Annotated in this window: 51 protein-coding genes and 1 riboswitch (2 of these 52 only partly in view); of the genes, 22 read left to right on the forward strand and 29 right to left on the reverse strand. The window is 57.3% G+C overall.

Annotated features, from left to right (window positions below; all coding sequences use genetic code 11):
- The 3 genes in view from ppdD to hofC are tightly spaced (at most 10 nt apart) and all read left to right on the forward strand, a layout consistent with a single transcriptional unit that may run on beyond the window.
- A protein-coding gene (ppdD, locus tag KB892_RS21310; RefSeq protein ID WP_002888683.1) for a prepilin peptidase-dependent pilin crosses the window boundary here: on the forward strand, nucleotides 1–2 show a 2-nt sliver of it. 430 nt of this gene lie to the left of the window's left edge; only 2 of the gene's 432 nt are visible here; the start codon falls outside the window, past its left edge; its stop codon straddles the left edge of the window (only 2 of its three bases are visible, at nucleotides 1–2).
- A gap of 10 nt (nucleotides 3–12) precedes the next feature.
- Nucleotides 13–1,398, forward strand: coding sequence for a type II secretion system protein GspE (gene gspE / locus KB892_RS21315; RefSeq protein ID WP_004145935.1), 1,386 nt, complete (start codon nucleotides 13–15; stop codon nucleotides 1,396–1,398).
- Nucleotides 1,388–2,593: a protein transport protein HofC gene (gene hofC, locus KB892_RS21320; RefSeq protein ID WP_002888654.1), complete on the forward strand. Its 1,206-nt coding sequence runs from the start codon at nucleotides 1,388–1,390 to the stop codon at nucleotides 2,591–2,593. The genes gspE and hofC overlap by 11 nt, the downstream gene beginning before the upstream one ends.
- A gap of 36 nt (nucleotides 2,594–2,629) precedes the next feature.
- On the opposite strand, the gene KB892_RS21325 is transcribed toward hofC, so the two are convergent.
- Nucleotides 2,630–3,673, reverse strand: coding sequence for a GMP reductase (locus KB892_RS21325; RefSeq protein WP_004145938.1), 1,044 nt, complete (start codon nucleotides 3,671–3,673; stop codon nucleotides 2,630–2,632).
- Between the two features lie 343 nt (nucleotides 3,674–4,016).
- Here KB892_RS21325 and coaE point away from each other — a divergent pair, with 343 nt between their 5' ends.
- Genes coaE through yacG form a run of 3 tightly spaced genes read left to right on the forward strand, consistent with a single transcriptional unit; the run spans nucleotide 4,017 to nucleotide 5,584 of the window.
- Nucleotides 4,017–4,637 (forward strand): dephospho-CoA kinase, encoded by a 621-nt coding sequence (gene coaE, locus KB892_RS21330; protein WP_002888649.1) that lies wholly within the window; start codon nucleotides 4,017–4,019, stop codon nucleotides 4,635–4,637.
- A complete protein-coding gene (gene zapD, locus KB892_RS21335) occupies nucleotides 4,637–5,380 on the forward strand; it encodes a cell division protein ZapD (RefSeq protein ID WP_002888645.1) in 744 nt (247 codons plus the stop codon). The genes coaE and zapD overlap by 1 nt, the downstream gene beginning before the upstream one ends.
- Before the next feature lie 9 nt (nucleotides 5,381–5,389).
- The gene (gene yacG / locus KB892_RS21340) at nucleotides 5,390–5,584 is read left to right on the forward strand and encodes a DNA gyrase inhibitor YacG (protein WP_002888644.1); all 195 of its coding nucleotides are present in this window, start codon (nucleotides 5,390–5,392) and stop codon (nucleotides 5,582–5,584) included.
- Nucleotides 5,585–5,636: 52 nt separating this feature from the next.
- On the opposite strand, the gene mutT is transcribed toward yacG, so the two are convergent.
- The 23 genes from mutT to leuO all read right to left on the reverse strand — a co-directional run bounded on the left by mutT (nucleotide 5,637) and on the right by leuO (nucleotide 32,953).
- Complete coding sequence (gene mutT / locus KB892_RS21345) at nucleotides 5,637–6,029, reverse strand: 8-oxo-dGTP diphosphatase MutT (RefSeq protein ID WP_002888641.1); 393 nt, start codon at nucleotides 6,027–6,029, stop codon at nucleotides 5,637–5,639.
- Between the two features lie 58 nt (nucleotides 6,030–6,087).
- Complete coding sequence (secA, locus tag KB892_RS21350) at nucleotides 6,088–8,793, reverse strand: preprotein translocase subunit SecA (protein WP_002888638.1); 2,706 nt, start codon at nucleotides 8,791–8,793, stop codon at nucleotides 6,088–6,090.
- A gap of 62 nt (nucleotides 8,794–8,855) precedes the next feature.
- Nucleotides 8,856–9,353, reverse strand: a complete 498-nt coding sequence (gene secM / locus KB892_RS21355; RefSeq protein WP_002888635.1) for a secA translation cis-regulator SecM — start codon at nucleotides 9,351–9,353, stop codon at nucleotides 8,856–8,858.
- A gap of 322 nt (nucleotides 9,354–9,675) precedes the next feature.
- Nucleotides 9,676–10,593: a UDP-3-O-acyl-N-acetylglucosamine deacetylase gene (lpxC, locus tag KB892_RS21360; protein WP_002888632.1), complete on the reverse strand. Its 918-nt coding sequence runs from the start codon at nucleotides 10,591–10,593 to the stop codon at nucleotides 9,676–9,678.
- A 100-nt stretch (nucleotides 10,594–10,693) separates the two neighbouring features.
- A complete protein-coding gene (gene ftsZ / locus KB892_RS21365) occupies nucleotides 10,694–11,845 on the reverse strand; it encodes a cell division protein FtsZ (RefSeq protein WP_002888628.1) in 1,152 nt (383 codons plus the stop codon).
- A gap of 62 nt (nucleotides 11,846–11,907) precedes the next feature.
- Nucleotides 11,908–13,170 (reverse strand): cell division protein FtsA, encoded by a 1,263-nt coding sequence (gene ftsA, locus KB892_RS21370; RefSeq protein ID WP_002888625.1) that lies wholly within the window; start codon nucleotides 13,168–13,170, stop codon nucleotides 11,908–11,910.
- Nucleotides 13,167–13,997, reverse strand: coding sequence for a cell division protein FtsQ (ftsQ, locus tag KB892_RS21375; RefSeq protein ID WP_002888624.1), 831 nt, complete (start codon nucleotides 13,995–13,997; stop codon nucleotides 13,167–13,169). Before ftsQ ends, ftsA begins: the two co-directional genes overlap by 4 nt.
- 1 nt (nucleotide 13,998) lies before the next feature.
- Complete coding sequence (locus tag KB892_RS21380; protein WP_002888623.1) at nucleotides 13,999–14,919, reverse strand: D-alanine--D-alanine ligase; 921 nt, start codon at nucleotides 14,917–14,919, stop codon at nucleotides 13,999–14,001.
- A complete protein-coding gene (gene murC / locus KB892_RS21385) occupies nucleotides 14,912–16,387 on the reverse strand; it encodes a UDP-N-acetylmuramate--L-alanine ligase (protein WP_004145947.1) in 1,476 nt (491 codons plus the stop codon). The genes KB892_RS21380 and murC overlap by 8 nt, the downstream gene beginning before the upstream one ends.
- Before the next feature lie 47 nt (nucleotides 16,388–16,434).
- Nucleotides 16,435–17,505: an undecaprenyldiphospho-muramoylpentapeptide beta-N-acetylglucosaminyltransferase gene (gene murG / locus KB892_RS21390; protein ID WP_002888566.1), complete on the reverse strand. Its 1,071-nt coding sequence runs from the start codon at nucleotides 17,503–17,505 to the stop codon at nucleotides 16,435–16,437.
- On the reverse strand, nucleotides 17,502–18,776 hold the full coding sequence (gene ftsW / locus KB892_RS21395; RefSeq protein WP_002888565.1) for a cell division protein FtsW: 1,275 nt from the start codon (nucleotides 18,774–18,776) through the stop codon (nucleotides 17,502–17,504). Before ftsW ends, murG begins: the two co-directional genes overlap by 4 nt.
- The gene (murD, locus tag KB892_RS21400; protein WP_004151364.1) at nucleotides 18,776–20,092 is read right to left on the reverse strand and encodes a UDP-N-acetylmuramoyl-L-alanine--D-glutamate ligase; all 1,317 of its coding nucleotides are present in this window, start codon (nucleotides 20,090–20,092) and stop codon (nucleotides 18,776–18,778) included. Before murD ends, ftsW begins: the two co-directional genes overlap by 1 nt.
- Nucleotides 20,093–20,094: 2 nt before the next feature.
- Nucleotides 20,095–21,177 (reverse strand): phospho-N-acetylmuramoyl-pentapeptide-transferase, encoded by a 1,083-nt coding sequence (mraY, locus tag KB892_RS21405; RefSeq protein WP_002888562.1) that lies wholly within the window; start codon nucleotides 21,175–21,177, stop codon nucleotides 20,095–20,097.
- Nucleotides 21,171–22,529: a UDP-N-acetylmuramoyl-tripeptide--D-alanyl-D-alanine ligase gene (gene murF / locus KB892_RS21410; RefSeq protein WP_002888561.1), complete on the reverse strand. Its 1,359-nt coding sequence runs from the start codon at nucleotides 22,527–22,529 to the stop codon at nucleotides 21,171–21,173. The genes mraY and murF overlap by 7 nt, the downstream gene beginning before the upstream one ends.
- Complete coding sequence (murE, locus tag KB892_RS21415; RefSeq protein WP_004147071.1) at nucleotides 22,526–24,013, reverse strand: UDP-N-acetylmuramoyl-L-alanyl-D-glutamate--2,6-diaminopimelate ligase; 1,488 nt, start codon at nucleotides 24,011–24,013, stop codon at nucleotides 22,526–22,528. Before murE ends, murF begins: the two co-directional genes overlap by 4 nt.
- Nucleotides 24,000–25,766: a peptidoglycan glycosyltransferase FtsI gene (locus KB892_RS21420; RefSeq protein ID WP_002888559.1), complete on the reverse strand. Its 1,767-nt coding sequence runs from the start codon at nucleotides 25,764–25,766 to the stop codon at nucleotides 24,000–24,002. The genes murE and KB892_RS21420 overlap by 14 nt, the downstream gene beginning before the upstream one ends.
- A gap of 15 nt (nucleotides 25,767–25,781) precedes the next feature.
- A complete protein-coding gene (ftsL, locus tag KB892_RS21425; RefSeq protein ID WP_002888550.1) occupies nucleotides 25,782–26,147 on the reverse strand; it encodes a cell division protein FtsL in 366 nt (121 codons plus the stop codon).
- The gene (gene rsmH / locus KB892_RS21430) at nucleotides 26,144–27,085 is read right to left on the reverse strand and encodes a 16S rRNA (cytosine(1402)-N(4))-methyltransferase RsmH (RefSeq protein ID WP_002888547.1); all 942 of its coding nucleotides are present in this window, start codon (nucleotides 27,083–27,085) and stop codon (nucleotides 26,144–26,146) included. Before rsmH ends, ftsL begins: the two co-directional genes overlap by 4 nt.
- Nucleotides 27,086–27,087: 2 nt before the next feature.
- Nucleotides 27,088–27,546: a division/cell wall cluster transcriptional repressor MraZ gene (gene mraZ, locus KB892_RS21435; RefSeq protein WP_002888541.1), complete on the reverse strand. Its 459-nt coding sequence runs from the start codon at nucleotides 27,544–27,546 to the stop codon at nucleotides 27,088–27,090.
- A 640-nt stretch (nucleotides 27,547–28,186) separates the two neighbouring features.
- A complete protein-coding gene (cra, locus tag KB892_RS21440; protein WP_002888539.1) occupies nucleotides 28,187–29,191 on the reverse strand; it encodes a catabolite repressor/activator in 1,005 nt (334 codons plus the stop codon).
- Nucleotides 29,192–29,371: 180 nt separating this feature from the next.
- Nucleotides 29,372–29,863 carry an acetolactate synthase small subunit gene (ilvN, locus tag KB892_RS21445; protein ID WP_002888536.1) on the reverse strand — a complete coding sequence of 164 codons (492 nt, stop codon included), beginning with the start codon at nucleotides 29,861–29,863 and terminating at the stop codon, nucleotides 29,372–29,374.
- 2 nt (nucleotides 29,864–29,865) lie between these two features.
- Complete coding sequence (ilvI, locus tag KB892_RS21450) at nucleotides 29,866–31,590, reverse strand: acetolactate synthase 3 large subunit (protein ID WP_002888534.1); 1,725 nt, start codon at nucleotides 31,588–31,590, stop codon at nucleotides 29,866–29,868.
- A 394-nt stretch (nucleotides 31,591–31,984) separates the two neighbouring features.
- On the reverse strand, nucleotides 31,985–32,953 hold the full coding sequence (leuO, locus tag KB892_RS21455; protein WP_004192013.1) for a transcriptional regulator LeuO: 969 nt from the start codon (nucleotides 32,951–32,953) through the stop codon (nucleotides 31,985–31,987).
- Between the two features lie 613 nt (nucleotides 32,954–33,566).
- On the opposite strand from leuO, the gene leuL reads away from it, so the two are divergent.
- From leuL to aroD, 9 genes are all read left to right on the forward strand, one after another.
- A complete protein-coding gene (gene leuL / locus KB892_RS21460) occupies nucleotides 33,567–33,653 on the forward strand; it encodes a leu operon leader peptide (protein WP_004222662.1) in 87 nt (28 codons plus the stop codon).
- Nucleotides 33,654–33,748: 95 nt separating this feature from the next.
- Nucleotides 33,749–35,320, forward strand: coding sequence for a 2-isopropylmalate synthase (gene leuA, locus KB892_RS21465; RefSeq protein ID WP_002888490.1), 1,572 nt, complete (start codon nucleotides 33,749–33,751; stop codon nucleotides 35,318–35,320).
- Entirely contained in the window at nucleotides 35,320–36,411 is a 1,092-nt protein-coding gene (gene leuB / locus KB892_RS21470) for a 3-isopropylmalate dehydrogenase (protein ID WP_002888487.1), read from the forward strand. Before leuA ends, leuB begins: the two co-directional genes overlap by 1 nt.
- A 2-nt stretch (nucleotides 36,412–36,413) precedes the next feature.
- Complete coding sequence (gene leuC, locus KB892_RS21475; protein WP_002888484.1) at nucleotides 36,414–37,814, forward strand: 3-isopropylmalate dehydratase large subunit; 1,401 nt, start codon at nucleotides 36,414–36,416, stop codon at nucleotides 37,812–37,814.
- A 10-nt stretch (nucleotides 37,815–37,824) separates the two neighbouring features.
- Nucleotides 37,825–38,430, forward strand: a complete 606-nt coding sequence (leuD, locus tag KB892_RS21480; protein WP_002888481.1) for a 3-isopropylmalate dehydratase small subunit — start codon at nucleotides 37,825–37,827, stop codon at nucleotides 38,428–38,430.
- A gap of 395 nt (nucleotides 38,431–38,825) precedes the next feature.
- Entirely contained in the window at nucleotides 38,826–40,859 is a 2,034-nt protein-coding gene (locus tag KB892_RS21485; protein WP_004147052.1) for an oxidoreductase, read from the forward strand.
- Nucleotides 40,860–40,870: 11 nt separating this feature from the next.
- The gene (locus KB892_RS21490) at nucleotides 40,871–41,734 is read left to right on the forward strand and encodes a shikimate dehydrogenase (protein ID WP_002888460.1); all 864 of its coding nucleotides are present in this window, start codon (nucleotides 40,871–40,873) and stop codon (nucleotides 41,732–41,734) included.
- A gap of 10 nt (nucleotides 41,735–41,744) precedes the next feature.
- On the forward strand, nucleotides 41,745–42,959 hold the full coding sequence (locus tag KB892_RS21495) for an MFS transporter (protein ID WP_002888458.1): 1,215 nt from the start codon (nucleotides 41,745–41,747) through the stop codon (nucleotides 42,957–42,959).
- Nucleotides 42,960–42,989: 30 nt separating this feature from the next.
- Nucleotides 42,990–43,745, forward strand: a complete 756-nt coding sequence (gene aroD, locus KB892_RS21500) for a type I 3-dehydroquinate dehydratase (protein WP_004151365.1) — start codon at nucleotides 42,990–42,992, stop codon at nucleotides 43,743–43,745.
- 37 nt (nucleotides 43,746–43,782) lie between these two features.
- Here the strand turns inward: aroD and KB892_RS21505 are convergent, their stop codons facing one another.
- Complete coding sequence (locus KB892_RS21505; protein WP_002888455.1) at nucleotides 43,783–44,679, reverse strand: LysR family transcriptional regulator; 897 nt, start codon at nucleotides 44,677–44,679, stop codon at nucleotides 43,783–43,785.
- A gap of 231 nt (nucleotides 44,680–44,910) precedes the next feature.
- Between KB892_RS21505 and KB892_RS21510 the strand changes: the two genes are divergently transcribed.
- Nucleotides 44,911–46,221, forward strand: a complete 1,311-nt coding sequence (locus tag KB892_RS21510; protein ID WP_004151366.1) for an MFS transporter — start codon at nucleotides 44,911–44,913, stop codon at nucleotides 46,219–46,221.
- A gap of 33 nt (nucleotides 46,222–46,254) precedes the next feature.
- Here KB892_RS21510 and KB892_RS21515 read toward each other — a convergent pair whose 3' ends face one another.
- Nucleotides 46,255–47,439, reverse strand: coding sequence for a sugar efflux transporter (locus KB892_RS21515; RefSeq protein WP_004147046.1), 1,185 nt, complete (start codon nucleotides 47,437–47,439; stop codon nucleotides 46,255–46,257).
- Nucleotides 47,440–47,706: 267 nt separating this feature from the next.
- Nucleotides 47,707–47,859 carry a glucose uptake inhibitor SgrT gene (gene sgrT, locus KB892_RS21520; protein ID WP_002888448.1) on the reverse strand — a complete coding sequence of 51 codons (153 nt, stop codon included), beginning with the start codon at nucleotides 47,857–47,859 and terminating at the stop codon, nucleotides 47,707–47,709.
- A gap of 87 nt (nucleotides 47,860–47,946) precedes the next feature.
- Here sgrT and sgrR point away from each other — a divergent pair, with 87 nt between their 5' ends.
- The 4 genes from sgrR to thiQ all read left to right on the forward strand — a co-directional run bounded on the left by sgrR (nucleotide 47,947) and on the right by thiQ (nucleotide 53,146).
- Nucleotides 47,947–49,602, forward strand: a complete 1,656-nt coding sequence (gene sgrR / locus KB892_RS21525; RefSeq protein ID WP_002888446.1) for an HTH-type transcriptional regulator SgrR — start codon at nucleotides 47,947–47,949, stop codon at nucleotides 49,600–49,602.
- Between the two features lie 37 nt (nucleotides 49,603–49,639).
- Nucleotides 49,640–49,859, forward strand: a riboswitch (TPP riboswitch).
- A 32-nt stretch (nucleotides 49,860–49,891) separates the two neighbouring features.
- The gene (gene thiB, locus KB892_RS21530) at nucleotides 49,892–50,875 is read left to right on the forward strand and encodes a thiamine ABC transporter substrate binding subunit (RefSeq protein ID WP_002888444.1); all 984 of its coding nucleotides are present in this window, start codon (nucleotides 49,892–49,894) and stop codon (nucleotides 50,873–50,875) included.
- A complete protein-coding gene (gene thiP / locus KB892_RS21535) occupies nucleotides 50,851–52,461 on the forward strand; it encodes a thiamine/thiamine pyrophosphate ABC transporter permease ThiP (protein ID WP_002888430.1) in 1,611 nt (536 codons plus the stop codon). The genes thiB and thiP overlap by 25 nt, the downstream gene beginning before the upstream one ends.
- Nucleotides 52,445–53,146 (forward strand): thiamine ABC transporter ATP-binding protein ThiQ, encoded by a 702-nt coding sequence (thiQ, locus tag KB892_RS21540; RefSeq protein WP_004145970.1) that lies wholly within the window; start codon nucleotides 52,445–52,447, stop codon nucleotides 53,144–53,146. Before thiP ends, thiQ begins: the two co-directional genes overlap by 17 nt.
- On the opposite strand, the gene KB892_RS21545 is transcribed toward thiQ, so the two are convergent.
- Nucleotides 53,133–53,900, reverse strand: a complete 768-nt coding sequence (locus tag KB892_RS21545) for a DedA family protein (RefSeq protein ID WP_002888373.1) — start codon at nucleotides 53,898–53,900, stop codon at nucleotides 53,133–53,135. The two genes, thiQ and KB892_RS21545, sit on opposite strands and share 14 nt — an antisense overlap.
- A gap of 128 nt (nucleotides 53,901–54,028) precedes the next feature.
- Nucleotides 54,029–54,874 carry an arabinose operon transcriptional regulator AraC gene (araC, locus tag KB892_RS21550; protein ID WP_002888370.1) on the reverse strand — a complete coding sequence of 282 codons (846 nt, stop codon included), beginning with the start codon at nucleotides 54,872–54,874 and terminating at the stop codon, nucleotides 54,029–54,031.
- A gap of 337 nt (nucleotides 54,875–55,211) precedes the next feature.
- On the opposite strand from araC, the gene araB reads away from it, so the two are divergent.
- Nucleotides 55,212–56,921 (forward strand): ribulokinase, encoded by a 1,710-nt coding sequence (gene araB, locus KB892_RS21555; RefSeq protein WP_002888368.1) that lies wholly within the window; start codon nucleotides 55,212–55,214, stop codon nucleotides 56,919–56,921.
- Nucleotides 56,922–56,931: 10 nt separating this feature from the next.
- A protein-coding gene (araA, locus tag KB892_RS21560) for an L-arabinose isomerase (RefSeq protein ID WP_002888357.1) crosses the window boundary here: on the forward strand, nucleotides 56,932–57,671 show its 5' end (the start). The gene runs 763 nt beyond the window's last position; 740 of the gene's 1,503 nt are visible here — the first part of the coding sequence; the start codon lies at nucleotides 56,932–56,934; the stop codon falls past the right edge of the window.

Here is a 57,671-nt window from a genome sequence, read left to right on the forward strand (position 1 = left end):
GAGGGCGAATGCATGAAAACAGAACAGCTGATCCCCCTCTGCCGTCGCTACCACGCCATGCTGCTGCATAGCGATGAACAGACAATCTCTATTGCGGTGGTTAATACCCCGCCGGCGGAGTTAATGGAGGCGCTACGCTTCGCGACGCAAAAGCGGATCGACATTGAATGCTGGAGCCAGGAGCAGATGGATAAGCGTCTGCAGGCCCAGGAAAAGCAGGCGCAACTGGCGCAGAACGACGGGCCGGAAAATATCGCCGAACGGGTCAACCAGATCCTCGAACAGGCCCTGCGTCAGCGGGCGTCTGATATTCATATCGAGCCCACGGAAACGCACTTACGCATCCGCCTGCGGGTCGATGGCGTCCTTCACGCCCTACCGTTGCTGGCTCCCGAACTGGCCGCACCGGTTATCGCGCGACTCAAGGTCCTGGCCAGTCTCGATATCGCCGAGCACCGTTTACCGCAGGATGGCCAGTTCGCGCTGAATCTTGCGGGACGACCGCTCTCTTTTCGCATCGCCACTCTGCCCTGCCGCTATGGCGAAAAGATTGTCCTGCGCCTTCTGCATCAGGTTGACCAGGCGCTGGATCTGGAAGCACTCGGACTCTCATCCTCCCAGCTGGCGGCCTTTCGCCAGGCGCTGAACCAGCCGCAGGGTCTGCTGCTGGTCACCGGCCCAACCGGAAGCGGGAAAACGGTGACCCTCTACAGCGCCCTGCAGGCCAGAAACCGTGAGCAAGTGAATATCTGTAGCGTGGAGGATCCACTGGAGATCCCCATCGCCGGGATGAACCAGACGCAAATCAATCCCCGCGCCGGACTCACTTTTCACAGTGTGCTGCGCGCCCTGTTACGCCAGGATCCGGATATTGTCATGGTGGGCGAGATCCGCGATGCCGAGACCGCTGAAATCGCGCTCAAAGCCGCCCAGACCGGTCATCTGGTGCTCTCCACCCTGCACACCAATTCCACCAGTGAAACCCTGACCCGCCTGCAGCAAATGGGCATCGCCCGCTGGATGATTTCCTCTGCGCTCTCGCTGGTCATCGCCCAGCGTCTGGTCCGCAAGCTGTGTCCCCACTGTCGGCGTAATGCCGGCAGCGCCGCCGACCTGCCGCACAGCCTGTGGCCCCGCCCGCTGCCACGCTGGCAGGCAGCGGGCTGCGAACATTGTTACCACGGATATTACGGCCGGCTGGCGCTGTTCGAAGTGCTGCCTGTTACCCCCGGGCTACGCCAGGGGATAGTCCAGGGACTTAACGCCATTGAGATTGAATCTCTGGCGCGAGCCGCAGGGATGATGACGCTTTTTGAAAGCGGCTGTCAGGCTATCGAACAGGGATTGACCAGCCTCGAAGAGGTGGTGCGGGTGCTGGGGATCCCCCATGGCGACTAAGCGTCTCTGGCGCTGGCGCGGTATCGATGTGCAGGGCGCCCCCTGTCAGGGGATGCTATGGCAAACCAAGCGTCTGGAGGTCCTGCAGCACCTCCAACAGCAGCGAGTTATACCGCTGGCTGTACGCCGCTGTGCGGTGAAGCAGAGCCTCTGGCACCCGCGCTACAGTTGCGAAACGATCCGCCAGCTGGCGACCCTGCTGCAGGCCGGCCTGCCGCTGGCGGAAGGGTTATCGCTGCTGGCGCAGCAGCAGTCGCATGCCCAGTGGCAGGCGCTGCTTGAGGCGCTAGGCCGCGAGCTGGCCCAGGGCGTGGCGTTCTCTGCCGCGCTGGCGCAGTGGCCCCAGGCTTTTCCGCCCCTATATCTGGCGATGATTAGCACCGGCGAACTGACGGGCAAGCTCGATATCTGCTGCCTGCAGTTGGCGAATCAGCAGCAGGAGCAGCAGCGGCTCGCCAGCAAAGTCAAAAAAGCGCTGCGCTACCCGCTGATCGTGCTCTCTCTGGCGCTGTTGGTGGTGCTGGGGATGCTCTATTTTGTCCTGCCCGGGTTCACCGCCATCTACCAGACGTTCAGTACGCCGCTACCGCTATTGACGCGGATGGTCGTTGCGGCAGGCGACATGCTAAGTCGCGGCTGGCCGCTGCTGCTGGCCTCGCTGCTGAGCCCGCTGCTGCTCAACCAGCTGATCCGGCGGCGCAGCGACTGGTTGCTGCGCCGCCAGCGGTTGCTTAACGCGCTCCCTCTCATTGGCTCCCTGATCGGCGGACAACAGCTGAGCCTGATCTTCACCATCCTGGCGTTAACCCAAAGCGCCGGTATTAGCTTTCTGCAGGGGCTGCAAAGCGTTGAAGAGTCCCTGTCGTGCCCGCTGTGGCGCCAGCGTCTGGCGCAGGCCCGCGCGCTGATCGTTCAGGGGGAGCCGATTTGGCAGGCGTTAAGCCGCTGCGGCGGTTTTACACCGCTGTGCCTGCAGCTCATCCGCACGGGGGAAAGCGCGGGAGCGCTGGATCAGATGCTGGAAAACCTGGCGCATCACCATCGCCAGCAAACCTATCAGCGAGCCGATAGTCTGGCTGCGCATCTTGAACCAATGATGCTGGTGATAACCGGCTCGCTGGTCGGGATTCTGGTGGTGGCAATGTATTTGCCCGTTTTTCACCTGGGCGATGCCATTGGCGGGGCGGGAGGATGAGAAACACTGGCGCCGCGCAGGCGCCAGTGCAGCCGATTACAGGCTATTGAATACCCGGTTCTCTTGTTCCTGAACGCGGATAAAGGTCGTACGCTTGGTCAGCTCTTTCAGACGCGAGGCGCCAACGTAGGTGCAGGCAGAACGCAGACCGCCGAGAATATCACGTGCGGTATTCTCCACTGGTCCACGCAAAGGCAGCTTAACGGTTTTGCCTTCCGCCGCGCGGTATTTCGCGACACCGCCCACATGGCGGGTCATCGCCGACTCGGAGCTCATGCCGTAGAACAGCATGAATTTCTCTCCGTTCTCTTCAACGATGGTTCCGCCGCTCTCTTCATGGCCCGCCAGCATGCCGCCAAGCATCACGAAATCAGCGCCGCCGCCGAAGGCTTTCGCCACATCGCCCGGCATGGTGCAACCGCCGTCGCTGATGATCTGGCCGCCAAGGCCGTGCGCCGCATCGGCACACTCAATCACGGCGGAGAGCTGCGGATAGCCGACCCCGGTCTTAACGCGGGTGGTGCAGACGGATCCCGGGCCGATGCCAACTTTGACGATATCGGCGCCGGAGAGGATCAGCTCTTCGCACATTTCACCGGTGACCACGTTCCCGGCGATGATAGTTTTTTGCGGCCAGGCTTCGCGCGCCTTCGCCACGAACTGTACAAAGTGCTCGGAGTAGCCGTTGGCGACGTCGATACACACAAAATTCAGCTGTGGGTTCTGAGAGAGGATCTGCTGGGTTTTTTCGAAATCCGCATCGGACGTGCCGGTGGAAACCATCACATGCTTGAGTACGTCTGCGGATGCGCCCTGGGTAAACGCCAGCCATTCTTCAGCGGTGTAGTGCTTATGTACCGCGGTCAGAATACCAAAAGTGGCCAGCGCTTTAGCCATGCTGAAGGTGCCGACGGTATCCATGTTAGCCGCAATAATCGGCACGCCGGACCAGGTCAGGCCTGAATGTTTAAAGGTGAATTCACGTTCCAGCTCAACATCAGAACGGCTTTTGAGGGTAGAGCGTTTCGGGCGGATAAGAACGTCTTTGAAACCAAGCTTCAGATCTTCTTCAATACGCATGTGCGAATTCCTGGGGTTAATGGCATGAATGTGAGAGCACAACTCCAGTGACGTTATCATACGCGCGAATCAGGCCCGCGCAAGACTGCGATTTTCACTTTTTTTACGCTACAATCGTATAAATTTACCTGGTGAATGGAGAAAAAGGCGCCTATGCCTTCCCCTGCCGGAGTATTGTTTTTAACCATTTGATTTGCTTGATTAAAACAAACAGTATAGCGGACGGCGATCCCGGTTGGCGCGGGGCCCTCACGACATGCTCACTGTCGCCTCCCCGGCGCGCTGCCAGTCATCGCTGTCTGCCTGCAAAAAATACGAGCAATCCGTTTCAGGGTCAGAAGATATGGGGTACACAGTCGCGTTAACAGGCGGGATCGGCAGCGGTAAAAGTACGGTCGCCGACGCCTTCGCGCAGCTTGGGGTTAAGGTTATCGATGCCGATGTTATCGCCCGTCAGGTGGTCGAGCCCGGTACCCCGGCGCTCCAGGCCATTGTCGGCCACTTTGGACCACAGATGATTGCCCCCGACGGCACGCTGAACCGCCGCCTGCTGCGGGAAAAAATTTTTGCTCACGTGGAGGAAAAAGCCTGGCTCAATGCGCTGTTGCACCCGCTGATTCAGCAGGAAACGCGCCGCCAGATGCAGGCCGCCACCTCCCCTTATCTCCTCTGGGTCGTACCTTTGCTGGTCGAAAACCGCCTGTCCGGCCAGGCCGATCGCGTACTGGTCGTCGATGTGCCGAAAGAGACGCAAATCGAACGCACCATGCTGCGCGATAAGGTCAGCCGCGAACATGCTGAACATATTCTTGCCGCCCAGGCCACGCGCCAGCAGCGCCTGGCCGTCGCGGACGATGTTATTGAAAACACTGGCACGCCGGATGCAGTGGCATCGGATGTTGCCCGCCTGCACGAAAAGTATTTAACGCTGGCATCGCAGGCCGCCTCACAGGAAAACTCGTAATGCATACCCCCGTTCTGTTTGAACATCCTCTTAATGAGAAAATGCGCACCTGGCTGCGCATCGAATTTCTGATCCAGCAGATGGCTTTCCATCCGCAGATTGCCAGCCATGCCGATGCGCTCCATTTTTTCCGTAACGCCGGCGATCTGCTGGATGTCCTGGAGCGCGGCGAGGTGCGCACTGACCTGGTTAAAGAGCTGGAACGCCAGCAGCGTAAGCTCCAGTCATGGGCAGAAGTGCCGGGCGTCGATCAGGAGCGCATAAACGAGCTGCGCCACCAGTTGAAGCAGTCCTCCAGCACCCTGATGGCCGCGCCGCGCATTGGTCAGTTTCTGCGTGAAGATCGCCTGATTGCGCTGGTGCGTCAGCGCCTGAGTATTCCTGGCGGCTGCTGCAGCTTCGATTTACCGACCCTGCATATCTGGCTCCATATGCCACAGGCGCATCGCGACGAGCAGGTGGCCAGCTGGCTTGCCAGCCTCGATCCGCTGGTCCAGTCCCTGAGCCTGATCCTCGATCTTATCCGCAACTCCGCGCTGTTCCGCAAACAGACCAGCCTCAACGGCTTTTATCAGGATAATGGCGAAGATGCCGATCTGCTGCGCCTGCGTCTCGATCTGGCTCACCAGCTTTATCCGCAAATTTCCGGCCATAAGAGCCGTTTCGCCATCCGTTTCCTGGCGCTGGACAGTGAATATGGGATCGTGCCGGAGCGCTTTGATTTTGAACTGGCCTGCTGTTAAGGAGATAACATGTCAGAAGAGACTATCGTCAACTGCCCGACCTGCGGCAAAACTGTGGTGTGGGGCGAGCAGAGTCCGTTTCGTCCGTTCTGTAGCAAGCGCTGCCAACTGATCGATCTGGGAGAATGGGCTGCGGAAGAGAAGCGCATCCCCAGCGCGGGGGATCTCTCCGATAGCGATGACTGGAGCGAGCAGCAACCCTGATTTGATGGCAAGCTAACCCGGCGCCTGGCGGGTTAGCCTCGCGCCCCGGGGCTCAGCCCTGGGCGATAAGTTTGCTGATAACCGGTTCATTCGCCGGAGGAAACGCCGCCGGATCCAACGTTGGTCCCGCCATCCACCGACCCGGCTGCCCTTCTTTACCCCACGGCTCGCCTTGCCAACTTTCCACGAGGAAAAACCACAGCGTAATATGGCGATCGGGGAACTGATACTCCAGCTTATCAAAGAGCGAAGAGGCGGTGACCGTAATCCCAACCTCCTCCTGCAGTTCGCGGATTAGCGCCTGCTCAGGCGTCTCATCAGATTCAATTTTCCCGCCCGGGAACTCCAGCTTATTCGCCATATGGGCATCGGCGGCGCGCTGGGTAATAAAGATTTCGCCTTGCGGATTGCGAATTATCCCGACGGCGATTTGCAGTTTTTTCATTGAATGCGCTCCATAAAAAAGGCGCAGAACTCTGCGCCTTTGTTTGTTTTATCAGACCTTAGCTCAGACGGCCGTGGCACTGTTTGTACTTTTTGCCGGAGCCGCACGGGCACGGATCGTTACGGCCCACTTTACGTTCGCCGGTTTGCGCCGCCAGATCCTGGGCTGCGGCTTCATCATCGCTCTGATGGCTGAGCTGCTGCATCTGCGCCAGGCGCTCGGCCTCTTCACGACGCTGCTGTTCCATCGCCTCGACTTCTTCCGGCATCCGCACCTGGACTTTGCTCAGGGTGCTGATCACTTCATACTTCAGTGACTCCAGCATCGCGGCAAACATTGAGAACGATTCGCGCTTGTACTCCTGCTTCGGATCTTTCTGCGCATAGCCGCGCAGGTGGATACCCTGGCGCAGGTAATCCATCGCCGCCAGGTGCTCTTTCCACAGCGAATCCAGAGTCTGCAGCATCACGCCTTTCTCGAAGTGGCGCATCATCTCGGCGCCGACCACTTCTTCTTTACGCTGGTAGGTTTCTACCGCGCTCTGCAGAATACGTTCGCGCAGGGTCTCTTCATGCAGCTCCGGCTCTTTATCCAGCCACTCTTTGATTGGCAGGTCGAGGTCGAAGTCGTTTTTCAGACGCTCCTGCAGACCTTCGATATCCCACATCTCCTCCAGCGACTGCGGCGGAATATGGGCATCGATCGTCGCCTTAAAGACGTCTTCGCGGATGCTGTTGATGGTTTCGCTGACGTCAGACACGTCCAGCAGCTCGTTACGCTGGGTGTAGATCGCCCGGCGCTGGTCGTTGGCCACATCATCATATTCCAGCAGCTGCTTACGGATATCGAAGTTACGGCTTTCCACTTTACGCTGGGCGTTGGCGATCGCCTTGGTGACCCACGGGTGCTCAATCGCCTCACCTGGTTTCATTCCCAGTTTACGCATCATGCCAGACACGCGATCGGAGGCGAAGATACGCATCAGGGCATCTTCCATTGACAGGTAGAAGCGGGAAGAACCGGCATCCCCCTGACGACCAGCACGGCCGCGCAGCTGGTTATCGATACGGCGAGATTCATGACGCTCGGTACCGATGATGTGCAGACCGCCTGCGGCCAGTACCGCATCGTGGCGTACCTGCCAGTCGGCTTTGATTTTCTCAATCTGCTCTGGCGTTGGGTTTTCCAGCGCAGCGACTTCCGCCTGCCAGCTACCGCCGAGCATAATATCGGTACCACGACCCGCCATGTTGGTAGCGATGGTCACCGCGGAAGGGTAGCCCGCCTGGGCGACGATATCCGCCTCGCTGGCGTGGAATTTGGCGTTCAGGACGTTGTGCTTGATGCCAGCTTTAGTCAGTTCGCGGGAAACCACTTCAGATTTTTCGATCGAGATAGTCCCCACCAGCACCGGCTGACCGGCAGCGGTACGAGTTTTGATATCTTCGATAATAGCCTGAATTTTTTCCGCTTCGGTCATATAGACCAGATCCGCCATGTCTTTACGGATCATCGGACGGTTGGTCGGTACAACCACGGTATCCAGCTTATAGATAGAGCTGAATTCAAAGGCTTCGGTATCGGCTGTACCGGTCATCCCCGCCAGCTTCTCGTACAGACGGAAGTAGTTCTGGAAGGTGATAGAGGCCAGAGTCTGGTTCTCGTTTTGGATCTCCACGCCCTCTTTGGCCTCAACGGCCTGGTGCAGACCATCGGACCAGCGGCGGCCCTGCATCGTACGGCCAGTGTGCTCATCGACGATGATAACTTCGCCATCTTTGACAATGTAGTCAACGTCGCGGGTGAACAGCGCATGGGCGCGCAGCGCGGCGGTAACGTGGTGCATCAGCATAATGTTGGTTGGAGAGTACAGGGACTCACCTTCATCCATAATACCTTCCTGTACCAGCAGCTCTTCAATCAGCACCAGACCACGTTCGGTCAGGTTAACCTGACGCGCTTTTTCATCCACCGAGAAGTGGCCTTCGCCAGTGAAAGTATCCGAATCCTCTTTTTCCTGGCGGATCAGATGCGGGATGATTTTGTTTACCTTGCGGTACATTTCAGAGCTGTCTTCCGCCGGGCCGGAAATGATCAGCGGCGTACGCGCCTCATCGATCAGGATGGAGTCCACCTCATCCACCAGCGCATAGTGCAATTTACGCTGAACGCGCTCTTCCGGGCTGAAGGCCATGTTGTCGCGCAGGTAGTCGAAGCCGTATTCGTTGTTGGTGCCATAGGTGATATCGGCAGCGTAAGCTTCACGCTTCGCCGGCGCCGGCAGGCCGGACATGTTGATGCCAACTGTCATGCCCAGGAATTCAAACAGCGGGCGGTTATTTTCGGCGTCACGCTGGGCCAGATAGTCGTTGACGGTCACTACGTGAACGCCTTTGCCGGTTAGCGCGTTGAGGTACGCCGGCAGGGTCGCGGTCAGGGTTTTACCTTCACCGGTACGCATCTCGGCGATGCAGCGATCGTTAAGCACCATACCGCCCAGCAGCTGGACGTCGAAGTGGCGCATGCCGAATACGCGCTTACTGGCTTCGCGAACGACGGCGAAAGCTTCAGGGATCAGGCTTTCCAGCGTTTCGCCTTTTTCCAGGCGCGCGCGGAATTCAGCGGTTTTCGCTTTCAGCTCGTCATCAGAGAGTTTTTCCATCGCCGGTTCCATGCCGTTGATGATATTGACGACTTTGCGCATACGACGCAGCGTACGGTCGTTACGGCTGCCGAAAACCTTGGTTAACATTTTGATAAGCATAATAAAATCTCAAACGCCCCGCGGTGCGGAGTCACAAAAAATAGGATGGTCCGTGGTTATTTTCAGCTGAGACGTTGAGGCCCTGCGCGGATCCCCGCCACCTGGCTTATCCAGGCGCTGACGCGGAAGGCAGAATATGAAGAAGGGATGTAACCCGCCTGGCGGATCACCACCGGCGGCGTGCTGTCCTGCGTCAGCAGCGCGCTGAGGGTGTCGAGCAGCGCCAGATGCTGAGCCTGCAGCGGGGAAGTTTCTTCCGCCACCGGCAGCGCCTGCGGCGCCATGGCGAAGGAGAGATGACGAATAACGGTGCGAATGGCGTGCTGATGCCAGTAGTCGACGGTAAAGCTGGGCCGGCGATTCGTCTCCAGCAGCGCCAGCTGAGAGAAATTAACCTTGCTCGGATTGTGATTGCTGGCGGTCGCCTTCGCTGGCGCCGCGGTCTCGTGACCGTTGCTTAACGCAGGCAGGCCGAGGCTGGCCGCGACCATCCCCAACAGGAGATGCGGCCAAAAATACCGTCTGCCAAACTGTCGCCAGCGCGTCAGCAATCCACTCACGTTCATTACCTTTCTTTGCTAGACCCGTCGTCGTTCAGGCTGTCTCTTTATTGATGTTTTTCGCAGGACAACCTGATGTCCACGGGGTAAAGCAACCCTGAGAAATAATTTTGCGCTCAAATACTAACATTAATACCGGCCTGAGGCAGCATGAATGAAGGCGATTGCCCGGCGAAAACGCTTAATAAAGCAGCGAACGCACGCTAATTATTATCCAGGGATCGCAGCGAAAATAACTGGAGGGTGCTATAAAAGAAAAACGACTGGCTCCCTGGTCGGAGAGAGTACCAGGTTACCAGTCGAATTTACTGAATGGTCAGGCTTACGCCAGAACCATCGACGGTGCGCGGAACGCCATTGGCAGTTTTGCGTCGTCTTCGAAGGTCACATACTCCCAGGCTTCCTGTTTTGCCAGAACCGCCTGCAGCAGTTTGTTGTTCAACGCGTGACCCGATTTGTACGCCGTGAATGCGCCGATAATGTTGTGACCACACATAAACAGGTCACCGATCGCATCCAGCATTTTGTGGCGAACAAATTCGTCTTCAAAGCGCAGACCGTCTTCGTTCAGTACGCGATAATCGTCAACAACGATGGCACAATCGAAGCTGCCGCCCAGGCACAGGCCGCGGGACTGCAGATATTCGATATCGCGCATAAAACCGAAGGTACGCGCACGGCTAATCTGACGCATGAACGCATCGGCCGAGAAGTTCAGCGTATAGCGCTGGGTGCTGGCATCAATCGCTGGATGGTTAAAATCGATGGTGAAGTCCAGCGAAAAACCATTGTACGGTTTGAATTCAGCCCATTTGTCGCCATCTTCAACGCGAACCGTCTCTTTGATACGTACAAATTTCTTGGCGCAGTTCAGTTCATCAATGCCGGCGTCCAGCAACAGATAAACGAACGGAGCCGCACTGCCGTCCATAATCGGGATTTCCGGCGCATCGACTTCAACAATAATGTTGTCGATACCCAGGCCAGCCAATGCGGCGTTCAGGTGTTCAACCGTAGAAATCCGCACGTCATGCTCATTAACCAGGCAAGTACAGAGCATGGTATCACGCACAGATTTGGCATCAGCCGGAAAATCTACCGGTGGATTCAAGTCGGTGCGACGATAGATGACCCCGGTATTTGCCGGCGCAGGGCGTAACGTCAGTGTGACTTTCTTGCCGGTATGCAAACCGACGCCAGTCGCCTGAACGATACGTTTAAGAGTCCTTTGTTTGATCATCGTATAATCTCGCCAATTTACCTATCCAACCGAAGTGTACACCACTATCGGGAGGCCAGTTTAGCACAAAGAGCGCAGATGCCCAACTTCCAGTCGATTCTTAATCGGCTTGCTTACGCAGGAAGGCTGGGATATCCAGATAATCCGGCTCTTTCGCGGTTTGCGGCGTATTGTCGTTCACCACTTTGGCTGCCGGCTTCTGCTCTTGCGTCAGCGGCGACATACCATGCTGCTGGTAACGATCCATCACCGGCTGCTGAACCTGCTTGTTGGTTACCAGGGTGATTTCCGGACGCTTATCCATGCCAATACCGGTCGCCACTACGGTCACGCGCAGCTCGTCGTTCATATCCGGGTCCAGAGAGGTACCGATAACCACGGTCGCATTATCCGAGGCAAAAGCACGGATGGTGTTACCCACAGTTTCGAACTCGTCCAGACGCAGGTCGAAGCCCGCAGTAATGTTGACCAGCACGCCGCGCGCGCCTGACAGGTCGATATCTTCCAGCAGCGGAGAAGAGATAGCCATTTCAGCCGCTTCTTCCGCACGGTCTTCACCGCTCGCCACCCCGGAGCCCATCATCGCGTAGCCCATTTCAGACATCACGGTACGGACGTCCGCGAAGTCGACGTTCATCAGACCCGGACGGGTGATCAGTTCGGCGATACCCTGCACCGCGCCTTTCAGGACGTCGTTTGCCGCGCCGAATGCGTCGAGCAGGGAAATTCCACGACCCAGGACCTTCAGCAGCTTGTCGTTCGGGATGGTGATCAGTGAGTCAACGTGCTTGGACAGCTCGGTGATCCCCTGCTCAGCGAACGCCATGCGCTTCTTACCTTCAAAATTAAACGGCTTAGTGACCACCGCAACGGTGAGGATCCCCAGATCCTTCGCCACTTCCGCGACTACGGGCGCCGCGCCGGTACCGGTACCGCCGCCCATGCCTGCCGCGATGAACACCATGTCTGCGCCATCAAGGGCTGCGCGCAGCGCTTCACGGTCTTCATCAGCCGCGTTACGGCCGACTTCCGGGTTCGCGCCCGCGCCCAGACCTTTGGTAATACCGCTACCGATCTGGATAGTCTGGCCAACCGCCGTCTTACGCAGCGCCTGCGCATCGGTGTTTACCGCGAAGAATTCAACACCCTCAATGCGCTCGCGCACCATGTGTTCAACGGCGTTACCGCCGCCGCCACCGACGCCGATGACTTTAATCACCGCGTCGTTGGTCAGTTCCATAGGTTCAAACATAGTTTCTCTCCGTCTTGTGCCTGTCGCCTGAGAACGCTAATTGTCTGCGTTCTCTTAAAAAATTAAAACTCTTTTCGCAGCCAGCTGTTGAGTCGCTTAATCCACGAGCCCACTGAGGCCGTCACGCGTTTTTCTACTTCCGCTTCACCACTGAGATGTGACTCTTTCCCGTAGTGCAGCAGCCCCACCGCCGTTGAATAATACGGCTCCTGGGCATAGTCGGTTAAACCGGTGATGTTCAGCGGCGCGCCAATGCGCACCTGAGTATGGAACACGCGCTGCGCACAGGCCGCCAGACCTTCAATTTGCGCCGCGCCGCCGGTTAACACAATCCCCGCCGCCAGATGATGTTTAACACCCTGCTGGCGGAGCTGTTCCTGCAGCTGCAGGATCTCTTCATTGACCAGGTTAAGCAGCTCGGTATAGCGCGGTTCAATCACCTCTGCCAACGTCTGACGCTGCAGGCTACGCGGAGGACGTCCACCAACGCTCGGTACTTCGACGTTTTCGTCTTTACCGACGATGGAACCCAATGCGCATCCGTGACGAACCTTAATCGCTTCGGCATCGCTCGGCGGCGTACCGAAGGCATAGGCGATATCGCTGGTCACCACGTTGCCGGCATACGGGATCACTTTGGTGTGACGCAATGCGCCGCCGGTGTAGACGGCGATATCCATTGTACCACCGCCGATATCCACAACGCAGACGCCCAGCTCACGTTCGTCTTCTGTTAATACCGAATAACTGGCCGCTAACCCGGCGAAAATAAGTTGGTCAACTTTCAGACCACAACGTTCCACTGCTTTAACAATGTTTTTTGCCATATCGTTATGGCAGGTGATCAGATGCACCTTCGCCTGCATACGCACGCCGGACAGCCCTACCGGGTTTTTAATCCCTTCCTGGTAGTCGATAGCATATTCCTGCGGAATCACGTGCAGGACACGATGTTCATCGCGAACGCGAACCGACTTCGCGGTGTGGACCACGTTCTCGACGTCGTCCTGCGTCACTTCTTCTTCCGAAATCGGTACCATCCCGATTTCATTCTGACAGCTTATATGTTTACCCGAAAGTGCCAAATAAACTGATGAAATCTGGCAATCCGCCATCAGTTCGGCCTGGTCGATGGCGCGCTGTACGCATTTCACCACCGACTCGAGGTCGTTCACACCGCCTTTATCCATACCACGCGATGGGCAACTGCCCACGCCGATGATATTGATCATGCCGTCGGGCAGAACTTCCCCTACTAAAGCGGCCACCTTGGCGGTGCCAATCTCCAGTCCAACTACCAGTTTTCTGTCCGTCGCCTTGATCATTGTTGTTCTGCCTGTGCCTGATTCTGTTGTTGATTAGTTTCCTCTGCGGGAGCAGGTACCCAGCCCACTGCCGCACCCGAGTCATAACGCAAATCAACGTAGCTAATCCGTTTGCCGTCGGTCTGCGCCTGCTGCTGAAGAACCGGGTAGAGTTCCATAAAGCGCTGAAGCCGTTTCATGGTATCGCCACGGCCAAGGTTGAGCTTGATGTCATTATTAAGCGTCAACTGCCAGGAGCGACGGGCGGTCATCGCCGCCACTTTCAACGTGAATTTATCCTTTGCCAGCACCTGCCCCATGTCACGATACCCCTGCAGCACTTCGTTCTCGCTGCCTTCGGGACCGTATAACATCGGTAAATTCTGTTTGCTGGTGCGATCCGCCGGCACGCTGAAGGCATTTCCTTCTGCATCCACCATATGTTGATCATTCCAGCGCGCAATCGGCACATATTCAACCAGATGAATCTTCAATTCATCGGGCCACTGCTTTCGGACGCTCGCCTGCTTAATCCACGGCAGACGTTCAATCTGGCTCTGGATGATGTTCACATCCTGAGTCATAAAGGTACCCGGCGAACCCAGCGCCAGGATCGCCTGACGGATGTCATCATTGCGCGTATAGTGGCGCTCGCCGGTCACCACCATCTTCGACAGCGGTAAGCGCTGCGCATCTTCCATCCAGCCAAGAACCATCCACCCGCTGACCAGCACGGTAAACAGCACCGCGAGCAGGAAAACGATCCCTGCCAGCCGCGTTCCATTACTCCGACGCGAAGAAGAAGCCTCTTCTTCATGGTTCCGCGTATTCAGCGCAGCCTGCGACATATCACCCCGCCAGGTCCAGAATTCGTACAACAAGCTGGGAGAAGCTCATTCCTGCCTGACGCGCCGCCATTGGCACAAGGCTATGGCTGGTCATGCCCGGGGAAGTATTCGCTTCCAGCAGATAAAACTGGCCATCGCTGTCCAGCATCACGTCAATACGGCCCCAGCCTTTGCAACCCAGAACATTCCAGGCTTTAAGCACCAGGTTCTGAATAGCTGACTCACGCGCGGGATCTTCAAATCCTGGGCAGAAATATTGCGTCTCATCAGAGAGATACTTCGCCTCATAATCATAGAAGGTTCCCGCGGCCTGGATACGTATTGACGGTAAAATTTCTTCACCGACTATGGCGACGGTAAATTCCGGTCCACTGAGCCATTTTTCGACCAAAACTTCATCATCATGCTGAAAAGCCAACGCCAATGCACTCGCTAAATCACAACTTTCGCTGACTTTCGACATCCCGACGCTGGAGCCTTCACGGCTCGGCTTGATGATGACCGGCAGACCCAGCGCCGCAATTTGCTGTTCGACGTCAGTAGACAGCCCGGCGGCAAACTGGGCGCGGGTCAGCGCCACCCACGGCGCGACCGGTAATCCGGCGCCCTGCCACAGCCACTTGCTGCGCAGTTTATCCATTGAAATCGCCGAAGCCATCACGCCGCTGCCGGTATAAGGCAGCTGGATTAACTCCAGCAGCCCCTGCAGAGTGCCATCTTCCCCGCCGCGGCCGTGGAGGGCAATAAACGCTTTCTTAAAGCCCTGCTTTTTTAGCTGGGTAATATCAACATCGCGCGGGTCGACCGGATGGGCGTCCACCCCGCCTTCACGCAGCCCGGCCAGCACCGCCGCGCCTGAATTCAGCGACACTTCACGTTCAGCGGAGGTTCCACCGAAAAGCACCGCGATTTTATCAGCCATGGCGCTCCTCCTCCGTTTTTTGCGGGATCAGTTTGATTTCAGCCAGGTGGCGGGCGATTTTACCGATGTTACCGGCGCCCTGCACCAGTACTAAATCGTTGCCGGTCAGGACTGACGCCAGCATCTCCGCGGCCTGGGCCGAATCGGGCACCAGGATCGGATCCACTTTCCCGCGGCCGCGAATGGTGCGGCACAGCGAGCGGCTGTCGGCGCCCGGGATCGGCGCTTCGCCCGCCGGATAGACGTCCAGCATCAGCAGGGCATCCACCTGGGTCAGCACGTTGGCAAAATCATCATACAGATCGCGGGTACGGGTATAACGGTGCGGCTGGAATACCATCACCAGGTTTTTATCCGGCCAGCCGGCGCGCGCTGCTTTAATGGTGGCGTCCACTTCCGTCGGGTGGTGACCGTAATCATCGATCAGCATCGCGCTGCCCGGTTTGCCGTTGACTTCGGCCAGCGGAAACTCGCCAAGAAAATCAAAGCGGCGTCCTGTTCCCTGGAAGCTCTCCAGTGCGCGCAGAATAGCCCGATCGTCAATCCCCTCTTCCGTCGCCACGGCGACGGCCGCCGCCGCGTTCAGCGCGTTATGGCGTCCCGGGGCATTGAGCGTCACCTGCAGGATCGCTTTATCCTGGCGTACCAGGCGGAAATGCCCCTGCGCCCCAACCTGACGATAGTCCTCGACGCGCACGTCGGCGTCGTCGCTAAAACCATAGGTGGTGATCTGCCGGCCAACGCGCGGCAGCAATTCCCGGATCACCGGATCGTCCACGCACATCACCGCGCGTCCGTAGAACGGCAGGTTGTGCAGGAAGTTGATAAAGGTCTGCTTCAGATTCTCAAAGTCGCCATGGTAGGTATCCATGTGATCGGCTTCGATGTTGGTGACAATGGCCACCATCGGCTGCAGATGCAGAAACGACGCGTCGCTCTCATCCGCTTCCGCGATCAGGTAACGGCTATGGCCAAGACGGGCATGTACGCCCGCCGCTTTTACCAGTCCGCCGTTGACGAAGGTCGGGTCCAGCCCGGCCTCGGCGTAAATGCTGGATACCATCGCGGTGGTGGTGGTTTTGCCGTGGGTCCCGGCAATGGCGATCCCGTGGCGAAAGCGCATAAGTTCCGCCAGCATTTCGGCACGACGGATCACCGGGATACGCGCCTCATGCGCGGCAACGATTTCCGGGTTATCTGCCGAAATCGCGCTGGAAACGACAACCACGCTGGCATCACGCACGTTTTCCGGGCGATGGTTGAAATAAATGGTGGCGCCAAGCTGCGACAGCTGCTGGGTCACCGGATTCGGCGCCAGGTCGGAGCCGCTGATCTGGTAACCTTCGTTAGCCAACACTTCGGCAATACCGCCCATACCGGCACCGCCGATGCCGACAAAGTGAATGTGCCGAACGCGACGCATCTCGGGCACTATGGAACGCAGTTTTGCCAAATCTTGTGTATTCATTCTTTACGCCATCAACTTCTGTATTCGGGCGGTGAAAATCACCGCAATTAGCGCGCCAAAGCTACGGCGCTGACCTCTTCTGCTACCCGCTCGGTAGCGTCCGGAATCGAAGCGCCACGCGCTCGTTCCGCCATATCCAGCAAGGTTTCCCGATCCCAGCTCGCCAGGGTAGAGGCAACCGCCTCTACCGTGAACTCAGGCTGTTCAAGAATTTTCGCCGCGCCGGCTTTCTCCAGCGGCAGCGCATTCCAGTACTGCTGACGATCTTTGTGCTGGAACGGGACAAACAGCGCTGGTAAACCTGCGGCCGCGATTTCGCTAACCGTCAGCGCGCCGGAACGGCAAACCACAACATCTGCCCAGGCATACGCCGCGGCCATGTCATCAATAAATTCCGTCACTTTATGCTGCGGCTGTCCGGCGGCGGCATAGGCCTGCTGCACGGTTTGCTGGCCGCCTTTGCCGCTTTGATGCCAGATGGTCACCGTAGCGCCGAGCTTCGCCGCCACCTGCGGCATCGTCTGGTTCAGGACGCGCGCGCCCTGAGAGCCACCGACCACCAGCACGCGAATCGGCCCCTGACGGCCAACCAGACGCTGACCTGGCAGCGGCAGCGCCAGTACATCGGTGCGCACCGGGTTCCCAACGACGTCCGCATGCGGGAACGCGCCGGGAAACGCCTGCATCACTTTCTTCGCAATCTTCGCCAGCCACTTGTTAGTCAGGCCGGCAATGCCGTTTTGCTCGTGGAGGACCACCGGGATCCCCAGCGACCACGCCGCCAGACCGCCAGGCCCGGAAACATAGCCGCCCATACCCAGCACCACGTCCGGCTGGAAACGCTTCATGATCGCCCGCGCCTGACGCCAGGCGTTAAAAATACGCACCGGCGCCAGTAGCTGCGCTTTGATACCTTTGCCACGCAGGCCGGAGATGCGGATAAAATCAATTTCGATGCCGTTTTTCGGCACTAAATCCGCTTCCATACGATCGGCGGTACCCAGCCAGCGAACCTGCCAGCCCTGGTCCATTAAATGGTGCGCGACCGCCAGTCCCGGGAACACATGCCCGCCGGTACCGCCCGCCATCACCATCAACCGCTTTTCCTGACCGCTCATCGCACACCCCGTGTAAACGCCTGGGCTTTTTCCAGACGCGTTTCATAATCAATTCGCAACAACAACATAATGGCCGTCGACATAATCAACAGACTGGAACCACCATAACTGATCAGCGGCAGCGTCAGACCTTTCGTCGGCAGCATCCCCGCCGCCGCGCCGACGTTAACTAACGCCTGGAAGCTAAACCAGATACCAATCGCACAGGCGAGGAAGCCGGAAAAGCGATGATCGATCTCCAGCGCTTTACGGCCAATCGACATGGCGCGGAAAGCGACGAAGAATACCATTAAAAGCGCCAGTACCACACCGATATAACCGAGTTCTTCGCCGATAATGGCGAAGATAAAGTCAGTGTGCGCTTCCGGTAAATACTCCAGTTTTTGCACCGAGTTGCCGAGGCCCTGCCCCCACATCTCGCCGCGGCCGAAAGCCATCAGCGACTGGGTCAGCTGGTAGCCGCTGCCGAACGGGTCTTCCCACGGGTTCCAGAAGGAGGTCACGCGGCGAATACGGTATGGTTCGGCGAGGATCAGCAGGACCACCGCCGAAATACCCATGCCGATAATGGCGATGAACTGCCACAGCTTCGCGCCGGCGAGAAACAGCATCGCCAGCGTGGTGACGAACAGGACCACCACGGTACCGAGGTCAGGCTGCGCCAGCAGCAGGATGGCCAGTACGAAAATCACGCCCATCGGTTTTAAGAAGCCGCGCAGGTTGTTACGCACTTCGTCGGCTTTACGCACCAGATAGTTGGCGATGTAGCAGAACAGCGACAGCTTGGTGAACTCCGCCGGCTGAATACGCAGCGGACCAAGGGCTATCCAGCGCGATGCGCCGTTTACCGAGCTGCCTACTACCAGTACGATCAGCAGCATGACGATCGAGGCGATCAGCATCGCGGTACTGTGGCGCTGCCAGAAATCCATCGGCAGACGTAGCGTAATCATCGCCAGCGCGAAGGCCAGCACAATGTACAGGCCGTCACGCTTGGCGAAGAGGAAAGGATCGTTCGCCAGGCGCTGTCCGACCGGCATCGACGCCGAGGTCACCATAATAAAGCCGATCGCCGCCAGGCCGAAGGTCAGCCATAGCAGCATCCGGTCATACATCACCAGACTGTCGTTATCTTTCGGGCGCGAGCCCATCACCCAGCCTTTCAGCGCAGCGAATAGCCAGGCGAAAATAAACATCCCCGGCAATCGCGGCAGTCTCAGCCGAGGCAGGCTCAGCTGCGGCATTCTCAGGCGTGGGAGAGAGAAACGCATCAACCTAACTCCTTCGCCAGACGGGCAAACATCTCGCCCCGTTGTTCAAAGTTCTTAAACTGATCCAGGCTAGCGCAGGCCGGCGACAGGAGAACCATGTCCCCCGCTTTCACCAGGGGAGCAATCTGACGCATCGCCTGTTCCATAGTCTCAGTTTGTACCGCCACCTCAGGACGCAGCTCAGCGAGCTCGGCGCCATCGCGACCAAAGCAGTACAGGCGAATACGATCGCCGCCGAGGTAGCGCTTCAGCGGGGTAAAATCAGCGGACTTGCCGTCGCCGCCCAGCAGCAGATAGAGCGTGCCGTCCAGCTGCAGGCCGTTCAGCGCCGCCTCGGTGCTGCCGACGTTGGTCGCCTTCGAGTCGTTAATCCAGCGTACGCCGTTGTGATCCAGCACCAGCTGGAAACGGTGCGCCAGACCGGTAAAGGTGGTCAGCGCCTTCAGGCTGCTGGCCCGCGGCAGACCCGCGGCATCGGCCAGCGCCAGCGCCGCCAGGGCGTTGCTGTAGTTATGCTGACCGGTGAGAGGCATCTCTTTCACATTGAGGACTTTCTCACCTTTAACGCGCAGCCAGGTTTCGCCCTGCTGGCGGTTAAGGTGGTAGTCACCGACATCGACGCCAAAGCTAATGCAGCGTTCGTCCGCCCCGCGTACCGGCATGGTGAGCGCATCGTCCGCGTTCACCACGCAGGTCTTCGCATTCTCGTAAATCCGCAGCTTCGCCGCGCGATACTGCTGCAGCCCCAGCGGGTAGCGGTCCATATGGTCCTCAGTCACGTTGAGGATGGTTGCCGCCACCGCCTGCAGGCTGGAGGTGGTTTCCAGCTGGAAGCTGGAGAGCTCCAGCACATACAGCTCTCGATCGGTGTCCAGCAGCATCAGCGCCGGCAGGCCGATATTGCCGCCCACGCCGACGTTAACTCCAGCGGCTTTCGCCATCTCGCCCACCAGGGTAGTAACAGTGCTTTTGCCGTTAGAACCGGTAATGGCGATAATCGGCGCCTGCGCTTCGCGGCAGAACAGTTCGATATCGCCAACGATCTCTACGCCAGCGTCGGCCGCTGCGCTGAGCGAAGGATGGGCCAGCGCAATCCCCGGACTGGCGACAATCAGGTCCGCCGCCAGCAGCCAGGTATCATTGAGTCCGCCGACATGGCATTCGACCGATTCGGGTAATTTATCCAGCCCCGGAGGCGCGACGCGGGTGTCCATCACGCGCGGGGTTACGCCGCGCGCCATGAAAAAGTCCACGCATGACAGGCCGGTCATACCCAGCCCAATAATGACGACTTTTTTACCCTGATAATCTGCCATGATTAACGTACCTTCAGCGTCGCCAGGCCAATCAGCACCAGCATCAGCGAAATAATCCAGAAGCGCACGATAACGCGCGGCTCCGGCCAGCCTTTCAGTTCATAGTGGTGGTGGATCGGCGCCATGCGGAAGATGCGCTGACCGCGCAGCTTAAAGGAGCCGACCTGCAGAATAACCGACAGCGTTTCCACCACGAAAACCCCGCCCATGATCACCAGCAGGAACTCCTGACGCAGCAGCACGGCGATAATGCCCAACGCGCCGCCGAGCGCCAGTGAACCGACGTCGCCCATAAAGACTTGCGCCGGGTAGGTGTTGAACCACAGGAAGCCCAGCCCCGCCCCGACAATCGCCGTACAGACGATCACCAGCTCGCCAGCGTGGCGCAGATACGGGATATGCAGGTAGTTGGCAAAATTCATGTTGCCGGTGGCCCATGCCACCAGCGCAAAGCCTGCCGCGACGAAAACGGTCGGCATAATCGCCAGGCCGTCGAGGCCGTCGGTCAGGTTGACGGCGTTGCCGGTACCGACGATAACGAAGTAGGCCAGCAAGATATAGAACAGCCCCAGCTGCGGCATTACGTCTTTAAAGAACGGCACCACCAGCTCGGTTGCCGGGGTATCTTTCCCCGCCAGATACAGCGCGAAGGCCACGCCCAGGGCGATCACCGACATCCAGAAATACTTCCAGCGGGCGATCAGGCCTTTGGTATCTTTGCGCACGACTTTACGGTAATCATCAACGAAACCGATGATGCCGTAGCCGATTAATACCGTCAGTACGCACCAGACGTACGGGTTAGATGGATAGGCCCACAGCAGAACGGAAACGGTGATCGCGGTGAGGATCATGATCCCGCCCATGGTCGGAGTACCGCGTTTACTGAAATGAGACTCCGGGCCGTCGTTACGTACGACCTGGCCAAAGGCGAGTTTTTGCAGACGGGCGATCATGCGCGGGCCCATCCACAACGAGATGAACAGCGCGGTCAGCAGGCTGACGATGGCGCGAAACGTCAGATATGAAAAGACGTTAAAGCCGGAATAATATTTGACCAAGTGTTCGGCCAGCCATACTAACATGTCCCAGTCTCCTGTAATGCGCGTACTACCTCTTCCATGGCGGCACTACGTGAACCCTTCACTAAAATGGTCATTATTTTGTGCTCCGCCAGCAGCTCGCGCAGGCGAGCCACCACGGCGGCTTTATCGTTAAAATGTTCGCCCACGCCGCTGGCGCGGCTGATATCCGCGCTCAAGGCACCGACGCTGAGGACGCAATCCAGACCCGCCGCTTTCGCCGCTTCGCCGACTTCGCGATGGCAGGCCGCGCTCTCCGCGCCAAGCTCTGCCATATCGCCGACCACCATCGTGCGAAAGCCGGGCATCTCTGACAGCACCTGCACCGCCGCGGTCATCGAACCAACGTTAGCGTTATAGGAATCATCCAGCAGCAGCTGGCTCTCGGTCAGCCGGATCGGGAACAGACGTCCCGGAACGGCCTGCAGCTGCGCCAGTCCGGCTTTCACCGCCGCCAAATCGGCGCCTACCGCCATCGCCAGCGAAGTGGCGGCCAGCGCATTAGCGATGTTGTGGCGTCCCGGCAGCGGCAGCAGTACGTCAACGTTGCCGGTTGGGGTCTGCAGCGTAAATTCGGTGCCGTGGCTAGTGATCTGCACGTTGGTCGCCGTGAAATCGCTGTTCGCCGCGTTCGGCGAGAAGCGCCACACTTTGCGATCGCCAATCACCGCCTGCCAGTTCAGCCAGTCGTTATTGTCGGCATTGAGGATGGCGATGCCATTTTCCGGCAGACCGGTATAGATTTCGCCCTTCGCCTTCGCCACGCCCGCCAGCGAACCGAAACCTTCCAGGTGCGCCGCAGCAAGGTTGTTGACCAGCGCCGCTTCCGGACGCGTCAGGCTGACGGTCCAGGCGATTTCGCCCTGGTGGTTGGCGCCGAGTTCGATCACCGCGTACTGATGCTCTTTGGTCAGCCGCAGTAGCGTCATCGGGACGCCGATATCGTTGTTCAGGTTGCCGGCGGTATACAGCGTGTTGCCGCACTGGCTGAGGATCGCCGCGGTCATCTCTTTAACCGAGGTTTTACCGGACGAGCCGGTCAGGGCGACGACGCGAGTCGGCACATGCTGACGCACCCAGGCGGCTAACTCACCGAAAGCCTGCCGGGTATCGTTCACAATCACCTGCGGGAGATCGCAGGCCAGCGGACGACTCACCAGCAGCGCGCCGGCGCCCGCCGCTTTCGCCTGTTCGGCAAAATCATGGGCGTCGAAACGCTCCCCTTTCAGCGCCACAAACAGGCAGCCCGCCGTCACTTTACGGGTATCGGTGGTCACCTCGTCGATAGCGACATCGCTACCCTGCCGTTCGCCATGGGCGATCGCGGCAAGTTGACTTAACGTAAAGCGAATCATGCTACCGCTCCCAGCAGACGCGCGACGGTCACGCGGTCGGAATAATCCAGACGGCGGTTGCCGACGATCTGGTAATCTTCATGGCCTTTACCCGCCACCAGCACCACGTCGTTCTCTTTCGCCTGCATCACGGCGTTGGTCACCGCTTCCGCGCGGCCTTCCATCACCTTCGCCTGACCTGCATCGAGCATGCCGGCCAGAATATCGTTGATAATCGCCCGCGGCTCTTCGGTGCGCGGGTTATCGTCAGTCACGACCACGATGTCGGCAAATTCTTCCGCGATAGCGCCCATCAACGGACGTTTACCTTTGTCGCGGTCGCCGCCGCAGCCGAAGACGCACCACAGCTTGCCGCTGCAGTGCAGGCGTGCCGCCTGCAGCGCTTTTTCCAGCGCGTCAGGCGTATGGGCATAATCCACCACCACGGCAGGTTTACCCGGCGCGCTGAACACTTCCATACGGCCGCACACCGGCTGTAAACGCGCTGCGCTCTTCAGCAGATCGGCCAGCGGATAGCCCAGCGCCAGCAGCGTGGCCAGCGCCAGCAGCAGATTGCTGACGTTAAAGGCGCCCATCAGGCGGCTTTCGATTTCGCCCTTGCCCCAGCTGGAGTCAAACTGGATGGTCGCCCCGCTGTCGTGATAGTTCACCGCGGTGGCCTTTAGCCAGCGGCCGTGGCAATTCGGGTTGATATGATCTTCCATCGATACCGCCACCGCGTCCGGCAGTTTTGCCAGCCAGCGACGACCGACTTCATCGTCAGCATTGACGATGGCCTGACCGCAATGATGGGTGGAGTACAGCAGCCATTTCGCCGCTTCGTAGTGCTCCATGTCGCCATGGTAGTCGAGATGATCGCGGCTGAGATTGGTAAACACCGAGGCGGCAAACTGCAGGGCCGCTACGCGGTGCTGTACCAGACCATGGGAGGAGACTTCCATCGCGCCGAAGGTAGCCCCCTGCCCGACCAGACTGGAGAGCACATGTTGAACGTCCACCGCGGAACCGGTGGTGTTTTCAGTTGGAACGACTTTATCCAGCAGACCGTTACCGACGGTCCCCATCACCGCGCTGGTTTCGCCGAGCAGCTTTGCCCACTGCGCCAGCAGCTGAGTGGTGGTGGTTTTCCCGTTGGTGCCGGTGACGCCCACCAGACGCAGCTGCTGCGACGGCTGATGATAAAAACGCCCGGCCAGCGCCGATAAGCGTTCGTTAAGCTGGCTCAGGTAGATAACCGGCACGCCGTGCATTTCACGGATCTCACCGTCTTTAGCTTCGCCCTGCGCTTCAGCAATAATGGCAGCCACACCTTGCGCTATCGCCTGCGGGATATAACGACGCCCGTCCGCCTGATGACCCTGTACCGCGATAAAGAGATCGCCGGAAGCAGCCACCCGGCTGTCCAGCGTCATCTCTCGCAGAATGCGCTCCGGTGCGTTTGGCACCCATGGAGCGAGTAGGTCGCGCAAATTACGATCTGCCACCTGTTCCCTCGCCTTGATTAATTACAAATTCACTTTTTTCGCCCGTTGCCAGCGCATCCGGCTCGATGTTCATGGTGCGCAATACGCCGCCCATGATGGCACCGAAGACCGGCGCGGAAACGGCGCCACCGTAGTATTTACCTGCCTGCGGGTCGTTGATCACCACCACCAGCGCGAAGCGCGGATGGCTGGCGGGCGCAACGCCTGCGGTGTAAGCAATATATTTGTTGATATAGCGGCCATCCGGCCCCACTTTTTTCGCCGTACCGGTTTTAATCGCGATGCGATAGCCTTTGATCGCCGCTTTCACACCGCCGCCGCCGGGCAGCGCCACGCTTTCCATCATATGAACGACGGTACGAACGAGTGATTCCGGGAAGACGCGCTCGCCCGGAACCGGAGGATCAACTTTGGTAATCGACAACGGGCGATAGATGCCATAGCTGCCAATCGTTGCGTAGACTCGCGCTAACTGTAACGGGGTTACCATTAGCCCATAGCCGAAAGAAAAGGTGGCCCTCTCTATGTCAGACCACCGTTGTTTTTGAGGATATAAGCCACTGCGTTCTCCGACCAACCCCAAATTGGTCGCCTTTCCAAGCCCAAAACGTGAGTAAGTATCTACTAACGCTGAGGACGGCATCGCTAACGCCAGCTTAGAAACACCGACGTTACTCGACTTCTGTAGCACCCCGGTCAGGGTCAATTCGCTGTAGCGCGCCACGTCTTTGATTTCGTGGCCGTTAATTCGATAAGGCACGGTATTGAGCACGGTATTTTCGTTGACGATACCGCGCTGCAGCGCCGTCATGACCACCATCGGTTTCACCGTCGAACCCGGCTCAAACACGTCGGTAATCGCACGGTTACGCATGGTGTCTTTTGCCGTACCGGCGAAGTTGTTCGGGTTATAGGATGGGCTGTTGGCCATCGCCAGCACTTCACCGGTGTTAACATCTACTAACACGGCGCTGCCCGACTCGGCTTTGTTAAAGGCCACGGCGTTGTTTAGCTCGCGATAGACCAGCGCCTGCAGGCGTTCGTCGATACTCAGCGCCAGGTTGTGCGCTGCCTGGCTATCGGTAGAAGAGATGTCTTCAATTACCCGGCCATAGCGGTCTTTACGCACGATACGCTCGCCCGGCTGACCGGTAAGCCATTTATCAAAGCTTTTTTCAACCCCTTCAATCCCCTGGCTATCGACGTTGGTAAAGCCGATGAGGTGAGCGGTTACTTCCCCGGAAGGGTAGTACCGACGGGATTCTTCACGCAGATGAATGCCCGGCAGCTTCAGCTTCTTGATGTAATCGGCCATGTCAGGGTTAACCTGACGCGCCAGATAGATAAACCGCATCCGCGGATTGGTATTGATGCGCGTCGCCAGCTGATCCAGCGGCATATTGAGGGCATCCGCCAGCGCTTTCCAGCGCGTATCCAGGGTAACCCCGCCGGCGTCATGGAGCTCTTTCGGGTCGGCCCAGATAGCCTTCACCGGCACGCTGACCGCCAGCGGACGTCCGGAGCGATCGGTAATCATCCCGCGCGCGGTGGACACTTCCTGTACGCGCAGAGAACGCATATCGCCCTGGCGCACCAGCATATCGGGGCTGATCACCTGTAGCCAGGCGACGCGACCCAGCAGAAAAGCCAGCGCCAGCAGAATACAGCCGCACAGCAACGCAAAACGCCAACTGATAAAGTTGGCCTGTTCTTCCTGACGTTTTGCTTTAGGCGTTTTTGGCGCTGCTTTCATCCGTCGCAATAATCCTTATTTCTGTACAACGATATTTTCTTGTGATGGATCGACGTGTTGCATCTGTAACTTCTCGGTCGCGATCCGCTCAACCCGACTGTGATCGCCGAGCGCGTTCTCTTCGAGGATCAGGTTGCGCCACTCAATATCCAGGGCGTCGCGCTCCAGAACCAGCTGTTCACGCTGCGCGGTCAACAGGCGCGTGTGATGCGCAGTGGTGACCACGGTAATCGCCGTAATAATGATGCAAATGAACAGGCAGAGTGGCAGTTTCCCAAACCGCAGAAGGTCGTCCCCGATCACGCCAGGCAAAGCATGGCGCTCGTTGCTTCCAATCGACCCTTTAACCTTGCTTAAGGCCTCTGTCACTCTGCCGATCATGCGTTCGTCCTCTCTGCGATACGCAGCACTGAACTACGGGCGCGTGGATTCTCTGCCACCTCTTCTTCGCCCGGCATCAACTTGCCTAGTGCTCGCAACTCACGGCCGCCCAGTTTTTTGAGCTGCGCTTCGGTCATCGGTATTCCCGCCGGAACCTGCGGACCGCGGCTTTGCTCACGCATAAAGCGCTTCACAATGCGATCTTCCAGCGAATGAAAACTAATGATCGACAGCCGCCCGCCCGGGGCCAGCACGCTGAGCGAGCTTTTTAGCGCCTGCTCTATCTCCTCCAGTTCACTGTTTACCCATATGCGCACCGCCTGGAAGGTACGGGTCGCGGGATGTTTGTGCTTATCTTTTACCGGCATCGCCGCGGCGATGACTTCCGCCAGCTCTTTGGTACGGGTCATCGGCTGAATGCGATTACGTTCGACGATCGCGCGGGCGATACGTTTGCCGAAACGCTCTTCGCCAAAGGTTTTAATCACCCAGGCGATATCGTCTTCTTCAGCCGTCTGCAGCCATTCGGCCGCGGACTGACCGCGCGTCGGATCCATGCGCATATCCAGCGGCCCGTCACGCATAAAGGAAAAGCCGCGTTCCGCATCGTCAAGCTGCGGGGAAGAGACGCCGAGATCGAGCAGAATGCCGTCGATCTTACCGGTAAGATTGCGCTCGCCGACGTACTCAGCGAGTTGTGAAAAGGGACCATGTACGATGGAAAAGCGGGGGTCATCGATGGTTTGCGCGACGGCAATCGCCTGCGGGTCGCGATCGATGGCCAGCAAGCGTCCTTCCGCACCCAGCCGGGAGAGGATCAGGCGCGAGTGACCACCGCGGCCAAAAGTACCATCAATATAGATACCGTCTGGACGAATATTGAGGCCGTTGACGGCTTCATCCAGAAGTACCGTAGTATGTTTATAATTTTCCATCATTTTTATAAGGACAAATCCTGCAGGCGCTCCGACAGTTCACCGGTCGCGGACTGCTCAGCGTCGATATCTTCCTTGACCCGTTGATACCAGGTCGTTTCATCCCACAGTTCAAATTTATTAAACTGCCCGACCAGCATCACTTCTTTTGTCAGCCCGGCATGCTGCCGTAACACCGGCGCAATCAGCAAGCGGCCGGCATTATCCATCTGACATTCGCTGGCATGACCCAAAAGCAAACGCTGTACGCGCCGCTCAACGGGATTCATGCTCGATAAACGCGACAATTTCTGCTCGATGACTTCCCATTCAGGCAATGGATAAAGCAGCAGGCACGGGTGATGAATGTCAATGGTGCATACCAATTGACCGGCAGCGTCCTCGATCAGCCCTTCGCGATAGCGCGTTGGCACGGCCAGGCGGCCTTTGCTGTCGAGATTGACTAACGTTGCTCCACGGAACATGCCAGCCTCACCCCTTTTCGCCACTTTACCCCACAAATTCCCACCAGAAGGAGTTTACGGAGCGGAGGAAAAGCTTGTCAAGCCAGCACGGATGCCAACGGAGCTCAAAAACCCATTATTTACAGCCGACATTAGCCCTGATGAAAAAATCATCAACAGGCGAGGCAAATTAACGTTATGAATACGTGTAAGAAAATAACCAACAAACTCGTAACAGTTATAAACAACAGAATATCTTCGGCGGGAAAATATAAAGTGTCAGTTTGCGACGCGAGCGGCATTTTAGGCCATTATGCCGGCCGTTAACAGTACCTGTTGCTGGCAGAGGGACTGGCCAGGCGCGGGATATGACGGGGAAGAAAGCGTGGCGCGTACAAAATGAGTGTTAATTCAGCAATTAACCTGATGAATGTAACAAAATAATACAATTAAAGTCCGCGCAGTCATTTTTTGTACCCCATTTGGAGTCACAAAACGATGGTCAGTGAATAAAATAAAATAACGCGTAAAGAAGTTTAGGGATTTGTCTGAAATATATTCAGTTTTGCATTTTGCACGTCAATTGCCTGATTTATCGCCAGCGGCCTGCTTACGGTCAGGCCTGCCAGGTTAATACCTGGGCGCTGGCGATATGGCGCCCTTAGCGGCGATTCAGGCTACCGCGACGATAGAGATTACGGCGAATACGGCTAAGACCCGGCTTCGGCTTGCGAGGTTCGTCGAGGCTGGCGAGGACAATCTCCAGCACCCGCTCAGCGACATCGCGATGACGCTGGGCCACGGCCAGTACCGGACACTGCAGAAAATCGAGCAGCTCATTATCACCGAAGGTGGCGATCGCCAGCTCGGAGGGCAGTTTACCCTCGCGACGCAAGGTCACATCCATTACGCCCTGCAGCAGCGGGAAAGAGGTGGTAAACAGCGCCTGTGGCATCGGATGGGTTTCAAGCCATTTCTCAAACAGCTGGGCCGCCGCTTCGCGCTCATAGCTGTTGGCATAGAGATAATGCACCTCACGCGGATCGTCCTGCCAGGCTTTACGGAAGCCCTGTTCGCGCAGGAAGCTCACCGACAGCTCCGGCAGCGCGCCGAGATAGAGCACCGTTTCGCCAGGAAACGTCCGCAGCTCAGCTGCGAGCATCTCGGCGTCATCCCGGTCAGCGCCAACCACGCTGGTGAAGTGCTCGCGATCGAGGGCGCGGTCGAGGGCGACAATCGGAAACGGGTCGTTAGCCCAGCGCTGATAAAAAGGATGCTCCGGCGGCAGCGAAGTAGAGACAATGATAGCGTCCACCTGGCGCTGCAGCAGATGCTCGATGCAGCGCATCTCGTTATCGGGCTGATCCTCCGAGCAGGCAATCAGCAGCTGATAGCCGCGCTGACGCGCCTGACGTTCGAGATAATTTGCAATCCGGGTATAGCTGGTGTTTTCCAGATCCGGGATCACCAGACCGATAGAGCGTGTGCGTCCTGCACGCAGGCCAGCAGCGACCGCATTTGGGTGATAGTTGTGCTCTCGCACCACAGCCATCACTTTTTCGACCGTTTTATCGCTTACGCGGTACTGCTTCGCTTTGCCATTAATCACATAGCTCGCGGTGGTTCTTGAAACACCGGCCAGCCGGGCGATTTCATCCAGTTTCACAATTGCCCCTTGGGTAAGAAGTGCCAAACATAACCATTATTCAGGTATGGAATCCTTTTTATAACATCTAAGCGCAGAATAGTTAGCGCAGCAACCGCTTTCGCTTACAGTTCCTACTGATTTCGCAAAAAAAAAGCCCGACAGTCTCTGCCGGGCTATTTTTACAGCAGTTCCCGATCCTTAGCGCATGATTTTATCACCGCGAGACAGGCCGACCACGCCGGAGCGAGCCACTTCCACAATCCGAGCGACATCGCGCAGCGAGGCCAGAAATGCATCCAGCTTATCGCTGGTGCCGGCGAGCTGGACGGTATAGATAGAAGGCGTCACGTCGATAATCTGTCCGCGGAAGATTTCGGTGTTGCGCTTCACTTCTTCACGGCCATAGCCGCTGGCCTGAACCTTCACCAGCATAATTTCGCGTTCAACATGAGCCCCCTGCCCCAGCTCGCTGACCCGCAGGACATCCACCAGCTTGTGCAGTTGCTTTTCAATCTGCTCAATCGCTTTTTCATCGCCCACGGTCTGAATGGTCATTCTGGAGAGAGTGGGATCGTCCGTCGGCGCGACAGTCAGGCTTTCTATATTATAGCCACGCTGGGAAAAGAGGCCGATAACGCGGGACAATGCACCCGATTCGTTTTCCAGTAATACCGATAATATCCGGCGCATAATCAGGTCCTCTCCGTTTTGCTCAACCACATTTCATCCATGCCGCCGCCGCGGATCTGCATGGGGTACACATGCTCACTGCCGTCGACGGTCACATCGACAAACACCAGCCGACGCTGGCGCACCTGCTCCAGAGCTTCAGCAAGCTTCGTCTCCAGCTCCTGCGGCTCGCTGATGCGGATCCCGACGTGGCCATAGGCTTCCGCCAGACGGACAAAGTCCGGTAGCGATTCCATATAGGACTGCGAGTGACGCCCGGAATAGAGCATATCCTGCCACTGCTTCACCATCCCGAGATAGCGGTTGTTGAGGTTAAGCACCAGGACCGGCAGCTCATACTGCAGCGCAGTGGAGAGTTCCTGAATGTTCATCTGGATACTGCCGTCACCGGTCACGCAGACCACCATTTCGTCCGGCAGAGCCATTTTGACCCCCAGCGCAGCCGGTAGGCCAAAGCCCATGGTGCCGAGACCACCGGAGTTAATCCAGCGCCGCGGTTTATCGAAGGGGTAATACAGGGCGGCGAACATCTGATGCTGACCCACATCGGAAGTGACGTAGGCATCGCCCTGGGTCAGCCGCCAGATAGTTTCAATTACCGCCTGCGGTTTGATTTTATCGCTCTGGTCGTCGTAGCGCAGACAATGACGGGCACGCCACTGCTCGATCTGTTGCCACCAGTCGCGAATGTCGTCCAGCGGCTGCTGCGCTTCCTCCTGCTCCAGCAGCTCCAGCATCTGCTCCAGCACCAGCCGGGCATCGCCGACGATCGGCACATCTGCCGGCACGGTTTTCGAGATTGAAGTCGGATCGATATCAATATGCAGTACCGTCGCGTTCGGACAATACTTGGCCAGGTTATTGGTGGTCCGGTCGTCAAAGCGAACGCCGACGGCAAAAATCACGTCCGAGTGGTGCATGGTCATGTTGGCTTCATAGGTGCCGTGCATCCCCAGCATCCCCAGCGCCTGCGAGTGTGTCGCCGGGAAAGCGCCAAGTCCCATCAAGGATGAGGCCACCGGCAGCTTCAGTTTTTCCACCAGCTCGCGCAGCTGAGGTTCGCAATGCGCATTGATCGCCCCGCCGCCGACGTAGACGACCGGCTTACTTGCGGCCACCAGGGTCTGCAGGGCGCGTTTAATCTGCCCTTTATGGCCACTGGTGGTTGGGTTATACGAGCGCATGCTCACTGCGTCCGGCCAGACGTAAGGCAGCTTCTTCGCCGGATTGAGAATATCCTTCGGCAGATCGACCACTACCGGACCGGGGCGACCGCTGGCCGCCAGCCAGAAGGCTTTCTTCAGCACGCCGGGAATATCTTCGGTCTGCTTCACCAGGAAACTGTGCTTCACCACCGGACGGGAAATCCCCACCATGTCGCACTCCTGGAAGGCATCGTAGCCGATAAGCGAGGTGGCTACCTGCCCCGAGAGGATCACCAACGGAATAGAGTCCATATAGGCTGTCGCAATGCCAGTGATGGCGTTCGTCGCCCCAGGCCCAGAGGTCACCAGCACCACGCCGACCTCCCCGGTCGCCCGCGCCAGGCCATCCGCCATATGCACCGCCGCCTGCTCGTGACGAACCAGCACATGATCGATACCGCCAAGGGTATGTAACGCATCATAGATATCGAGGACTGCGCCTCCGGGATAGCCGAATACTTGCTTGACGCCCTGATCGACAAGCGATTGGACGACCATCTCGGCTCCTGACAACATCTCCATGGTTTGCCTCCAGGCTTATTGTTTTACGACAGCGGAACTCAATTTCCGCGCGCTCGCACGATGCGAAGGAGTGGTCCTCCGCATTGAGGTGAATGTACTGCATGCCACTACCATAACTGCTCGCCAGCAGGCAGGCAATTCGCCGCAGCTGAGGCCTTATTTCTTGAATAAGAAGAAAAGAAAGCGGTGAGGGGAAAATATGGTGAATTGCTTCAGAGATAAGAAAAGAGAATGGTAAATACTCGGCGAAAAAGGGTGATAACAGGAATAGATCCATTTTTCACGAACACAACGAACCCCTCGCGCAAGGTAAACAGAATAAAATTCTGCTTTATTTGATTTATGTCATATAAAAAAAGGAGCCGAAGCTCCTTTGCTATCTATCGTCGTCGGGTCAGCGCTTGCAAATGTCCACCAACAGCTCTTCCATCCACTGGTGGCCTTTATCACGACCAGCGGCTTCGTGCCAGGAGAGATAGCAGGTCCGACTGTTGACCTTCAACGGCAAAGGTAATATTTGCAGGGCAAGCTTGTCAGCAAATTCATCTGCCAGCCAGCGCGGGGCAATGGCCACCATCTGGGTTTGCGATACTACGTTTAATACGCTGACCATCGCATTACCCTGATAGGCGATACGCGCTTGTTTATCGGCCGTGTCATACCACGGCAAACTAAATGAGGCATACCGGTCGAGAGCAACGGCGGCATGCTCCTCGCGATAAATATCCGCCTCCATCATCGGCCCGGAAATACGCGGATGGTTGCGACTGGCGACCAGGACCATTTCGTCTTTAAATAACGGAACGCAGGCAAACTCAGGGCGACGGAACTCTTCATAACCGATTACGAATTCTGTTTCCTGATAACGTAGCTGATGTTCCGTATTTTGATTCAGCGCAGACTTAAAGACTAAATGAATATTGGGTGCTATCTCTGCAACTTTATTAAAAATAACCGACGTCAGGATGTTATCCAGCGGGCTGCAGACGCACAGATGGAACACGCGCTCACTGCTCAGCGGTTCAAAACCGGAGCCTGGCAATTCGTTTTGGACCAGCTGCAGCGCCTGGCGTACCGAGCCAAACAGCTGATAGGCGCGCGCCGTCGGCTGAATACCGCGGCCATAGCGCACAAAAAGCTCGTCATTAAACATCACTTTCAGTCGTGAAACCGCATTGCTCACCGCGGGTTGTGACATGCCGAGCGTATGGGCGGCACGAGTAATATTCTGCTCTTGCATAACCGCATCAAAAACGGTAAGCAGATTGAGATCAACCATCCGTAGTTGAGGTTTAACGACTTCCTGTCCGGGGGCTGATTTATATTCTGGAGTTTCAATTAACATATCTAATTCCGCCGTCACGATGAATTCCCTTCACTAAACCGCTATAATTAGCGCCGAAAATATCATTTACCATGCAAATGACATTTACAAAATAGCAAAAGAAATTTTTAGGAATATATCAAGGCTATGAGTGGCAGTGAAGAAACGGTCCTGATCAAAAAACTGAGCCGCTCAAACCATACTGATTACTTAATGATGATAAGTGTAACCATAATCCATAAAAATAAAAACAGCACCACGAGTTAACTGTAACTTAAGCAATAATAAAGTATTTTATTTTTCCCTCCATAAAATTAACAAATCCTTATCATTGAAAAATAATCCGCTAGCGTTCGAATACATTCACAGGAAAAATAAATTTAATATTTTCATCCAGATACCGTTTTTTGTCCCTTCATTGGCGACACCTGTTCGACGATGCCTTGAATGCAAAGCACTTTTTCAAATGAAACAAATGGGGATAAACCGCTTTCGGTCCAAAATAGGATCTTCGGCAAAATGGGGCTTACATCAGCACATTTTGCTAATTCATTTAGTCAGCCCAAAACGCTTTTTCCATGCCAGGGGTTGACTTTAAAACAGCTATCCAGTAACTCTAAAAGCATAACGATTTCATCTGGAGTTTGACGCAATGATTCGCACCGCTCGTATCACCAGCCTACTACTACTAAACGCATGCCATTTGCGCGGTAGGCTGTTGGGCGACGTTCAGCGTTAAGTCATCTTCCAGCAAGACTATAAAACCCGCGCCTTGGCGCGGGTTTTTTTATGCTCGTCAACAAGGCGCCAGGACACAGACTAAGGATCCAAACCATGAGCCAGCAAGTCATTATTTTCGATACGACCTTACGTGATGGCGAACAAGCGTTACAGGCAAGCCTGAGTGTCAAAGAGAAGCTGCAGATCGCACTGGCCCTTGAGCGAATGGGGGTCGACGTAATGGAAGTCGGTTTCCCGGTATCCTCGCCGGGCGATTTTGAATCGGTGCAAACCATCACGCGCACCATTAAAAACAGCCGCGTGTGCGCCCTGGCGCGCTGCGTTGAGAAAGATATCGACGTGGCGGCGGAATCGTTAAAAGTGGCCGAGGCTTTCCGTATTCATACCTTTATTGCCACCTCGCCGATGCATATCGCCACCAAACTGCGCAGTACGCTGGATGAGGTTATTGAGCGCGCGATCTATATGGTGAAGCGGGCACGCAACTACACTGACGACGTTGAGTTCTCCTGTGAAGACGCCGGCCGTACGCCGATTGCCGATCTGGCTCGCGTCGTGGAAGCGGCGATCAACGCCGGCGCCACCACCATTAATATCCCGGATACCGTCGGCTATACCATGCCGTTCGAATATGCCAACATCATCAGCGGCCTGTATGATCGCGTGCCGAATATCGACAAAGCAATTATTTCCGTCCACACCCATGATGATCTGGGCATCGCTGTCGGTAACGCCCTCGCCGCGGTCCACGCCGGTGCGCGCCAGGTAGAAGGTGCGATGAACGGTATCGGCGAACGCGCCGGCAACTGCGCACTGGAAGAAGTGATCATGGCGATCAAAGTGCGCAAAGACATCATGAACGTGCACACCAACATTAATCATCATGAAATCTGGCGCACCAGCCAGACCGTCAGCCAGATCTGCAATATGCCGATCCCGGCGAACAAGGCCATCGTCGGCACCGGCGCCTTCGCCCACTCCTCCGGCATTCACCAGGACGGCGTGCTGAAGAACCGCGAAAACTACGAGATCATGACCCCGGAATCTATCGGCCTGAACCAGGTGCAACTGAACCTGACTTCCCGCTCCGGCCGCGCGGCGGTGAAACACCGGATGGAAGAGATGGGCTACCAGGAGAGCGATTACAACCTGGATCATCTGTACGACGCATTCCTGAAGCTGGCGGACAAAAAAGGCCAGGTCTTCGATTACGATCTGGAAGCGCTGGCCTTTATCAACAAGCAGCAGGAAGAGCCAGAGCATTTCCGCCTGGATTACTTCAACGTCCAATCCGGATCCAGCGATATCGCCACCGCCTCGATCAAACTGGTCTGCGGGGATGAGATCAAAACCGAAGCCGCCAACGGCAACGGTCCGGTCGATGCTATCTACCAGGCGATTAATCGCGTCACCGACTACAACATTGAATTAGTGAAGTATGGCTTAAGCGCGAAAGGCCACGGCAAAGACGCCCTGGGCCAGGTGGATATCGTCGTTGACTACAATGGCCGCCGCTTCCATGGCGTTGGTCTGGCAACGGATATCGTAGAGTCGTCAGCCAAAGCGATGGTTCACGTGCTGAACAACATCTGGCGCGCCGCCGAAGTCGAAAAAGAATTGCAACGCAAAGCTCAGAATAAAGAGAACAATAAGGAAACCGTGTAATGTCGAAGAATTACCATATTGCCGTTTTGCCGGGTGATGGCATTGGCCCGGAAGTGATGAACCAGGCGATGAAAGTACTGGAAGCCGTGCGCCAACGTTTTGCCATGCACATTACCACCAGCCAGTATGACGTTGGCGGGGCGGCCATCGACCGTCAGGGAACTCCCCTGCCGCAGGCGACCGTCGCCGGATGCGAGCAGGCGGATGCGATCCTGTTCGGCTCCGTCGGCGGTCCGAAATGGGAGCACCTGCCGCCGGCGGAACAACCAGAGCGTGGCGCGCTGCTGCCGCTGCGTAAACACTTTAAACTGTTCAGCAACCTGCGCCCGGCCAAACTGTATCAGGGGCTGGAAGAGTTCTGCCCGCTGCGCGCCGACATCGCTGCTAACGGCTTCGACATTCTCTGCGTACGCGAACTGACCGGCGGCATCTACTTCGGCCAGCCGAAAGGCCGCGAAGGCAGCGGTCAGCATGAGAAAGCCTTTGATACCGAGGTGTATCACCGCTTTGAGATCGAGCGTATCGCGCGCATCGCTTTTGAATCCGCCCGCAAGCGTCGTCACAAAGTGACTTCCATCGATAAGGCCAACGTTCTGCAGTCCTCCATCCTGTGGCGCGAAATCGTCAGCGAGATCGGCAAGGAGTATCCGGACGTTGAGCTGGCGCATATGTATATCGATAACGCCACCATGCAGCTGATTAAAGATCCGTCCCAGTTCGACGTGCTGCTGTGCTCCAACCTGTTTGGCGACATCCTCTCCGACGAGTGCGCGATGATCACCGGCTCGATGGGTATGCTGCCGTCCGCCAGCCTCAATGAACAAGGTTTTGGCCTGTACGAGCCGGCGGGCGGTTCCGCACCGGATATCGCCGGCAAAAATATCGCCAACCCGATCGCGCAGATCCTCTCCCTGGCTCTGCTGCTGCGCTACAGCCTCGACGCTGACGAAGCGGCGACCGCCATTGAAAACGCGATCAACCGCGCCTTAGAAGAAGGGGTTCGAACCGGCGACTTAGCGCGCGGCACGGCGGCGGTCAGCACTGATGAAATGGGCGATATTATTGCCCGCTATGTCGCAGAAGGGGTGTAATCATGGCGAAGACGTTATACGAAAAATTATTTGATGCGCACGTAGTGTATGAGGCGCAGAACGAAACCCCGCTGCTGTATATCGACCGCCATCTGGTGCACGAAGTCACCTCTCCGCAGGCGTTTGACGGTCTGCGCGCCCATGGCCGCCAGGTGCGCCAGCCGGGTAAAACCTTCGCTACCATGGATCATAACGTCTCGACGCAGACCAAAGACATTAACGCGTCCGGTGAGATGGCCCGCATTCAGATGCAGGAGCTGATTAAGAACTGTAAAGAGTTCGGCGTTGAACTGTACGACCTGAACCACCCGTATCAGGGCATCGTCCACGTCATGGGCCCGGAACAAGGGGTTACCCTGCCGGGGATGACGATCGTGTGCGGTGACTCCCATACCGCCACCCACGGCGCGTTCGGTGCGCTGGCGTTCGGTATCGGCACCTCCGAAGTGGAGCATGTGCTGGCGACCCAGACCCTGAAACAGGGCCGCGCGAAGACCATGAAAATCGAAGTCCAGGGCAAAGCGGCGCCGGGCATTACCGCCAAAGATATCGTGCTGGCCATCATTGGTAAAACCGGTAGCGCCGGCGGCACCGGCCATGTGGTTGAGTTCTGCGGCGAAGCGATCCGCGATCTGAGCATGGAAGGGCGTATGACCCTGTGCAACATGGCGATCGAGATGGGCGCCAAAGCGGGCCTGGTCGCGCCGGACGAAACCACCTTCAATTACGTACGCGGCCGTCTGCATGCGCCGAAAGGCAAAGATTTTGACGATGCCGTAGCGTACTGGAAAACCCTGAAAACCGACGACGCCGCGACGTTTGATACCGTGGTGACGCTGCAGGCGGCGGAAATTGCCCCGCAGGTGACCTGGGGCACCAACCCGGGCCAGGTGATCTCGGTGACGGATAACATCCCCGATCCAGCGTCGTTCAGCGATCCGGTGGAACGCGCCAGCGCCGAAAAAGCGCTGGTCTATATGGGGCTGAAATCCGGGATCCCGCTGACGGAAGTCGCTATCGATAAAGTGTTTATCGGCTCCTGCACCAACTCGCGCATCGAAGATTTACGCGCCGCGGCGGAAATCGCTAAAGGGCGTAAAGTGGCGCCGGGCGTCCAGGCGCTGGTGGTGCCGGGTTCTGGTCCGGTGAAAGCGCAGGCGGAAGCGGAAGGTCTGGATAAGATCTTTATCGAAGCCGGCTTTGAGTGGCGCTTACCTGGTTGCTCTATGTGTCTGGCAATGAATAATGACCGCCTGAATCCGGGCGAACGCTGTGCCTCAACCAGCAACCGTAACTTTGAAGGCCGTCAGGGCCGCGGCGGACGCACGCACCTGGTGAGCCCGGCAATGGCCGCGGCGGCAGCCGTTACCGGCCATTTCGCCGATATCCGTAATCTGAAGTAAGGAGACCATCATGGCAGAGAAATTTACCCAACATACCGGCCTGGTGGTTCCGCTGGATGCTGCAAACGTCGATACCGACGCGATCATCCCTAAGCAATTTTTGCAGAAGGTCACCCGCACCGGCTTTGGCGCGCACCTGTTTAACGACTGGCGCTTTCTCGACGATAAAGGTCAACAGCCGAACCCGGAGTTCGTGCTGAATTTTCCTGAGTACCAGGGGGCATCGATACTGCTGGCGCGGGAAAACTTCGGCTGCGGCTCCTCGCGCGAGCACGCGCCGTGGGCGCTGACCGATTACGGCTTTAAGGTCGTTATCGCCCCGAGCTTTGCCGATATCTTTTACGGCAACAGCTTCAATAACCAGCTGCTGCCGGTGACCCTGAGCGACGAGCAGGTCGATGAACTGTTCAAGCTGGTGCAGGCCAACCCGGGCATTACGTTTGAAGTGGATCTGGAAGCGCAGGTAGTTAAAGCCGGGGATAAAACCTACAGCTTTAAGATCGACGATTTCCGCCGCCACTGCATGCTCAACGGCCTGGATAGCATCGGCCTGACGCTGCAGCATGAAGCGGCGATCTCCGACTATGAACGCAAGCTGCCGGCATTTATGAATTAACCTTTGGGCCCGGTCATTTGATCGGGCTTTTTATTTTATTGCGGAGAAAATTGCGATCTCACGCACAAAAACCAATTTTAATGTGCTGATTGTCAGACCTTACCGCCACCCTGCCCTACCGCCTAAAGAAGAATTATTCCGCTTTCCTCCCCTTCTCCAGCACTGTTTATGTATTTTCCCTGCACTGCAAGTAAAAATAAGGCACGAGTGTTTAATATAAAAATATAAGAATGTGAAGAAAGCGTTAATCTCATAGAGAACCCCTATTGCTATGCACAAAAAAAAGCATTATTTTTCGATTTTTCCCCTCGTTATCTTTTGCCACAGAGAAATATTAACTAAGGACACGCCTGGGCCCCGCATATCGGCCTCCCGGCCTCCTGTGGAGAGAAGAGATGAGCCACTATCCGCACCTTTTCAGTCCGTTGACCATCAACGGTATGACGTTAAAAAACCGCATTATTATGCCCCCTATGGGCACCAATATGGCCACGCTCAATGGCGAGGTGTCGCAGGAACAGCTGGAATACTACGAACTGCGGGCCAAAGGCGGCACCGGGCTTATCACCATCGAAAATATTTGTATTGATTTCCCCTTCGCCTCCAACGGCACCACCCAACTGCGCATCGATAACGATCAATATATTCCACGGCTGTTTAAATTAACCGAGACCCTGCATAAACATGGCGCCTGCGTATCCATTCAGTTAAATCATGCCGGCGCTTCCGCTTATGCCTACCGACTGGAAGGCCAGACGCCGCTCTCCTCTTCTACAACGCCGTCGAAGAAGCACGGTAATATTCCGCGTCCGATGACCCATGAGGAAATATATCATGCGGTAGAAAAATTTGGTGACGCCGCGGAGCGCGTTCGGCGCGCAGGTTTTGACTGCGTCGAAATTCATGCCGGTCACTCCTATTTAATTAGCCAGTTTTTATCGCCGCTGTTTAATAAGCGCACTGATGAATTTGGCGGCAGCGTCGAAAATCGCACTCGGATACTGAGTCTGATTGTCGATAAGGTTCGCGCCTGCGTGGGGCCGCGTTTTCCGGTCAGTCTGCGCATCAGCGCCGACGACTTCCTCAAGGGCGGCAATACCCTCGAAGATTCCCTGCGTATTCTTGAGCTCTGCCAGGAGAAGGTCGATATCATCAACGTCTCTGCGGCACAGAACGACAACCTGAATCTGCAAATCGATCAGATGTCGCTGGAGGATGGCTGGAAGCGCTATCTCTCCCGCGCGGTGCGCGATAAATTCCATAAACCCACGGTCATCGCCGGCAATATTCGCACTCCACAGGTAGCCGAAGATATCCTCGCCAGCGGCGATGCCGATCTTATCGCCATTGGCCGCGGTCTGATTGCCGAGCCGGAGTGGGTGCAGAAAGTGCAAGGCGGAAAAGAGCGTCTGATGCGCAAATGTATCTCCTGCAACATCGGCTGCGCCGACCATCGCATCGCCCGCTCGCGCCCGCTGCGCTGTTCGATTAACCCGGATATTATTCACGGTGACGCCTATAAAATGCGGCGCGTGAATCGCGACACTAACGTGGTGGTCATCGGCGCCGGCACCGCCGGGATGGAAGCCGCCTGCACCGCGGCGGAAGTTGGTTGCCATACCTGGCTGCTGGAAGCGAAAAACCACGTCGGCGGCCTCGCCAGCGAAATCTCCCGCCTACCGGAGAAAAAACGCATCGCTGATTTCCCGCAGTTTATGAAAAATCGTATCGCCTCGCTGGACAACCTGATGCTGCAGATCGGCAAGCGGGCCGACGTGGCTTCAGTTTCCGCCCTGCGTCCGCATCTGATTGTCAACGCCACCGGCTCAACGCCGCTGCTGCCGCCCATTGAAGGCTTGCGGGAAAACATTGACGTCGAGAACGGCAAGATCTTTTCCATTACCGGCATGATCGACAATCTGGCGAAATTTACCGATATCAAGGGCAAACGCATCGCCGTAGTCGGCGCTGGCGCCGTTGGCCTTGACGTTATCGAATACTTTACCGCTCGCGGCGCACAGGCGGTGCTAATCGAGATGCAGGACGCCGCCGGTCGCGATCTCGACATCATTACCAAAAATGCCATGTTGACCATGCTCGACGAGCACCAGGTCGAACAGCACATGAATACCCAACTGATGGCGGTCGCTGCCGACCATTTCCAGGTGAAAAATACACAGCAAACCTTCGATATTCCCTTCGACTACGGCTTTGTCTGTCTGGGGATGCGCGCCAACCGGACGGGTCTCGACGAGATCGAGCGCTGGGCCAATGCCAATAACGTCAAAATCATGAACATCGGCGACAGCGTGATGGCGCGACGCATTATCGATGGCGTCCGCGAAGGCCGCAACGTACTGGATGCACTGGAAGACATGGGTGCGCTGGGCAGCCGCGAAGCACAACGAATTCCCTTTCTAACTTATTGAGGATTTTTGTCATGGCAGAACGTATTACTGGACACACTGAGCTGATTGGCCTGATCGCCACCCCGATTCGTCACAGCATGTCGCCCACCATGCACAACGAGGCTTTCGCCCATCTCGGGCTGGACTACGTCTATCTCGCTTTTGAAGTCGGTAACCAGGAGCTAAAAGACGTGGTGCAGGGCTTCCGGGCGATGAAGCTGCGCGGTTTTAACGTCTCTATGCCGAACAAAACCGAGATTTGCCAGTATCTCGATAAACTGTCGCCGGCGGCACAGCTGGTCGGGGCGGTCAATACCGTGGTCAACGACGACGGCGTACTGACCGGACATATCACCGATGGCACCGGCTACATGCGCGCCCTTAGCGAAGCCGGTATCGATATCATCGGCAAGAAGATGACCGTACTCGGCGCCGGCGGCGCGGCAACGGCGCTCTGCGTCCAGGCAGCACTGGATGGCGTGAAGGCGATCTCCATCTTCAACCGCCGCGATAAATTCTTCGCCAACGCAGAAGAAACCGTGGCCAAGATCCGCCACAACACCGACTGCGAGATCCATCTGTTCGATCTCGACGATCATGACAAACTGCGCGCCGAAATTGACAGCAGCGTGATCCTGACCAATGCCACCGGGGTCGGCATGAAGCCGTTCGAAGGCCAGATGCTGCTACCTGACGACAGCTTCCTGCGTCCGGACCTGATCGTCTCCGACGTCGTCTACAACCCGCGCAAAACCCACCTGCTGGAAGTGGCCGAGAAAAAAGGCTGCCGCACGCTGAACGGCCTGGGGATGATGCTGTGGCAAGGCGCGCGCGCGTTCGAAATCTGGACGGGCAAACAGATGCCGGTTGATTACATCAAGAGCATTCTGTTCTAAGAGGCGAATGATGAAAAATAAATACATCCCTACTGCGGCAGGGCTGTATCTCAACTACCTGATCCACGGTATGGGGGTGCTGTTAATCACCCTCAACATGGCCCATCTTCAGGAACAGTGGGGAACAGACAAAGCCGGCGTATCGATCGTTATATCTTCGTTAGGTATTGGTAAGTTAGCGACCATCGTGACCGGATTTCTCTCGGATCGCTTCGGTCGCAAGCCCTTTATCTATCTTGGGATCCTTAGCTACCTGATCTTTTTCGTCGGCATCCTGCTGACCAAAAATATCTATCTGGCTTACGTGTTCGGCATTATGGCGGGCCTGGCGAACAGCTTCCTCGACTCCGGTACCTATCCGGCGCTGATGGAATCTTTCCCGCACTCTGCCAGCCGGGCCAACGTGCTGATCAAAGCCTTCGTCTCTGCAGGGCAGTTCCTGTTGCCGTTCATTATCAGCTTCCTGATATGGGCAAATCTGTGGTTCGGCTGGTCGTTCGTGATTGCGGCAGCGCTCTTTGTACTGAGCGGGATTTATCTGCTTAAAATGCCGTTCCCTGACAGCCAGGCGGCGAAAAAAGAGGAAGCCCCTACGGCACAGGCGGAAACAGCCGTCCGGCCACAGGCTAATAAGCTGGATATGGTGATCTTCACCCTGTACGGTTATATCGGCATGGCGACCTTCTATCTGGTCAGCCAATGGCTGGCGCAGTACGGCCAGTTCGTCGTCGGCCTGCCCTATGCCTCGGCGATTAAACTGCTTAGCATCTATACCGTCGGCTCGCTGGTCTGCGTCTTTGTAACTGCCGCCTTCGTCAAAGAGGTGTTTAGCTCGGCCATTGCGATGATTATTTATACTGGCCTGTCGATGATTTCGCTGCTGTTGGTGTGCCTGTTCCCGACGCCGATGATGGTGACCGGCTTTGCTTTTGTCATCGGCTTTGCCGCCGCTGGCGGAGTGCTGCAGCTGGGTGCGACAATCATGGCGATGAGCTTCCCGAACGGAAAAGGCAAAGCAACCGGCATCTTCTACACTGCCGGCAGTATCGCCAGCTTCACGATCCCGTTGATCACCGCAAAGCTTTCGCAGATCAGTATTGCCAGCATTATGTGGTTTGATTTTCTGATCGCCGTTATCGGCTTTGTGATCGCCCTGTACATCGGCTATCGTCAACTGCAGGCTCGGGCGGCGCAAAAAGTATCACGCACCGCAGTCACCGCCTGAAGTACAACGCGAAAAATAATGGATACCTACATGACAAATGCAGTAACCGTAAAGAACATCACCTTTCAGGAAGGGGAAACCCTCATTTGTGTACCGCTGATCGGTAAAACCCTGGATGAGATACTGGGTAACGCCCACGGCCTGGTCGATGCCGGCGCCGATATTATCGAATGGCGCGTTGACCACTTTGCCCAGGTCAGAGAGATGGCCCAGGTGATGGCCGCGCTGGCGGAAATCCGTGGCGCGCTGAAAGCGCTTCCGCTGCTGTTTACCTTCCGCAGTAAGAAAGAAGGTGGCGAAACCGAGCTCAGCGACGAAGCCTATTTTGCGCTCAACCGCGAGGCCGCACGCAGTGGACTGGTTGATGTTATCGATATCGAACTGTTCAATGATGAAGCGCAGATCCGCGCGCTGGTTGACGATGCGCATGCCGCGGGCGTCAAGGTGATCATGAGTAATCATGATTTCCATAAGACCCCCGCTCAGGAAGATATTATCTATCGCCTGCGCCGCATGCAGGATCTGGGGGCCGATCTGCCGAAGATCGCGGTGATGCCGCAGTCGCCGCAGGACGTACTCACCTTGCTCGCCGCCACGCTGACCATGAAAGAGAAGTATGCGACGCGTCCGCTGATCACCATGTCGATGGGCAAATCCGGTGGCGTTAGCCGGGTCACCGGGCGCTTGTTCGGTTCGGCGATGACCTTCGGTACCGTTGGTCAGGCCTCCGCGCCGGGGCAGATCGCCATCGCTAAGCTGCGTGAAGTGATGGATATGCTCTCCTGATATCCGGATGGCCCGGAGGTCACATCCGGGCCATCCGTTAACAGATCTTCTGGCTGTCGTGGATAACCACATTTTTAAATGACTCCAGCGCCGGAGAGAGCCCCTTGTCTTTCATGGTCGCCAGATAGATATAGCGGGGGGGGATGGTGTTTTTAATCTTCAGGATATGGACATTGTAATAGGAGAGCGCGGTGATGCGCGGCATAATCGCGATCCCGTAGTCAATACTCACCAGCCCGGCCATCGCCGTATCCTCATCCACATAGCAGGCGATCTCCGGCACCAGCTTTTGCTGCATAAATACATTATCGATAAACGGACGTAAGCCGCTATTTTCTGAAAAATAGATATACGGATAATGAATCGTCTCCACCAGATCGACTTCATGTTCATATAGCCGGGCCAGCGGATGATCCTTTGCCGTGACCACCACCAGTTCCTGCTGGATCACCGGAATAAAATCGATATCGGGTTCATCGGCAATATAAGAGCAGATCGCCAGATCGACTTTTCCGGCCTTCAGCTCCTGCAACAGCGTCAGCGATGTCCCTTGAGTAAAAGAAAAAGTCACATTGTGACATTCAGGTGAAAGAGAATATTTATTAATTAACTGTGGAACAACATACTCCCCCATCGTGTAAATAAAGGCGATGCGAATATTCTCTTTATTCTCAGCGCCATTTTTTTGCAATATCATGCGTCCGTTCTCCAGCGAGGCCAGCGCATCTTCAACATACGGCAAAAAACGCTTGCCGTTTTGGGTAATTTTTACGTTCCGCCCCTGTCTGGCGAATAGCGCGACCCCTAACTCCTTCTCCAGCTCCGATATCGCGTGGCTTAGCGAGGGCTGGGTGATGCACAGACTGGAGGCGGCTTCGGTGTAATGCTCAGTTTCAGACAGACGTTTAAAATAATAAAGTTGCTTTAGGTTCATTATTTTTACCCGTATAATATAAGAATAAATGCACTGACGCTAATATACCATGCAAGCCACCAATAATGCGCATGAACGGGTAAATATCGGCGTTACATCAAATATTATTTGGCGAAGGGCATGAATGTGCCACAAGGCATTGCCATTCATAGATACTACCTATAGCTCCTTGAGATATTTTTGCATATTAGAATATATGCAAAAATATTTTAAACTTTAAAGGAACTCGCTATGAGTATGTCAAACTCTCAGGAAGTCCTCACTTCCACATCGGGGGCGAAAAAAAGAAGCCGCGTACGGATAGTTATTCTGCTGCTACTCTCCGTCGGAACGATGATAAATTATCTCGACCGTACCATCCTGGGTATTGTAGCGCCACAGTTAAGCAAAGAAATCCATATCGATCCGGCGATGATGGGCATCATCTTCTCCGCCTTCGCCTGGACTTATGCGCTGGCGCAGATCCCCGGCGGGATGTTTTTAGACCGCTTTGGCAACAAAGTGACCTATGCCCTGTCAATTTTCTTCTGGTCGCTGTTTACCCTGCTGCAAAGTTTCACCCTCGGCCTAAAATCCCTGCTGCTTCTGCGCCTGGGACTCGGCGTCAGCGAAGCGCCCTGCTTTCCGGCCAACAGCCGCATCGTCAGCACCTGGTTCCCTCAGCATGAGCGCGCGCGGGCAACGGCAACGTATACAGTTGGTGAATATATAGGGCTGGCCGCTTTCTCGCCGCTGTTATTTTTAATTCTCGAACATCATGGCTGGAGAACGCTTTTTTTCCTCACCGGCGGATTAGGTATTTTATTTACTTTAGTGTGGTGGCGTTTTTATCATGAACCGCATGAATCGCGCACGGCTAATCAAGCGGAGCTGGAGTATATCGGCGCAAGCAGCATTAACAATAAAATCCAGAACGTTCCATTTAACTGGCGTGACGCCAGACGCCTGCTGGGCTGTCGCCAGATCCTCGGCGCCAGCCTGGGTCAGTTCGCCGGCAACACCACACTGGTCTTTTTCCTGACGTGGTTTCCCAGCTACCTCGCCAACGAGCGCCATCTTCCATGGCTGCACGTCGGCTTCTTCGCCACCTGGCCCTTCCTTGCCGCCGCGATTGGCATCCTCTTCGGCGGCTGGATCTCCGACCGGTTGTTGAAGCGAACCGGCTCCGTCAACATCAGTCGAAAGTTACCAATAATTTCCGGTTTATTGCTGTCCAGCTGTATTATCGCGGCGAATTGGGTAAGCGCCAATAGCACCGTAATTATTATCATGTCGGTGGCTTTTTTTGGCCAGGGGATGGTCGGTCTGGGCTGGACCTTAATTTCGGATATTGCCCCGGAAAATATGGCAGGCCTCACCGGCGGCATATTTAATTTCTGTGCCAATATGGCCTCGATTATCGCACCACTGATAATTGGTGTGATTATTTCCGCCACGGGTAATTTCTTTTACGCGCTGATCTACGTCGGCCTGACGGCGCTGATTGGGGTGATTGCCTACATTTTTATCATCGGCGACATTAAGCGTATCGAACTCAAGTAGGCCTGGTCGCCCCGGCGATGCCGGGGCGAGTAGTCAGATATCCTTCACCTTGCTGGTCAAAAACAGCGTCACCAGCGAAATGGCCGCGATCGTCCAGTAGACGCTGGCGTGACCATAGCTCTGGGACAGCGCCCCCTGCATCACGCCGGCAAGGATCACGCCGGTGGAAATACTGTTGGTGAACAGGGTGGTCGCCGCTCCCGCCCGTCCCGGCATTAAATCCTGGAACCACAGCATGCCTATCCCGGCGATAATGCCGATAAAGATGGCATTGAACAGCTGCAGAGCCAGCAGCGCCGTGCGACCATGAAACAGGATCAGTCCGGCATAAAACAGCACGCCGGCGGCCACCGCCGCCACCATCATTTTACGTTTGCCAAAGCGCTTTACGTAGTAGCCGGCGAGGATCATCGCCGGTATCTCCAGCCCGGCGGCAGTGCCCATCAGGATCCCGGCCAGGCTGTCGGGAAGCCCGAGATCGCTGCTGATCCACAGCGGCATATCAATGATGTACATGGTGTTGCAGGTCCACATCAGGGTGGAGGCGATAAACAGCATACGCACGTTCTTGTCCTGCCAGCCGCCGGCCTGCGCTAGCGCCGCCGCCTCCTCCGAGGGCTGTTCCACACGCGGAACCGAAGGCAGTTTGATGGCAATCAGAGCGAGGCTAATGACAAAAATGCCCGCCGCAATGGAGAACATGGTGGTGAAGCCATAGTTGAGCGCCAGCATAAAGGCCAGCGGCGGGCCAATCACCCAAGCCAGCGACAGCTGGGCGCGCATGACCGAGCTGAACATCACCACTTCCCGCGCCGAGCTGTCGGCGTACTCCCGCGCCAGCGCGAAGAGCTGCGGCATGGCGGCGTTGGCAATGGATGCCAGCATCACGCCGCAGGTGATCAGCGTCAGATAGTGGCGGTTGAAGGCAAACAGCAGCGCATTACCCACCGCCATCAGACAGCAGAACATAATCAACCGCCGCCGGTCGCCGCGGCTATCGGAGCGCTTGGCCAGCCACAGGCTAACCAGGATCCCGGCGATGGCGTTTACGGTATAGAACAGGCCCACCCAGAACGGTTGCGCCCCCACTTCGCGGCTAAGAAACAAACTCAACGTCGGCGCCTGCAACGCGCCCGCCACGCCCATCATAAAAGCAACCAGCATAAAGGCGGCATAGACGCCGTTAAGCCGTCGTCCCATCGTCATCAACCACAGCATGGAATGTCCTTAACACACGCGAAGAAAACGAAAAAAGCCAGCAGAGGCATTCTGCTGGCGGGTGATTCTATACTCTATGGATTTCATGCTGCAGGACAAAACGGTTAACCATTTTGCGCCGCGCTCGCGCTGGCCCTGAAAAGGTGAGTCCCGTAGAGGCGAATCACGCAGCCAGAACATACGGCCCAGGAAACATCGACAGCGCACCTGCAGTTTGAAAAACGACGAGTATAACACCAATACTCAGTCACACATGATGTCTGCAAGTCAATGATCAGAGGTCGTTGACGTCACTCCCCACTGCATCAGTTCCCCCAGAATTTCCTGCTGTCGTCCTGCCATCAGGCGGGCCAGCCAGGACGCTTCCTGCGTCGCAGAAAAGTAGCGTTGGTAGAACGATTTTGCGGTAGACCTCATCATATTCACCTCCTCGCTTCATCGGGATTCATTATTGGCTTAATATAGGAAGTAATAAATTGCTGAGTTTTGCGCAGGAGTTCCCCTTTTATGTCTTCCGGCCGTCTGCAACAACAGTTCATTCGCCTATGGCAGTGCTGCGACGGCAAGTCGCAGGAGACCACCCTTAACGAGCTGGCGGAAATGCTGAGCTGCTCGCGCCGCCATATGCGCACCCTGCTCAATATGATGGAGTCCCGCGGCTGGCTGACCTGGGAAGCGGAGGCAGGCCGCGGCAAGCGTTCGCGGCTAACCTTTCTCTATACCGGCCTCGCCCTGCAGCAGCAACGTGCCGAAGATCTCCTTGAGCAGGATCGCATCGATCAGCTGGTGCAGTTGGTCGGCGATAAGGCTGCCGTCCGCCAGATGCTGGTCTCGCATCTCGGCCGCAGCTTCCGCCAGGGGCGGCACATCCTGCGCGTGCTCTACTACCGACCAATGAAGAATTTGCTGCCCGGTAGCGCGCTGCGGCGTTCGGAAACGCATATTGCCCGGCAGATTTTCAGCGCCCTGACGCGGGTAAATGAGGAAAATGGGGAACTGGAAGCCGATATTGCCCACCACTGGCAGCAGTTGTCGCCCACCCACTGGCGCTTTTTCCTCCGCCCGGGCATCCATTTTCACCATGGCCGTGAGCTGGAGATGGCGGATGTGATCGCCTCTCTGCAGCGCAGCAATGCCCTGCCGCTCTATTCACATATCGAACGCATCGAATCGCCCACCGCCTGGACCCTGGATATTCATCTGCGCCAGCCCGACCGCTGGCTGCCCTGGCTGCTGGGGCAGGTGCCGGCGATGGTGCTGCCGCAGGAGTGGCAGACCATGAACCACTTTTCCTCCATGCCGGTCGGCACCGGCCCCTATGCCGTGGTGCGTAACAACCAGAATCAGCTCAAGATCCATGCCTTTGAGGACTATTTTGGCTACCGGGCGCTGATCGATGAGGTGAACGTCTGGGTGCTGCCGGAGATTAGCGAAGAGCCCAACGGCGGCCTGACGCTGCAGGGCAATACCGAAAGCGAAAAAGCGGTGGAGAGTCGCCTGGAAGAGGGCTGCTATTACCTGCTGTTCGACTCGCGAAGCCCGCTGGGGGCCAACGACGCGGTGCGCCGCTGGCTAAGCTATCTGTTTCAGCCCGCCAACCTGCTCTACCATGCGGGCGAACACTACCAGGGCAACTGGTTTCCCGCCTACGGCCTGCTGCCGCGCTGGCATCACGCCAGCAACCACGCCTGCGAGAAGCCGGCGGGGCTGGAGACAGTCACCCTTACCTACTACCGCGATCACGTCGAACATCGGGTGATCGGCGGGATCATGCGCGACCTGCTGACGGCGCATCAGGTAAAGCTGGAGATCCAGGAGCTGGAGTACGATGCCTGGCATCGCGGCGAGGTGGTCAGCGATATCTGGCTCAACAGCGTGAACTTCACCTTACCGATCGAATTTTCGCTCTTCGCCTATCTGTACGAAGTCCCGCTGATTCAGCGCTGCATCCCCATTGACTGGCAGGCAGACGCCTGCCGCTGGCGAGCAGGAGAGTTTAATCCGGCCACCTGGAGCCAGCGGCTGCTGGCCGGGCAACATATCGTGCCGCTGATCCACCACTGGCTGATGATTCAGGGTCAGCGCAGTATGCGCGGCGTGAGGATGAATACCCTCGGCTGGTTCGATTTTAAATCCGCATGGTTTGCGCCGCCGGAGCCGTAAGCGCTTTCCGTCATCTGACAAAATCATTACACTAAGGCCGTTCTCAACGGGGTGCTAATAAACATACGCAATATCATTCAAGTTGCATCAAGGCAGCAAGCGGGTGAATCCCCTGGAGCATAGATAACTATGTGACTGGGGTGAACGCGCGAAGCTAACGCAGATGCGGCTTGAAGGATGAAGCGCATGGGCTGAGAAAATACCCGTCGAACCTGATCCGGATAACGCCGGCGAAGGGATTTGAGGCTCACTCAAAATCCTTTGCCACCCCTTTTTTCTGAGGTGCAAAGTGTTGAAAAAATTACTCCCGCTGCTGGCGCTGGTCGCCATGCCCGCTTTGGCTAAGCCTGTTCTTACCGTCTATACCTATGACTCCTTCTCTGCCGACTGGGGCCCCGGCCCGGCGGTCAAAAAAGCCTTTGAAGCGGAGTGCGGCTGCGAGCTGAAGTTCGTCGCGCTGGAAGATGGCGTTTCGCTACTGAATCGCCTGCGCATGGAAGGCAAAAACAGCAAGGCCGACGTTGTGCTTGGCCTTGATAACAACCTGCTGGAAGCCGCGGCGCAGAGTAAACTGTTTGCCAAAAGCAACGTACCCGCCAGCGCGGTCAGCGTGCCGGGCGGCTGGGATAATGACACCTTTGTTCCCTACGACTACGGCTATTTCGCCTTCGTCTATGACAAAAACAAACTGGCTAATCCACCGAAGAGCCTGAAAGAGCTGGTCGAGGGCCCGCAAAAATGGCGGGTCATCTATGAAGATCCGCGTACCAGCACCCCGGGACTGGGCCTGCTGCTGTGGATGCAAAAGGTCTATGGCGATCAAGCGCCCGAGGCCTGGCAGAAGCTGGCCGCGAAAACCGTTACCGTCACCAAAGGCTGGAGCGAAGCCTATGGCCTGTTCCTGAAAGGGGAAAGCGACCTGGTGTTGAGCTATACCACCTCGCCGGCCTACCACATGATTGAAGAGAAGAAAGACAACTATGCGGCGGCGAGCTTCGCCGAGGGCCACTATCTGCAGGTCGAAGTTGCCGCGCGTACCGCCGCCAGCAAGCAGCCGGAACTGGCGGAAAAATTCCTCAAATTTATGGTATCTCCTGGCTTCCAGAACGCCATCCCTACCGGCAACTGGATGTATCCGGTGACCCAGGTCACCCTGCCGGCCGGGTTTGATACCCTGGTGAAGCCGCAGACCACCCTGTCCTTTACCCCGCAGCAGGTCGCCAGCGAGCGTCAAACCTGGATTAGCGCATGGCAACGCGCCGTCAGCCGCTAAACCTTCGCGGGCTGATGCCGGGCCTGTTCGCCGCTACGCTGCTGTGCGCTGTCGCGCTGGCGGCGTTTCTGGCGCTGTGGTTTAGCGCCCCCGGCGCGGGCTGGCAATCGGTCTTCAGCGATAGCTACCTGTGGCATGTGGTCCGCTTCTCCTTCTGGCAGGCGTCGCTGTCAGCGCTGATCTCGGTGGGACCAGCCATCTTTCTCGCCCGCGCGCTTTACCGGCGTCGCTTCCCGGGCCGTACGTTGCTGCTGCGCCTGTGCGCGATGACCCTGATCCTGCCGGTGCTGGTGGCGGTGTTCGGTATCCTCAGCGTCTATGGCCGCCAGGGCTGGCTGGCCTCACTATTTAACGCGCTCGGCTGGCAATGGGAGTTCTCGCCCTACGGTCTGCAGGGCATCCTGCTGGCGCACGTCTTTTTCAATATGCCGATGGCGACCCGCCTGCTGCTGCAGGCGCTGGAGAACATTCCCGGCGAGCAGCGGCAAATTGCCGCCCAGCTTGGCATGCGCGGCTATGCCTTCTTCCGCCTCGTCGAATGGCCGTGGCTGCGCCGGCACATTCCCGCCGTCGCCGCGCTGATTTTTATGCTCTGCTTCGCCAGCTTCGCCACCGTGCTCTCGCTGGGCGGCGGCCCGAAAGCCACCACGATCGAGCTGGCTATCTACCAGGCGCTGAGCTTTGACTACGATCCGGCGCGAGCGGCAATGCTGGCGCTGATCCAGATGCTCTGCTGCCTTGGGCTGGTGCTGCTTAGCCAGCGTCTGAGTAAAGCCGTCGCCATCGGCGTCAGCCATGTGCGCGGCTGGCGCGACCCTGACGATCGCCTGCATAGCCGCCTGAGCGACGGGTTGCTGATCGGCGCCGCCCTGCTGCTGCTGCTCCCGCCGCTGCTGGCGGTCATCGTCGACGGGATCAACCGTAATATGCTGGACGTGCTGGCGCAGCCAGCGCTCTGGCAGGCATTGAGCACCTCTCTACGCATCGCCATCGCCGCCGGGCTATTGAGCGTGACCCTGACGATGATGCTGTTATGGAGCAGCCGGGAGCTGCGCGCTCGCCAGCGGCCGTTGGCCGGGCAGGCAATGGAGCTGAGCGGCATGCTGATCCTTGCGATGCCGGGAATTGTGCTGGCGACCGGCTTCTTCCTGCTGCTCAATAACACTATCGGCCTGCCGGAGTCCGCCGACGGCATCGTCATCTTCACTAATGCCCTGATGGCGATCCCCTATGCGCTGAAAGTACTGGAAAACCCGATGCGCGACATTGCCGCCCGCTACAGCATGCTGTGCCAGTCGCTGGGTATTGAAGGCTTTGCCCGGCTGCGGGTGGTCGAGCTTCGCGCTCTCCGGCGCCCGCTGGCCCAGGCGCTCGCCTTCGCCTGCGTACTGTCGATTGGCGATTTCGGCGTGGTGGCGCTGTTCGGCAACGAGGCGTTCCGCACCCTGCCTTTCTATCTGTACCAGCAGATAGGCGCCTACCGCAGCCAGGACGGGGCCGTCACCGCCCTGCTCCTGCTGCTGCTCTGTTTCTTGTTGTTTACGCTGATTGAAAAACTTCCGGGGCGTGATGCTAAAACTCAATGATGTGACCTGGCTATACCAGCATCTGCCGATGCGCTTCACCCTCGACGTCGCGCGCGGGGAGCGCATCGCGGTGCTCGGTCCCAGCGGCGCCGGAAAGAGCACCCTGCTGAATCTGATCGCCGGGTTTCTGCCACCCGCCAGCGGCAGCCTGCTGATTAACGGCGAGGCGCATAACGCGACGCCGCCGGCGCAGCGTCCGGTCTCGATGTTGTTTCAGGAGAATAACCTGTTTAACCATCTGACCATTCGACAAAATATCAGCCTCGGGATCCACCCAGGCCTTAAACTGAGCCGCGAGCAGCAGGCGCAGGTCACGGCGATAGCTGGACAGATGGGAATTGATGCGCTGCTGGAACGTCTGCCCGGCGAGCTCTCCGGCGGTCAGCGGCAGCGCGCGGCGCTGGCCCGCTGTCTGGTGCGCCAGCAGCCGGTGCTGCTGCTGGATGAACCCTTCTCGGCGCTCGATCCGGCACTGCGCCAGGAGATGCTGTCCCTGGTCGCCGATGTCTGCGAGCAGCAGCAGCTCACCCTGCTGATGGTCTCCCACAGCGTAGAGGACGCCGCGCGCATCGCGCCGCGCTCGATGGTGGTCGCCGAAGGGCGCATTGTCTGGGATGGCGCCACCGCCGAGCTGTTAAGCGGCCACAGCAGCGCCTCGCATTTGATGGGGATCAGCGCGCGATGACTTTGTGCAGGATCGCCAGATAGACCGGCATCAGCGGATGGCGGAAGACAAATGTTAACGCTGTAGCCGCCAGCGCGACCATCAGCGGCGACAGCCACAGCAGTCGGCCGCGCGGCAGCCAGCGGGTCAGCCGATCGCCTGAGGTTTTCGCGCTCCGCCACAGCCGCCAGCACAGCCATCCCGCCAGCCAGGCCAGCAGCGCCGCCCCCAATAGCAGCCATTTAAAGCTGGCACTGTTTTCATCAGCCGGAATATCAATCGCCGCCCCGGCGAGAATGCCCGGAAGGAAATAGAGCGGCGGCCAGAGCAGGCAGCCGATAATATTCGGTAGCACGAACTTGGCCACCGGCAGGTCGAGCATCCCGGCGACCATTGGCACCAGCGGACGCGTCGGTCCGACAAAGCGGCCAATCAGAATGGTGATCATGCTGTGCTGATGCAGCGCATGCTCGGTTTTCTCCAGCAGGGCGCGGTTTTTCTTCATAAACGACCAGCGGTGCAACGGCTTCTTAAAGCGCCAGCCGAGCCAGAATGAGATCCAGTCGCCCAGCAGGCAGCCGACAATCCCCGCCAGCCACGCCTGCCAGAAGTTAACTTCGCCGCCGCCGATGAGCGCCCCAAGGCCAGCCATCATCACCGTGCCGGGTAAGATAAGCCCCACCAGCGCCAGCGACTCGAGAAAGGCCACCAGCATCACGGCTAACAATGAGTAGACCGTGGATTGGGTAATAAAGTGTTCGAGCAATGCTTGCATAATGTACCCGGTTAAAAAACGAAGCCCGGATTCCCCGAAGCCATCGCGCCGTCGTCAAGCCATCAATTGTCTTAATAGTTTACTGGCTGTGACATTTAAGCGGGTCATCATTTCACTTTCTTTACTTTTTATTCACAACCCGCGCGGAATTCGCTCGGGCTGGCCCCGGTGCATTTTTTAAACACGCGGGAAAAATAGAGCTGATCTTCGAAGCCGACGTTGCGCCCAACGGTGGCGATCGGCATCCGCGTGGTGCTGAGCAACAGTTTGGCCTGGCTGATGCGCTGATCCTCCCGCCAGCCGAGGACGCTGACCCCCAGCTGCTGGCGGAACAGGTGCGACAGACGCGAGGGCGACAGGCAAACGTGTTGGGCGACGCTGGCGATATCAAAATGGCTGTCCGCCAGATGGTCGCTGATGTACTGGCAGGCCTCGCGCACCCGGTTGTCCAGCGGGGGATGCAGCGATTCGTTGATCGCCTCCATCCGCCGCAGCAGCAGCTGTTCCAGCAGGTTTATCGCCAACAGTTCGGAATAGCGCCCCGCCCCCTGCCCGGCATCAACGATCTGGCCGAACAGCTCGCCAAAGCGCGCCTGCCACTGTTCATCCGGACGGAAAAAGCCGGTCTGGGCAAAAATCGTTGGCCAGTTGAGCCACTCGTGCCAGTAGGCGCGCGGGCGGAAGTAGACCCACTGGTGATACCACTCGCTGGCGTCGGGATGGCGGCCATAGTGATGAATTTCCCCGGGCGGGAACAGCAGCATATCGCCCGGCCGGCAGACAAACTGTTCGCCGTGGTTGTTGATCACCCCCTCGCCGCGAATCGTCAGATTGAGAATATAGCCTTTCATACCCAGCGGGCGGTCGATAAAGAAATCCAGGTATCCCTGCGCCTCAATCGGCGTCAGGCCGGTGACCAGATGAGCGTTAAAAGAGTAGCCCGGCAGCAGCGGATCGTTTTGCGTTTCGGCCATACGCGTGGTTCTCCCCGAAGGTATCAGTGGCACCAATTGTCCATATTCATCATTTTATCGCTCTCGGCCCTGTCGCGACTGCGACGGCGGTGGGAATTTGGCGAAAAACCCGCACAGCAAGCGAAAAAAGCGCCAGCAGCGTGCATTCCACCGTGATATGCCGGGTAACAAAAGTGTCTATAAATACGGCAGAAAAGTCCACATCGAATATTTGCACGGCGTCACACTTTGCAAGGTAACAGCAAAATAATCCATAAGATTAGCGAATCCGGCCTGACGGATTTTGCCGGGGATATCTACTGTTGCTGCATGAATGATTTCTGCATGGAGTAACAAGATGGCAATTGCGATTGGCCTCGACTTTGGTAGTGACTCAGTCCGCGCTCTGGCGGTGGAATGCGCGTCCGGCGCAGAGCTGGCGACCAGCGTGGAGTGGTATCCGCGCTGGCGGGAAGGACAGTATTGCGATGGCGCTAACAACCGCTTCCGCCATCACCCGCGAGATTACATCGAGTCCATGGAAGCGGCGCTGAAAAGCGTGCTCGCTTCGCTGAGCGCCGAACAGCGCGCCGACGTCGTGGGCATTGGCGTCGACAGCACCGGCTCAACTCCGGCTCCCGTCGATGCCGAGGGCAACGTGCTGGCGCTGCGCGAAGAATTCGCTGACAACCCTAACGCCATGTTTGTCCTGTGGAAGGATCACACCGCGGTCGAGGAAGCCGAGGCGATCACCCGCCTGTGCCACCAGCCGGGCAAAGAGGATTACTCGCGCTATATCGGCGGGATCTACTCCAGCGAATGGTTCTGGGCCAAAATCCTCCACGTCACCCGCGAAGATAGCGCTGTCGCCCAGGCAGCCGCCTCGTGGGTAGAGCTTTGCGACTGGGTGCCCGCCCTGCTCTCCGGTACTACGCGTCCGCAGGATCTGCGCCGCGGCCGCTGCAGCGCCGGACATAAATCGCTGTGGCATGAGAGCTGGGGCGGTCTGCCGCCGGCCAGCTTCTTCGATGAGCTTGATCCCATCATCAACCAGCATCTGGCCTGGCCGCTGTTCACCGATACCTGGACGGCCGATGTGCCGGTCGGCACGCTGAGCGCAGAGTGGGCCCAGCGCCTGGGTCTGTCGCAGAGTGTGGCCATCTCCGGCGGCGCCTTCGACTGCCACATGGGCGCCGTTGGCGCCGGCGCGCAGCCTAACGCGCTGGTGAAAGTCATCGGCACCTCCACCTGCGACATTCTGATCGCCGATAAAGAGAGCGTCGGCGAGCGCACGGTCAAAGGCATCTGCGGCCAGGTCGACGGCAGCGTGGTTCCACACTTTATCGGCATGGAGGCAGGCCAGTCCGCCTTCGGCGATATTTACGCCTGGTTTGGCCGCATTCTCGGCTGGCCGCTGGAGCAGCTGGCTCAGCAGCAGCCGGCGTTGCGCGAGCAAATCAAAGCCAGCCAAAAACAGTTACTGCCGGCGCTCACCGAAGCCTGGGCCAACAATCCATCGCTGGAGCATCTGCCGGTGGTGCTCGACTGGTTCAACGGCCGCCGCACGCCGAATGCCAACCAGCGCCTGAAAGGGGTGATCACCGACCTTAACCTGGCCACCGACGCGCCGGCGCTGTTCGGCGGTCTGATCGCCGCCACCGCCTTCGGCGCTCGCGCCATTATGGAGTGCTTCACCGAGCAGGGGATCCCGGTTAACAACGTCATGGCGCTTGGCGGTATCGCGCGGAAAAACCAGGTCATCATGCAGGCCTGCTGCGACGTGCTGAACCGTCCGCTGCAGATTGTCGCCTCCGATCAGTGCTGCGCGCTGGGGGCGGCTATCTTCGCCGCCGTCGCCGCCGGCGTCTATGACGATATTCCAGCCGCCCAACAGCGGATGGCAAGCCAGGTGGAAACTACCCTGCAGCCGCGTCCGGCGCAGGCACAGCGTTTCGAACAACTCTATCAGCGCTACCAGCAGTGGTCGGTCAGCGCGGAACAACACTATCTCCCTTCGGCTGCAAAGGCGGAAAAAGCCCCGCAATCTAAGGCAGCGCTCACCCATTAAGGATACGAAAATGACGATTTTTGATAACTATGAAGTATGGTTCGTTATTGGCAGCCAACATCTGTACGGCCCGGAAGCCCTGCGCCAGGTGACGAAGCATGCCGAACATGTGGTGAACAGCCTGAATGCGGAAGCCAAACTGCCGTGCAAACTGGTCCTTAAGCCGCTGGGCACCACCCCGGACGAGATCACCCATATCTGCCGCGACGCCAACTACGATGACAAATGCGCCGGGTTAGTGGTCTGGCTGCATACCTTCTCGCCGGCAAAAATGTGGATCAACGGCCTGACCATCCTCAATAAGCCGCTGCTGCAGTTCCATACTCAGTACAACGCCGCGCTGCCGTGGGACAGCATCGATATGGACTTTATGAACCTGAACCAGACCGCGCACGGCGGCCGCGAGTTCGGCTTCATCGGCGCCCGCATGCGCCAGCAACACAGCGTGGTCACCGGCCACTGGCAGGATAAAGAGGCCCACCAGCGTATCGGCGGCTGGATGCGTCAGGCGGTCTCCAAACAGGATACCCGTCATCTGAAAGTGTGCCGTTTCGGCGATAACATGCGCGAAGTGGCGGTGACTGACGGCGATAAAGTCGCCGCGCAGATTAAGTTTGGCTTCTCGGTGAACACCTGGGCGGTCGGCGATCTGGTGCAGGTGGTGAACAGCATCAGCGACGGCGATATCAGCGCCCTGGTCGATGAATATGAGAGCAGCTACCGTCTGACCCCGGCAGCGCAGGTTCACGG

Source organism: Klebsiella sp. P1927, assembly GCF_018204675.1.
GTDB classification, from domain to species: Bacteria; Pseudomonadota; Gammaproteobacteria; order Enterobacterales; family Enterobacteriaceae; genus Klebsiella; species Klebsiella pneumoniae.

Bases quoted from the DNA above. Each gene is read 5' to 3' on its own strand.
- gspE (WP_004145935.1), top strand. From the start codon at position 13: ATGAAAACAGAACAGCTGATCCCCCTCTGCCGTCGCTACCACGCCATG.
- hofC (WP_002888654.1), top strand. From the start codon at position 1,388: ATGGCGACTAAGCGTCTCTGGCGCTGGCGCGGTATCGATGTGCAGGGC.
- KB892_RS21325 (WP_004145938.1), bottom strand. From the start codon at position 3,673: ATGCGTATTGAAGAAGATCTGAAGCTTGGTTTCAAAGACGTTCTTATC.
- coaE (WP_002888649.1), top strand. From the start codon at position 4,017: ATGGGGTACACAGTCGCGTTAACAGGCGGGATCGGCAGCGGTAAAAGT.
- zapD (WP_002888645.1), top strand. From the start codon at position 4,637: ATGCATACCCCCGTTCTGTTTGAACATCCTCTTAATGAGAAAATGCGC.
- yacG (WP_002888644.1), top strand. From the start codon at position 5,390: ATGTCAGAAGAGACTATCGTCAACTGCCCGACCTGCGGCAAAACTGTG.
- mutT (WP_002888641.1), bottom strand. From the start codon at position 6,029: ATGAAAAAACTGCAAATCGCCGTCGGGATAATTCGCAATCCGCAAGGC.
- secA (WP_002888638.1), bottom strand. From the start codon at position 8,793: ATGCTTATCAAAATGTTAACCAAGGTTTTCGGCAGCCGTAACGACCGT.
- lpxC (WP_002888632.1), bottom strand. From the start codon at position 10,593: ATGATCAAACAAAGGACTCTTAAACGTATCGTTCAGGCGACTGGCGTC.
- ftsZ (WP_002888628.1), bottom strand. From the start codon at position 11,845: ATGTTTGAACCTATGGAACTGACCAACGACGCGGTGATTAAAGTCATC.
- ftsA (WP_002888625.1), bottom strand. From the start codon at position 13,170: ATGATCAAGGCGACGGACAGAAAACTGGTAGTTGGACTGGAGATTGGC.
- ftsQ (WP_002888624.1), bottom strand. From the start codon at position 13,997: ATGTCGCAGGCTGCGCTGAATACGCGGAACCATGAAGAAGAGGCTTCT.
- KB892_RS21380 (WP_002888623.1), bottom strand. From the start codon at position 14,919: ATGGCTGATAAAATCGCGGTGCTTTTCGGTGGAACCTCCGCTGAACGT.
- murC (WP_004145947.1), bottom strand. From the start codon at position 16,387: ATGAATACACAAGATTTGGCAAAACTGCGTTCCATAGTGCCCGAGATG.
- murG (WP_002888566.1), bottom strand. From the start codon at position 17,505: ATGAGCGGTCAGGAAAAGCGGTTGATGGTGATGGCGGGCGGTACCGGC.
- ftsW (WP_002888565.1), bottom strand. From the start codon at position 18,776: ATGCGTTTCTCTCTCCCACGCCTGAGAATGCCGCAGCTGAGCCTGCCT.
- murD (WP_004151364.1), bottom strand. From the start codon at position 20,092: ATGGCAGATTATCAGGGTAAAAAAGTCGTCATTATTGGGCTGGGTATG.
- mraY (WP_002888562.1), bottom strand. From the start codon at position 21,177: ATGTTAGTATGGCTGGCCGAACACTTGGTCAAATATTATTCCGGCTTT.
- murF (WP_002888561.1), bottom strand. From the start codon at position 22,529: ATGATTCGCTTTACGTTAAGTCAACTTGCCGCGATCGCCCATGGCGAA.
- KB892_RS21420 (WP_002888559.1), bottom strand. From the start codon at position 25,766: ATGAAAGCAGCGCCAAAAACGCCTAAAGCAAAACGTCAGGAAGAACAG.
- ftsL (WP_002888550.1), bottom strand. From the start codon at position 26,147: ATGATCGGCAGAGTGACAGAGGCCTTAAGCAAGGTTAAAGGGTCGATT.
- rsmH (WP_002888547.1), bottom strand. From the start codon at position 27,085: ATGATGGAAAATTATAAACATACTACGGTACTTCTGGATGAAGCCGTC.
- mraZ (WP_002888541.1), bottom strand. From the start codon at position 27,546: ATGTTCCGTGGAGCAACGTTAGTCAATCTCGACAGCAAAGGCCGCCTG.
- ilvN (WP_002888536.1), bottom strand. From the start codon at position 29,863: ATGCGCCGGATATTATCGGTATTACTGGAAAACGAATCGGGTGCATTG.
- ilvI (WP_002888534.1), bottom strand. From the start codon at position 31,590: ATGGAGATGTTGTCAGGAGCCGAGATGGTCGTCCAATCGCTTGTCGAT.
- leuL (WP_004222662.1), top strand. From the start codon at position 33,567: ATGATTCGCACCGCTCGTATCACCAGCCTACTACTACTAAACGCATGC.
- leuA (WP_002888490.1), top strand. From the start codon at position 33,749: ATGAGCCAGCAAGTCATTATTTTCGATACGACCTTACGTGATGGCGAA.
- leuB (WP_002888487.1), top strand. From the start codon at position 35,320: ATGTCGAAGAATTACCATATTGCCGTTTTGCCGGGTGATGGCATTGGC.
- leuC (WP_002888484.1), top strand. From the start codon at position 36,414: ATGGCGAAGACGTTATACGAAAAATTATTTGATGCGCACGTAGTGTAT.
- leuD (WP_002888481.1), top strand. From the start codon at position 37,825: ATGGCAGAGAAATTTACCCAACATACCGGCCTGGTGGTTCCGCTGGAT.
- KB892_RS21485 (WP_004147052.1), top strand. From the start codon at position 38,826: ATGAGCCACTATCCGCACCTTTTCAGTCCGTTGACCATCAACGGTATG.
- KB892_RS21490 (WP_002888460.1), top strand. From the start codon at position 40,871: ATGGCAGAACGTATTACTGGACACACTGAGCTGATTGGCCTGATCGCC.
- KB892_RS21495 (WP_002888458.1), top strand. From the start codon at position 41,745: ATGAAAAATAAATACATCCCTACTGCGGCAGGGCTGTATCTCAACTAC.
- aroD (WP_004151365.1), top strand. From the start codon at position 42,990: ATGACAAATGCAGTAACCGTAAAGAACATCACCTTTCAGGAAGGGGAA.
- KB892_RS21505 (WP_002888455.1), bottom strand. From the start codon at position 44,679: ATGAACCTAAAGCAACTTTATTATTTTAAACGTCTGTCTGAAACTGAG.
- KB892_RS21510 (WP_004151366.1), top strand. From the start codon at position 44,911: ATGAGTATGTCAAACTCTCAGGAAGTCCTCACTTCCACATCGGGGGCG.
- KB892_RS21515 (WP_004147046.1), bottom strand. From the start codon at position 47,439: ATGCTGTGGTTGATGACGATGGGACGACGGCTTAACGGCGTCTATGCC.
- sgrT (WP_002888448.1), bottom strand. From the start codon at position 47,859: ATGATGAGGTCTACCGCAAAATCGTTCTACCAACGCTACTTTTCTGCG.
- sgrR (WP_002888446.1), top strand. From the start codon at position 47,947: ATGTCTTCCGGCCGTCTGCAACAACAGTTCATTCGCCTATGGCAGTGC.
- thiP (WP_002888430.1), top strand. From the start codon at position 50,851: ATGGCAACGCGCCGTCAGCCGCTAAACCTTCGCGGGCTGATGCCGGGC.
- thiQ (WP_004145970.1), top strand. From the start codon at position 52,445: ATGCTAAAACTCAATGATGTGACCTGGCTATACCAGCATCTGCCGATG.
- KB892_RS21545 (WP_002888373.1), bottom strand. From the start codon at position 53,900: ATGCAAGCATTGCTCGAACACTTTATTACCCAATCCACGGTCTACTCA.
- araC (WP_002888370.1), bottom strand. From the start codon at position 54,874: ATGGCCGAAACGCAAAACGATCCGCTGCTGCCGGGCTACTCTTTTAAC.
- araB (WP_002888368.1), top strand. From the start codon at position 55,212: ATGGCAATTGCGATTGGCCTCGACTTTGGTAGTGACTCAGTCCGCGCT.